Origin of the sequence: Hoeflea marina (genome assembly GCF_003182275.1) — a bacterium.
GTDB classification, from domain to species: domain Bacteria; phylum Pseudomonadota; class Alphaproteobacteria; order Rhizobiales; family Rhizobiaceae; genus Hoeflea; species Hoeflea marina.
Genome location: NZ_QGTR01000002.1, coordinates 285,387 through 341,724 on the forward strand (window position 1 = coordinate 285,387; position 56,338 = coordinate 341,724).

Here is a 56,338-nt window from a genome sequence, read left to right on the forward strand (position 1 = left end):
GCTGATGGCGCAGATGCGCGAGGACGAGGCCGAGGCGCGGGCGCTGCTGTCAGGCGTCAAGCCACTGAGCCCGTTCGACGCGAAGGTGGCGTTCTGACTGATGCATGTCGCCCGAAAGTGTGCAGCGGTTTCGGGACCACGACATGCAAATCAAAGAGCTAAGGCACATCGCGCGCATCTGAATTCACGCGATGTGCTTTAGCGGAGAATCAGCGAGTCCCATGGATATTGAAAGGTCTCGGCGACGGTGATCCGTGCGGAGCCGGAATGCATCGGATTGATCAGGATGTTCCAGGCCGCTGGCATCACAGCGGACGGCACCCGGATCAATGGGTGGCGGCGGTCTCGAAGCAAGGCCGTGCCGATGGATCGCGAAACATCGAGGTCGGCGGCCTGCTTGGGAATGTTCGACGGCGTCAGCATCTGCAAATCGTCCGGGCAGTCGATCCGCAGCAGTTGGTACCTGGGCGGGATGCGCGACCGGTCCATGTGCACCAGCACTTCCAGAAGCGCTGTGGAGGGGTGGTCGCAGCAGTAGACCACCGGTACGCCGCGTTGGTGCCATCGGCCATCGACCAGCAAGCCCCCGCGTCCGGACAGGTCGACATGGGGCGAGATCCGCCACAGATCCATGGCTCAGAAAAAGATGCCGTGTTCGATGCGCAGCAGTTCGTCTTCGACCAGCCGCGCGCCGCTCTCCGATTCCAGTAATCCGACGGGAGCGACCCCGTTGAGCGCGGGGCAGGGGTCGCGCAGCCAGCCTTCGGCCCGGTCCCAGCCATCGAACACGTCACGCGCCAGTTCGCAGATGCGCAGCACGCGCAACACGCTGTCGCTTTCCACGACTGTCAGCATCTCGTTGTTCGCGGCGCGCCGGGCCAGCGTCCGTCGTGGCGCGACCAGTCGATAGATCTCGTCCATCGAAAAACCGAAGGCCTTGAGCGCATCGATGGATTTCGACTCAAGCCGTGCCTGACGTTGCGGCGCCGCGCGTCTTAGCAGGTCGCCCACCGCGTCCGAATCGGTAGCTTTCGGAAATGCATTGGTCATGACGGGGTCCTCGAACAGATCTGGCCACTTGCCCCTTAATATATGCGCATTTGGCCAAATCTTCAAGCGATGTCAAATCCCGCTTTATTCCTGCACGCCTTGTTGCTAAAAGCCGCGCCATGAAAACCTTTCGCCTGATCGGTCCGCGAATTATTGGCCCGGCCTTCGCCGCCGCTTGAAGCAAAGCGCGCGAAGGTCCGGGACCCCTGCAGCGTCTGCGACATCGGCGCGCTTTCCTGAAATATTCCTTTACATGCCGCCTGCTTGCGCGGCCAAAACACTGGTAAGACAATGACCGAGACCACCCAGACGCTCGACTATTCCGCCACGCTCTATCTGCCGCAGACCGAGTTCCCGATGCGCGGCGGCCTGCCGCAGAAGGAGCCGGAAACCGTTGCCCGATGGCAGGCGAACGGCCTCTACAAGCAGCTGCGCGCCTCGGCTGCCGGACGGCCGAAATTCGTCCTCCACGACGGCCCGCCCTATGCCAACGGCAACATCCACATCGGCCACGCGCTCAACAAGATCCTCAAGGACGTCATCACCCGCTCTTTCCAGATGCGCGGCTATGATTCCAACTATGTCCCGGGCTGGGACTGCCACGGTCTTCCGATCGAGTGGAAGATCGAGGAGAAATACCGCGAGAAGGGCCTCGACAAGGACAAGGTGCCGGTCAACGAATTCCGCCAGGAGTGCCGCGACTTTGCCGCCGGCTGGATCGCCGTGCAGACCGAGGAGTTCAAGCGGCTGGGCATCGAGGGCGACTTCGAGCATCCATACACGACGATGGCCTTCCACTCCGAGGCCCGCATCGCCGGCGAACTCCTGAAGATCGCCAGAACCGGCCAGCTCTATCGCGGCTCCAAGCCGATCATGTGGTCGGTGGTCGAGCGCACAGCACTTGCCGAGGCCGAGGTCGAGTACCAGGATTACGAGAGCGACACGATCTGGGTGAAGTTTCCGGTCAGCGGCGGCGCAGCTGCTCTGGCCGACGCATCCGTGGTCATCTGGACCACCACGCCCTGGACCATCCCCGGCAACCGCGCGATCTCGTTTTCGCCGCGCATCGCCTATGGCCTCTACGAGGTGACTGCAGCGGCCAACGATTTCGGTCCGCAGCCGGGTGAAAAACTCATCTTTGCCGATGCGCTCGCCGCCGACTGCGCCACCAAGGCCAAGATTGAATTGAAGCGCATCAATGACGTCAAGGCGTCGGATCTCGAAGGCATGACGTCAGACCACCCGTTCAAGGGTCTGGGTGGGGGCTACGATTTTGCGGTCCCCTTGATCTCCGGCGACCATGTCACCGACGACGCCGGCACCGGCTTTGTCCACACCGCGCCCGGTCACGGCCGCGAGGACTTCGAGGCCTGGATGGATGCGGCCCCGGCGCTGCGTGCCCGCGGCATCTCGACCGACATCCCCTTCACCGTCGACGACGCCGGCTACTACACCAAGGACGTGCCCGGCCTTGGCCCGGATCGCGAAGGCGGGCCTGCGCGCGTCATCGACGACAAGGGCAAGAAGGGCGACGCCAATGATTCCGTCATCAAGGCGCTGATCGGCTTCGGCCTGCTCTTTGCCCGCGGCCGCCTCAAGCACACCTATCCGCATTCCTGGCGCTCCAAGAAGCCGGTCATCTTCCGCAACACGCCGCAATGGTTCGTCTACATGGACGAGGATTTCGGCGACGGTTCGACGCTGCGCAGCCGCGCGCTGAAGGCCATCGACGACACCCGCTTCGTGCCCGCCGCCGGCCAGAACCGCCTGCGCGCCATGATCGAGACACGGCCCGACTGGGTGCTGTCGCGCCAGCGCGCCTGGGGCGTGCCGATCTCGGTCTTCGCCGATGCCGACGGCAAGGTGCTGGTGGACGACGAGGTCAACGCCCGCATCCTAGAGGCTTTCGAGGCTGAAGGCGCCGACGCCTGGTTCGCCGAGGGCGCCCGCGAGCGCTTCCTCGGCTCGCGCGCCAACGAGCCGTGGGTGCAGGTGCGCGACATTCTCGATGTCTGGTTCGACTCGGGCTCCACCCATGTCTTCACGCTGGAAGACCGTCCGGACCTGAAATGGCCCGCCGACGTCTATCTCGAGGGCTCCGACCAGCATCGCGGCTGGTTCCATTCCTCGCTGCTCGAAAGCTGCGCCACCCGCGGCCGCGCGCCCTACAACGCCGTCATCACCCATGGCTTCACCATGGACGAGAAGGGCGAGAAGATGTCGAAGTCGCGCGGCAACGTCGTCGCGCCCCAGGACGTGATGGCCAAGTCCGGCGCCGATATCCTGCGGCTCTGGGTGATGACCACCGACTACTGGGACGACCAGCGGCTCGGCAATTCTGTCATCCAGACCAACATCGATTCCTACCGCAAGCTCCGCAACACCATCCGCTGGATGCTCGGCACGCTCGCCCATGACGACGGCTCCGACGTGCCGGTCGCCGAAATGCCGGAACTCGAGCGGCTGATGCTGAGCCGCGTCGCCGAACTCGACGCCCTGGTGCGCAAGGGCTACGACGATTTCGACTTCAAGCGCATCACCCGGGCGCTGATCGATTTCGCCAATATCGAGCTTTCGGCCTTCTATTTCGACGTCCGCAAGGATGCGCTCTATTGCGACGCGCCGTCGAGCAAGCGCCGCAAGGCCTCGCTGCAGGTCATCCGCACCGTCTTCGACTGTCTGGTCACCTGGATGGCGCCGATGCTGCCGTTCACCACCGAGGAAGCCTGGCTGTCGCGCAATCCGGAGGCGGATTCGGTGCATCTCCAGCAGTTCCCGGAGATCCCCGCCGAATGGATCGACGAGAAGCTGGCGGCCAAATGGAAGAAGATCCGCACCGTGCGCCGCGTCGTCACCGGTGCGCTGGAAGTCGAGCGCCGCGAAAAGCGCATCGGCTCCTCGCTGGAGGCGGCCCCGGTCGTCCACATCACCGATCCGGAGCTGATTGCCGCGGTCAAGGACACCGATTTCGCCGAGATCTGCATCACCTCGGGTATCACCATCGTTGCAAGCGACGGCCCGGCCGATGCCTTCCGCCTGGAAGATGTCGCCACCGTCTCTGTGGTTCCCGTCGAGGCCACGGGCACCAAATGCGCCCGCTCCTGGCGCATCACCGACGACGTCGGCTCCGACCCGGACTTCCCCGACGTCTCCGCCCGCGATGCCGCCGCACTGCATGAACTGAAAGCGCTCGGTCGGATCTAGGGCAGGTACGCGATCAAACGGGGCCGCTCGCCTGCTCGATGTCGGGTTGAGCCTGGCATTGACGGGGAGGGGCCGGCGCGGCCCTCCCGCTTGATCCGGCCATTCCTGCTCAGGGCAGGCGGGATGTTGCCGGCCTCTCTCCGCAGCCAATTTCGCGCCTGTCATTGCAGTTGCCGGCACGATCCGTTAAAACCCTGCCTGAAAATGGCCCGAATGTGCATGCACACGGACGGCAGACGAGCTCGCGAAACGGGACTGACCGAATGACAATGAAGACTTGGTATCGCGTTGGCGTCGAGACGGGCGCGCTCATGGTGTGCGCCATGATGCTGGCCGGCTGCATGGGGCCGACCTATGGCACCGACAAGACCTCGACCGGTCAGTTGATCGACGACATTGGCAACATCGCGTCGATCAAGCCGCAGACCGGCCCGGAGATCGCCTACCGTCCGCGCCCTGCGATCGTGCAGCCGCCCAGAGGCGCCGACCTGCCTGCCCCGCAGGCCAGCGTCTCGGAAAACAATCCGGCCTGGGTCGAAGGCCCCGAATCGACGCGCCAGCGGCTGATCGCCGAAGCCGAGGCCAATTCCAACAATCCCAATTACCGCTCGCCGCTGGCAGCACGCACCAGCACCGGGACCGACAGCGGCGGCCGTCCGCTGACCGTCGGCCGTGCCGCCGACGGACCGCCGCTTCCCGGCGCCGTCCTTTCCGAATCCAAGGCGAACGCCCAGTTCAAGGAAAACCGCAAGATCCAGCAGGGCGCCTATTCGGATCGCCGTCGCTACCTCTCCGATCCGCCGCTCACCTACCGGGCGCCGGCAGAGACCGCGCCCGTGGGCGTGCTGGGAGAGTCCGAGCGGGACAAGGAAAAGCAGCGCCTGGCAGCCGCCACCAAGAAGGGCACCGGCAAGAAGTGGTTCTGGCCCTTCTAGACTGGTCCCGTTGCCGCCGCCGCGCCGCTCACGTGCAGCCTATCTGCGCTCGGCGAAAAAGTCCCTGAGCAACTGCGTTGCATCGTCTGCCGCCAGACCCGGATAGACTTCCGGCGCGTGATGGCAGGTGGGCTGGCTGAAGAAGCGCACTCCGTTGACCACGCCGCCGCCCTTTTCGTCCTCGGCGCCGAAATAGACCCGCCTCAGCCGCGCAAACGATATCGCGGCGGCGCACATCGTGCACGGCTCGAGCGTCACGTAGAGATCGGCACCGACCAGACGCTCGTCGCCGATGCGCGCGCATGCCGCGCGGATGGCCAGTATTTCGGCATGCGCAGTGACATCGTTGAGCTCGCGGGTGCGGTTCGATTCCACGGCCAGCACGGCGCCGTCAAGAACGATGACGGCCCCTACCGGCACCTCTCCGCGCAGCCCCGCCCGCCGCGCTTCCTCCAGCGCCTTATCCATATGCCCGGCTTTCTTCATCGTCACCACGAAATCCCTTAACCCCTGCGCTCCAACCTGATACAGAGCGGCAAAGGCAGGCAAACAACAAATGACAGACCAAGACAAGCCCAAGCGCGGCGCCAAGCCGTATTCCCCCAGCGACAGGCCGCGAAAGCCGCGATCCCCGGATGTCGAGGCGGCGCCGAAAACCGCATCCGCAGCGGTGGCTTCCGGCGAGGGCGAGGCCGGCCGGATTGCCAAGATCATGGCCCGCGCGGGCGTCGCTTCGCGCCGGGATGCCGAACGGATGGTCGAGGAAGGCCGTGTCAGGCTCAACGGCAAGCTGCTGGTATCGCCGGCAGTGGTCGTCTCGCTCTCCGACAAGATCGAGGTCGATGGCGTCGAAATCGGCGGCATCGAGCGCACCCGGCTGTGGGTCTACCACAAGCCGGCGGGCCTGGTGACCACCAACAAGGACCCCGAGGGCCGCACCACCGTGTTCGACCGGTTGCCCCGTGATCTGCCACGGGTGCTCACCGTCGGCCGTCTCGACATCAACACCGAAGGCCTGCTGCTGCTGACCAATGACGGCGGTCTCGCCCGCACCCTCGAATTGCCGACCACCGGCTGGCTCAGGCGCTACCGTGTTCGCGCCTATGGCGACATCGACCAGGCGGCGCTCGACAAGCTCAAGGACGGCATCGCCGTCGAGGGCGTGCTCTATGGCGCCATCGAGGCGACGCTGGACCGCCAGCAGGGCCACAATGTGTGGATCACCATGGGCCTGCGCGAAGGCAAGAACCGCGAGATCAAGAACGTGCTCGGCGCGCTTGGGCTCGAGGTCAACCGGCTCATCCGCATCTCCTTCGGCCCGTTCCAGTTGGGCGACATCCGCGAAGGCGAAGTGGTCGAGATCCGATCACGCATGCTGCGCGACCAGCTGGGTCCACGCATGATCGAGGAATCGGGGGCGAATTTTGAGGCGCCGTTGGTCGATCACACCCTGCCGCCGCCGCCCAAGCCCGCCGAAGCGGCAAAGCCGGCTGCCAAGGCCGCCAAGGCCCCGCCGGCCGAGCGCGAATGGATCTCCGCCTCCGAGACGCGTGAGCGCAACCGCGCCAAGTTCGACACCAGGCCCGACTTCAAGGGCAAGCCGGCCGGGCGTCCCGATCGTGCTTCCGCGCCGCGCGGCCGCGACGACTGGAGCGCGCGTCCCGAACGCGACGATCGCGGGCCTCGCCCCGACCGCGGCGAGCGCAAGCCCTTTGGCGACCGCGATGCCGGCCCAGGCGCCAAACGCGCCCGTCCCGATCGCGATGCCAAGGGCTTCGACAGCCCCGGCGGCGCCGACGGCGAGCGTCCGGGCAAGCGCATGTTCATCCAGCGCAGCCGCTCCTCCAATGTCTGGATGGCGCCCGGCGCCCGTCCGGTCAATGAGAACAAGAAGGCCGAAGGCGGCGAGGGCAAGAAGCCCGAGCGGCGAGCCCCGGGGCCGCGCGACGAGGCTCGCGACGCCACCCGCAAGGGCACGTTCCCCAAGTCGCGCGCCAAGCCGCGGCCGCTCGGCGAGGATGGCAAACCGCAGCGCAGCTCCGCACCGCGCGCCGATGGCAAGCCGGGTTTCGGCAAGCCCGCATTCGGCAAGCCCGCATTCGGCAAGCCCTCGGGCAAGCCGACATCGGCCCGGTCGGGTGACAAGCCGGCCTATGGCAAGCCATCGGGCAAACCCGCCTTCGCCAAGTCCGGGGACAAGCCTGGCTTCGGCAAGCCTTCGGGCAAGCCATCTTTCTCCAAGTCCGGGGAAAGGCCTTCGGGTGGACCTGGCGGCAAGCCTGCGCGCGGCGGCTCCGATGGCCCGTCGGGCAGGGGCCCAGCGGGCGGAAGCAAGGGTCGTGATGCGGATCGTCGGCGGTGAATTCCGCGGCCGCAGCCTGGCTTCTCCAAAAAGCCAGGCGATCCGGCCGACCACGGACCGGACACGTGAAAGCCTGTTCAACATCCTGAGCCATTCCTATCCGGAGGCGCTGGACGGCGTCCGCATGCTCGATCTGTTCGCCGGCACCGGCGCGGTCGGCTTCGAGGCCTTGTCCCGCGGCGCCCGTGCGGCGCTGTTCATCGAGCAGGGCATCGAGGGGCGGGCACTGATCCAGACCTCGATCGAGGCCTTCGGCCTGCAGGGCCGCGCCAAGATATACCGCCGCGACGCCACCAGGCTCGGCTCCTCGGGCAATATGGGTCCGTTCGATTTCGTGTTCGCCGACCCGCCCTATGGCAAAGGTCTGGGCGAACTGGCGCTGGACTCGGCTGCGCGCGGCGGCTGGCTGTGCGACGGCGCGCTGGTGCTGCTCGAGGAGCGAGCCGATGCCGAACCCGTCTTCCCCGCGGGCTTCACGCTTCTGGACGTTCGCGTTTTCGGCGATACGCGGATCTGGTTTTTGCGTTATGCTGCGGCACAGCAAACGGGCGCGGTCGCGGGCTGACCCGCCCTGATGGAGGATCGGACATGGCGGTTGGCAGCGGTACTGCAATTGAGGTCGACACTCCGGCGCCAGTGACTCCGCTCCGCCGCGGCGGCTCCGAGCCGAGCGTGGCGGTGGCCTTCGGCGGCGGTGGAGCCCGCGGTCTCGCCCATATCCATGTCATCGAGACGCTCAATGAAATGGGCATTGTGCCCGCGGCCATTTCCGGCTCGTCGATTGGCGCCATGATGGGCGCGGCCATGGCCTCGGGGATGAGCGGCGCTGAAATTCGCGATCATACCCTTGCCTTCATCGGCCGCCCGAGTTCCGCGATCGGCCGCATGTGGAAGGCCCGCCCCCCAACGGTCAAGGCGGCGATGGAAGGCGGCTGGCGGCTTGGCCAGTTCAACATCGAGCGCATCGTCGCCGCCTTCCTGCCCGAAGGGGTAGCCGAGACCTTCGAGGACCTGGAGATCCCGACCCGCATTGTTGTCACCGACTACTACAATCACTGCGAGGTGGTCTGCGACAGCGGAAACCTGCGCAGCGCCGTGGCCGCTTCGGCGGCGATCCCTGCCATCTTCTGCCCGGTCCGCCGCGACGACCGGCTGCTCATCGATGGCGGCATCTTCAATCCTGTGCCGTTCGATCATCTCGGAGGCCTCGCGGACATCATCATCGGCATAGATGTCGTGGGTCTGCCCTCGGGCGAGCCGGGCAGCATGCCTTCGACCATGGACCTGATGTTCGGCGCCAGCCAGTTGATGATGCAGTCGATCATCGACATGAAGCGCAAGGCCCACCCGCCGCACATCTTCCTGCGCCCGGAAGTGCATCAGTACCGGGTGATGGATTTCCTCAAGGTCAAGGAAATCCTCGCCGGCTCCGCCGGCATCCGCGAACAGCTCAAGCGCGATCTCGACGCCGCCTTCGCCTTCCATGACGGTAGCGCCCGCCAGGAGGTCTGACCGGCCGCCGTCCGTTGGCGTCGCAGGACAATGCGGCAAATCAAAAGCTTGGAGCGCGTCTGCGATTCTGAGAAAAGCAGAAGCGCTTTAGCCGGGCGGCATGCGCTCGAATGCCGGCAACGCGGCATCGAGCCGATCCCACGCCGGGCCGGAGGATGTGTAGGTTACAGCCTGCGGGGTGAAGCGGCCAGGATCGTCCAGGCTGGCCGCAGTGACCGAAAACAGCTCCGGCATGGCCGCGAAGGTCAGGTGGACGGGTGTGCCGCAGGTCGGACAGAAGCCGTGTATCTTCTGGTTGCCGCTGTCGCCCGCGACCCGGAAGCTGGTGGCTTCGCCGGTGACGGTCACATCGGCCCGCCGGGGGAATGTCAGGTAGGACCCGTGCCCGGTGCCGCTGCGCCTCTGGCAGTCGCGGCACTGACAATGGTTCTGGAAGATCGGCTCGCTGCTTGTCTCATAGCGGATGGCGCCGCATGCGCAGCCGCCGCTGTAGGTGTTGGGCATGGTCTGGTCCTGCTCCGGGATCTGTTGATGGGTCGAAAGCGGTCAGGCTGATTTTGGCTTGGCGAAGACATCGATGCCGCTGCCGGTTTCCAGGAATGATTTGAGGCTCGACAGCACGGCCGGCCAGCCCTTGCTGACGCCGTTGGCCATTCCGCTGCCGGCTTCGAGTTCGTCATGGCTGACGGTGAGCCGCACCATGCTGTCGTATTCGATGATGTCGAACGTCACCCGGCTGTAGCTGTCCGGATCGGAGGCCTGCGAGGCATTCGCCCAGCTGATGACGAGGCGCGTCGGCGGCAAGATCTCGATGACCTTTCCGACCAGTTCGACGGTCCGCTCGTCATTGTCGCGGACATGTTCCCAACCCGATCCGACTTTCCAGTCGGAGACGTTTTCGTGCCCCCAGTAGCGCCTGGCGAGATCCGGTTTCGTGATCGCCTCGAACACCTTCTGCGGCGTTGCGCGAATATAGGTTACATAGACAAAGCTGGTGGTCTGTCTGGTCATGGTCATTCTCCTTCGAGTTCCTGTTTAAGATCGTGCAGCAGGCTCAGGCGCCGATGCTCGAACTTCTTCACCCAGCGTTCGTAGACATCGTGCAGCGGCACCGGATTGATGAAATGCAGCTTTTCGCGGCCGTGCCTGACCGTGCTCACCAGGTTGGCGGCCTCAAGGATGCCAAGGTGTTGCGTCGCCGATTGCCGGGCCATGTCGAGATGATCGCAGAGCTGGCCGAGCGTCTGCCCGTTCTTCTCGCAGAGCATGTCCAGAAGCCGCCTGCGGGTGGGATCGGCCAATGCTTTGAAAACCTTGTCAGCGTCCATCGTTCTCACTCGGTGCAGGCATATAATATGCAGGTAAATACCTGCATGTCAACTCAGGGCAATGGACCGGCCGACGGCGCCTGACAGGTCGATGTCTGGTTCAGAGAGTCGAGGCCTTGCCACTGGTGAAGGGCGACTGCCCGGCCGGCGGGACCGGGATCGGTGGTTCGGCGTCGGCGGCGTTGCTGCGCGTGACCAGGTCCCTGACCACCCGGATGCAGACCACTCCCGCCGCCAGCCCGAACACCACCGCGCCCAGGCCATAGCCGGCCAGCGCCCCGGTGGCGCCATACCATTTTGACCCGTACCAGACGAAGGGGATGACCCCGAGCGTCGAGCGTCCCCAGTTGAACAGCGTCGAGTAGAGCGCGAAGCCGAGATTGTTGAACGCCGCATTGGCCACGAAAAGCAGCCCGTTGAACAGGAAGGTGGCGCTGACGAACAGACAGAAGAAGCGGATGATCTCCCGCGCCTCGCCGGTGGCGCCGAACAGATCTGAGATCTGCGTGTGCAGCAGCGCCAGGACGGCCCACATGACGATGCAGTAGACAGTGATGAAGAAGAAGCTGTCGCGCATCGTCGAGTTCAGCCGGTCGAACCGGCAGGCGCCGAAATTCTGTCCCAGGATCGGGCCGACCGCGCCCGACAGCGCAAACAGCGCCCCGAACGCCACCGGGATGATGCGCCCGACCACGGCCCAGCCGGCGACCGCCGCGTCGCCGTGCTCGGCCATCGCCGAGGTCACGAAGGCGTTGCCCACCGGGGTGGCGATCTGCGTCAGCAGCGCCGGCCCGCCGATGTAGAGGAAGGGGCGGATCTGCCGCGTCATGGTCTCCCGTGAGGGCATCCCGATCAGCCGGTGCACGGTGATCAGGCCATGCAGCCCGATTGCCACCAGTACGAAGCGCGAGATCACCGTCGAGATGGCGGCACCATGGATGCCGAGGTCGAGCCCGAAGATGAAGATCGGATCGAGCACCGCCGTCATCGCGCCGGCGCCGAGCGTCACATACATCGCCCGCTTGGCGTCGCCGGCCGCGCGCAGCAGCGCCGACAGGCCCATGCCCACCCCGAGCACTGGCAGCGAGGGCAGAACGATCTGCATGAACTCGGTGGCAAGCTGCGCCGTGCGGCCCTCCGCACCGAGCAGCCCCACCAGGTCGCCGAGGAACGGAAACACCACCGCGACGGTGGCCAGCATCAGGATCACCATATAGGCGAGCGATGCGCCGGCGATTTCGCGCGCCTCCTCGCGATTGCCCGCCCCCAGCGCCCGGGATGTGAGCGCGGTGGCCGCGATGGCAAGTCCGATCGCGAGAGACGTGGTAAAGAACAGCAGGGTGCCGGCATAGCCGATGGCCGCCGCCAGTTCCTGCTCTCCCAGCAGCGAGATGTAAAACAGGTTGAGGGCATCGACGAGGAAGATCGCCACCAGTCCGATCGAGCCGGTCGCGGTCATGACGATGACATGCCGCATCGTCGATCCGGTGGTGAATTTCGCCGGTTGCACGGGCCTTCCGGCCTCCGGCCTCAAGCGACAGAGACCTGGTTGGGATCGGCCGCTATCCCGGATTCGGGCGCTTGGTCCGTTGGGACTGGGACGCCGCCGCGAGCGCGGCAGTCGATGACCATGTCGTGGAACGCGGAGGCGAAATGAAAGCGCGTCATGACGGAATGCGTCCTCAGGCGGGGTCGGTGATGGTTTCGGGAACTGCGGCCGGGTCGATGCGCTCGGAGACGCGCTTGGGCTTGACCAGCGGTTCCGGCGTGACCGGCCTGGTGTGCAGCTTGTCGACACCGGCGAAGATTCCCTCGACGGCCTGCATCGCCAGCCGCTCCTCGTCGAGGCGGCGGATGTCGAGGCTGATCTCGTAGGCGGCGTCCTCGCTGGTGCCGAGCGCCTCGAGGGTCTTTCGGCCGAACAGCATGCCGGATTCGAAGGTCTCGCGCGCCTCGTAGGCCACGCCGCGCGCTCTCAGCGACAGCGTGTGCACCCGATCATAGGCGCGGGCGAAGATCCTGGCCTCGGGAAACTCCGCCTGTACCAGATCGACGATCCGGTCGGTGATCTCGCGCTTGTGGGTGCAGACCGCGACGATCTTGGCGCGCTTGATGCCGGCGGCGATCAGCACGTCCTTGCGGGTTCCGTCGCCGAAATAGATGCGAAAGCCGAATTTCGCGGCTGACCGTATCCGCTCGACCGACATGTCGATGATCGTGACGTCTGATCCTCCGGCAAGCAGCATCTGCGAGGCGATCTGGCCGAAACGCGAAAACCCGATCATCAGCACGTCTGAGCCTGCCCCGTCGAAGTCCTCGTCCATTTCCTCCGGTGAGACCTCGCACAGATATCGGTTGGTGAGAAAGGAGGCCACCGGCGTCAGCGCCATCGAGATGGTGACGATGGCAATCAGGATCGAGGCGGTCGAGAAGGCGAACAGCCCGGCGGTGGCAGCGGCGCTGAAGACGACGAAACCGAACTCCCCGCCCTGCGGCAGAAGGCCTGCGATGCGCACGGAATCATTGTGCGAACTGCCGAACAGTCGGCACAGTGCGTAGAGCACGAGCGACTTGGCCAGCATCACCACCGGTACGGCAAGCGCGATCAGCAGGATGTTGTCGGCGATGACGTCGAGATCGAGCGACAGCCCCACCGCCATGAAGAACAGGCCGAGCAGAATGCCGCGGAATGGCTCGATATCGGCTTCCAGTTCGTGCCGGTAGGAGGATTCGGCGAGCAGCACTCCGGCGAGGAACGCCCCCATGGCCATCGACAGGCCGGCCAGTTGCATCAGCATCGCCGCGCCGAGCACCACAAACAGCGCCGCGGCGATCATCGCCTCCTTGGCGCCCGTGCTGGCGATCGCCTGGAAGAGCGGATTGAGCAGATAGCGGCCCGCCACCAGAAGCGCGGCGATGGCGCCGATGACGATTGCGGCATTGAGCAGCACCGAGCCACCGGCCTCTGCCTTGAACGGCGCAAGGATCGGCACAAGCGCCAGCAGCGGCACGATCGCCAGATCCTGAAACAGCAGCACGGAGAAGGACTTCTGTCCGTAATGGGTGCTGAGCTCGCCCTTCTCCTCCAGAATCTGCAGCGCGAACGCCGTCGACGACAGCGCCAGTCCGAACCCGATGATGATCGCCGCGTCCAGGGTCTGCCCCGCGAGCGTTGCCGCCAGTGCCATGATGATGACGCCGGTGACGAGGATCTGCGCCAGGCCGAGACCGAAGATGTCGCGCCGCATTTTCCAAAGCCGGGACGGTTTGAGCTCCAGCCCGATGACGAACAACAGCAGCACCACGCCGAGCTCGGCGAAATGCAGGATCTCCTTGCCGTCGGTGATCAGCCTGAACAGCGGCCCTATGACGATGCCGGCGGCGAGGTAGCCCAGCACTGTGCCGAGCCCGATGCGTTTGAACAGCGGTGCCGCGATGACCGCGCCGCTGAGCAGAATCAGCGCCTCGGTGAAAAGCGTGGCTTCCGGTGCCGCCATTTCGCACATTCCTTTGAGAATTCGGCCGCCCATTGGCCGGGCGGGCTTGATGCTTCATGCCCCGGACAATACATGATGGTCCAGCGAAAGGCCAAAAAAATGCATGAATCAAAACAATCCGCCGGGCTGCTTGACCGAGCCGGCAAGCTCATCGAACACGCCCGCAAGGCCGGAGCCGACAAGGCGGATGCGGTCGTCGTGCGCCGCCGCTCGGGGTCCGTCTCGGTGCGCAACGGCAAGGTCGAGAACACCGAGGCCTCCGAGTCGGACGACTTCAGCCTGAGGGTCTTTGTCGGCCAGCGGGTCGCCACCGTGTCCGCCGGGCAGGGCGTCGACGAGGCATCGCTGGCCGAGCGCGCAGTGGCCATGGCGCGCGTCTCGCCCGAGGACGAGCATGCCCGATTGGCCGACGCGGATCTTCTCGCCGAAAACTGGCCGGAGCTCGATCTCTTCGATCCGTCGGAACCGGGTTCGGTCGAACTGGCCGACGCCGCCCGCGCCATGGAAGCTGCCGCCCTTGCGGTCAAGGGCGTGCAGAGCTCCATCGGAGCCGGTGCGTCCGCCGGCCTCTACGGCCTGGTACTGGCCACCTCGCACGGTTTTGCCGGCAGCTTCGAGCGTTCGGGATTCTCCCGTTCGGTCAGCGTCATTGCCGGCGAGGGCACCCGCATGGAGCGGGACTATGATTTCGACAGCCGCGTCTTCTTCGGCGATCTCGACGATGCGCAGAGCATCGGCCGTTCGGCGGGCGAGCGCGCCGCCCGGCGCGTCAATCCGCGCAAGGTGCCCACCGGCGCCAACATCACCGTCGTCTTCGACCCGCGCGCGGCGCGCGGCTTCATCGGCCACATGGTCGGCGCCATCAACGGCGCCTCGGTGGCGCGAAAGTCGAGCTTCCTCAAAGACCGGATGGGCGAGCAGATCTCCGTTGCCGGCCTGACACTGCTTGATGATCCCTTCATCGCCCGAGGGTCGGCCTCGCGTCCCTTCGATGGCGAGGGCGTGTCCACCGGGCCGCTGACCATGGTCGAGAACGGTGTGCTCAGGCAGTGGTACCTTGCCTCCCCCGTCGCCCATGAACTGGGTCTGGTCACCAATGGCCGCGCCAGCCGCGGCGGCGGCGGCGTGTCGCCGTCTTCGACGAATGTGGTCGTTTCCCCGGGCGAGGTCAGCCCCCAGGACCTGATCCGCTCCGTGGGTACCGGCTTCTACGTCACCGAGCTCATCGGCCAGGGCGTCAACCAGCTCACCGGCGAATACAGCCGAGGCGCCTCCGGGTTCTGGATAGAGAACGGCGAGATCGCCTTCCCGGTTTCCGAGGTCACCATCGCATCCAACATGCGGGACATGTTCATGCGCATGACGCTGGCCGACGACATCGACCGAAAGTATTCGATCGCCGCCCCGACGATTGCGGTGGAAGGCATGACCCTTGCCGGCGATTGACCAGACCATGAAGGGTGCCGCCGCCGGCGATCTCGCGATTCTCCAGCGGGCCGCGGTCGAGGCGTCGGGCATTGCCATGGCTTATTTCCGCGCCGATCCCGCCGTCTGGTACAAGAACGAGGGCAATTCGCCGGTCAGCGCGGCGGACATGGCTATCGATCTCTACCTGCGCGAGACGTTGACGGCCGCCCGACCCTCCTATGGCTGGCTATCGGAGGAGACCGTCGATGACGCAGACCGTCTCGACCGCGAGCATGTCTTCGTCGTCGACCCCATCGATGGCACCCGTGCCTATCTTGCCGGCCTCGTCGATTGGTGCGTCAGCATTGCCATTTCCCGCAATGGCGTGGCGGTGGCCGGTGTGCTGGCGGCACCCGCCCGCGGCGAGACCTGGTTCGGCTCGCTCGGACAGGGGGCGTTTCTGAACGGAGAGCCCGTTGCAGTCCACGCGAGCGCGCCAGGGGCGCCGCTTCGCGTCTCCATGCCCGACTCGATCTCGGGCGGGGTGATGGCCAGCAGCCGGGGCCTGATCGAGCGCAGCAAGGGCGGACCATCGCTGGCGCTCCGGCTGGCGCGCGTGGCCGGCGGCGAGATCGACGGGGTCTATGTGCGGCCCCGGGCCAGCGAGTGGGACATTGCCGCCGCCGACGTGCTGCTGCGGGAAACCGGCCACCGGCTGGTGGATGAAACGGGCAACGAGGTCACCTACAATCATCCAGATCCGTCGCGCGGCCTGCTGGTCGCCGGAGCGCGCGAGGAAGTGGCGCTGCTCAGAAGCCATCTCGCCACAGGTTCCGGGCATTGACCTTTTGAACGAATTGCCTCAAACCGCGCGGACACAGCGCACATTTCCAACTCCCGGGAGCAAAGTCATGCCCGAAGGCGATCAAAAGCAGTTGCTTCACTTGGTGTTTGGCGGCGAACTCAAGAGTCTTGACGCCTTGGAGTTTCGCGATCTCGACAAGCTAGACATCGTCGGCATCTTTCCTGACTACGCGTCCGCGCATGTCGCCTGGAAGTCCAAGGCTCAGATGAGCGTTGACAATGCCCACATGCGGTACTTCATCGTGCACATGCACCGCATGCTGGATCCCGGCAGCGAAAAGAAGGCCGGAAGCTGATTCCGGCGGCGTCTACATGAAGGTTCCGGAAGCAGAATCAGCCAGGAAGCGGGCGAGGTCGGCATGGTCTTTCGACATGCGCCGTTTCGGCAAGTCGCTTCTGGGGTCGGATCGCTTCCAGACGATCGCGGCGGCGGGACTGGGCGGCTTCTTCGCGCTGACCTACCGGCTCAACCGCGACACCGGCAACTCCAGCGACGCCCATTCGCTGCTTGAGGGCCAGTGGCCGGTGATCTTCGCCCTCTGGCACGGCCAGCAATTGCTCATCCCCTACGCAGCGCCGAGGGACCAGCGCTTCGCCTCGCTGGTCTCGCGCAGCACGGATGCGGAAATCAACGCCCGCGTCATCGAGCGCGCCGGCCATCAGGTGATCCGCGGCTCCGGCGGCAGGGTGCGGCGGTTCGCCAACCGCAAGGGCGGCGTCAAGGCGATGCTGTCGATGCGCGATGCGCTGCGCGCCGGAACCAATATCGTCATGATCGCCGACATCTCCAAGGGCGCGCCGCGTCAGGCCGGCGACGGCATCGTGCGGCTGGCCAAGCTGACCGGCCGTCCGATCGTGCCGATGGCGCTCGCCACCAGCCGCAATCACGTCGTGCGCCGCTCCTGGGATCAGACCACCATCAATCTGCCCTTCGGTCGCCGCTGCCTGCGGCTGGGCGAGCCGATTCATGTCGCCGCCGATGCCGACGACGCAGAACTCGAGGCGGCGCGGCTGCGGGTGACGGCGGACCTTGATCGCGTCACCGGCGAGGCCCGCGCCTCCGTGGGACAACGCCCGTGAGTCGCGGCTGGGCTCGCGCCGCGCTGTTCGGGTACCGCTGGTTCGGCGCCGCGATCTATCCTTTGCTCGGCCCCTACCTCGCCATCAGGGCAGCCAAGGGCAAGGAGGAGCGCTCCCGCCGCAAGGAGCGCTACGGCCGCTCGAAGATCGACCGTCCCGACGGCCCGCTGGTCTGGTTCCACGCCGCCAGCGTCGGCGAGACCAATGCCGTGGTGCCGCTCATCCACGAGGTGGTCCGCCGCGGCATCTGCGTGGTGCTGACGACGGGCACGGTGACCTCGGCCTCGGTGGCCAGGGAACGGCTCGACCCCGCCGTGATTCATCAGTATGTACCGCTTGATCTCAAGCCTGCCGTCTCGCGCTTTCTCGATCACTGGAAGCCGGATCTCGCCATCATCGCGGAGTCCGAAATCTGGCCGATGACCATTCTTGAACTCGGCGCCCGGCGCACGCCGCAGGTGCTGGTCAACGGCCGGCTCTCCGACCGGTCCTTTGCCGCCTGGAGCAAGCGGCCGAGCCTTGCCGACGCCATGTTCGAAAATCTCTCCCATGTCGTGGCACAGTCGGATCTCGATGCCGAACGCTTCCGCGATCTGGGTGCGCGCCAGGTCTCGGTTTCGGGAAACCTGAAGGCCGACACGGTGGCTCCGCCTTGGAACGAGGAGGAACTCGAGACGCTCCGGCAGCAGCTCGGCGACCGACCCACCTGGGCCGCGATTTCGACATTCGAGGGTGAGGACGAGATCGCCGCCGACGTCCATCGCGCCGTGCGCGGCCGCCACAACGCGCTGACCATCCTGGTGCCGCGCCACCCGGACCGGGGCGACGCCATCGAGGCCATGCTGGTGGCCCGCAAGCTCAAGGTCGCTCGCCGCAGCCGCGGCGAACCGATCACGCCGGAGACCGACATTTATCTCGGCGACACCATCGGCGAGATGGGCCTGTTTCTCAACCTCACCGAGATCGTCTTCGTCGGCAAGTCGCTCAAGGGCGGCGGCGGCCAGAATCCGCTGGAGCCGGCGATGCTCGGCTGCGCGGTGCTGTCGGGCAGCGATGTCGGCAATTTTCGCGACGCCTATGCCAGCCTGCTGAAGAATGGCGGCGCCCGCTTCGTCCGCGACGGCGAGATGCTCGCCAAGGGCGTGAGCTATCTGATCGCCAACCCGCAGGCGCGGCAGACGATGGCCGCAGGCGGCGCCGCCACGCTCCAGGCCATGGGCGGCGCTCTCAAGGCCACCGTCCGGGCGCTGGAGCCCTACATCAACCCTCTCACAGTCAAGGCGCGGCTCAGGCCGCGCGAGCGGCCGGAGAACGACATTCGCGGCTCCGGTCAATGGTGAGCGAGGCGCCGCCCTTCTGGTGGGAGCGGCCCGGTCTGCGTTCCGGCCTGCTCGCGCCTTTCGGCTGGGTCTATGGCCGGGTGGCCAGACGCATCATGGAGCGCCGGGTGCGCAGGTCGATGCCGGTCCCGGTGATCTGCGTCGGCAATTTCACCGTGGGCGGCTCCGGCAAGACGCCGACAGCGCTGGCTCTGGCCGATGCTGCCATCGCCCGGGGCCTGGTGCCGGGCTTCCTCTCGCGCGGCTATGGCGGCGCCGTGCGCCACGCCACACGGGTCGATCCTGCCCATGACAGCGCCAAGCTGGTGGGTGACGAGCCGATGCTGCTCGCCGCCAGGGCGATGACGGTGGTCGGCCCCGACCGCGTCGCCGGCGCCGAGCTGCTGATCAGGGAAGGCGCCGAGATCATCATCATGGATGACGGTTTCCAGAGCGCCCGGCTGGTGTTTGATCATGCGATGATGGTGGTCGATGCCCGCCGCGGCATCGGCAACGGCCGCGTCTTTCCTGCAGGTCCGGTTCGGGCGCCGGTGATCGACCAGGTGCGGCTGTCGGATTCCCTTCTCGTGATCGGCCGCGGCAATGGCGGCGACCGGCTGATCCGGATGGCGGCGCGTGCCGCCAAGCCGGTGCACATCGCCCGGCTTGAGCCGGATTTCGCCGCGCGTCTTCGCGGCTTCAACTGTCTGGCCTTCGCGGCCATCGGCGATCCGGAGAAGTTCTTCATCACGCTCGAGGAAGCCGGCATCCGTGTCGCCAGACGCTACGGCTTCCCCGACCACCATCACTTCACCGATGAGGAAGTGGCGAGCCTGATGGACGAGGCGGCGCTGTACGGTCTGACGCTCGTCACCACGTCCAAGGACGCGGTGCGGCTTGAAGGTGGCCATGGCCGCTCGCGGGACTTGGCCGCGGCCGTAGAGGTTCTGGAAGTCAAGCTGGAGTTCGATCAGCCCGGCGTGCCCGGCGCCATCATCACCAGCGCCATCGAGGCATTCCGCCGCCGCGCGGCATCCCCGCGGGATTGAGCACTGCGGAGATATGGTTGGCCGGGGCCTGCCAGAGCGTTTCCCGACGAAGTGATTTTCTCGCCGTCATGGGACATGCAAAGAGTAAGGAACGTGGAGCGCTCTTGCTGGTCAGTGAATGGCAGAAGCATTCCAATGCTGACGCGACAGCTGTCGCAAGCTTCCCCGCCCGGGTCCTGTCAAAGCCAGAGGCCAGCGCCCATGTTCGACGGACCGGCAGGGTACCGGTCGGCCTTTGGCGTCTGCTCATCGCTCTCACCCACGGAACCCGTTACCCTGCAGTCGACGTCCTTGGTGGAAGCGGATCTGTCCGCCGGCTTGCGGCAGGCTGCAATGTCCGCGGTGTGGTTGGATGCGGCCAACGCCGGCGCGGTTGCGAGCGACAGGAGAGTGGCGGCAAAGAGGGTGTTCATGCGGGTCATTTGAGTGTCCTTTCTGGATCACGGTTGAAATGGTCAGTTGAATGGCGAGACCGCAAAACGGCCTCCAGGGACGTTTCGAGACGCCTGACCGTATGTGGCCATGCGCAGGCACGGTCCTTTCGGCTACTGCGACAGCGTTGATCGCAGGGTAGCCGGAACCGGTGGCGGCGCGGGGCGTCGCGAACCTGCCGGCGCGACAGGCCGAGATCATCGAGCACCCAGTCTTGCGCTGCCTGAAGTTGCCGGTGGTCGCGCTGGACTCGCGACCCGCGCATGCCGGCTTGGGTCACGCGCTCCACCGATGCCAGGCTGACGATGAGGTGCGTGCGTCCATCGCCGACGCTGCCGACAAGGGCCGTAGAGATCGCCGGCACTGCGGCTGTCGATGGCGCCCGAGAGCTCGGCGATCAGAAGCCGGTCATGCGTGACGAAGGAGATCTGCATGGTCTCTGCGCGGGTCTGTCTGGCCAGGGCCATCAGGGGCGTCATCGGATTATCACCTGCATCGGCGTGATCTGGCGGAGGCCGCCAAATCCCTGCAATTGCGGCGCCGTCTGCAGCTCCATCGCAGGCGCACCGGCGACAAGGGCAGCCAGTCCCTCCTGCATTTCGATCCGAGCCAGCATTTCACCGATGCAACGGTGCGCGCCGGCGCCGAAAACCGGATGCAGGCGCGGATGGTCGTTGCGACGGATGTCGAAGCGGTCCGGCTCGGCATAGAGTTCGGGATCGCGCATCGCCGACATGTTGCTGATCCGCAGCATCACGCCCGCCGGTAACTCAACGCCACTGATCTCCACAGGGGCGTTGGTAAAGCGCACTATCGACCCCACCGAAGGGTCATAGCGCAGCCCCTCCGATACCGCGCCCGGTATCAGCGAGGGATCATCTCGCAGCGCCGTCCACTGCTCCGGGTGCTGCAGCAGCAGGGAAACCAGCACGGCAAAGGCTGCGCGGGTGGTATCGGTGCCGCCGACAATGATGCCGAGAACCTGATGGACCAGAGTGGAGAACGTGATGACGGGGTCGTCCTTCCAGTCCGCCACGAGCCTTGACAGCAGATCATCGCGCGGCTGCTCCGAGCGGATGCGCATATGGTCGACCACGTAACGGAACAATTCGGAGACCGCGGTCTCGATCTCGGCGTGATCGTCAATCGGATATACGGGCGAAACGGCCCGCGACATGGCATAGACGCGCGGCGCGAAATAGGAGGTCTCGGACTGCGGCAGGCCCAGAATGGCCGCAATCATCTCCGCCGGAACACGTGCGGCCATGCGATCTATGAAATCGAAACTCTCGCCGCGCGGCAGCTCGGCAACGATGCGTCGGGCGACCGCCTGAATCTGGGGCTGTGCCGCGCGAACTGCGCCATGGGCGAAGCTGCGCGCGAACATGCCGCGCTTGGCGCGGTGCTCCGCGCCGCTGCCGAACAGGAAGAAATCCCTCAGGAACCGGGCGGCGGCTCCCTCGGGAACGCCCTGGATCCTGACATAATCGCGCCCCTCCAACGGCTTCGTGCGTGGATCGCTCAGTATGACCATGACATCGCTGGCGCGCAGCGCCATGAATTGCCGCTCACCCAGTTGAAGCACGGGATGGTCGCCCCTGAGGGTGGCGAACTGTCCGTGGGGATCGTCCATCAGCGTCTGCGGTGAAACGACAAGTGCGCCCCGCGCAGCAATAAAGGTATGGTCATTCATGCTCTTGCTCCAGTGTGCTGGCATAAACGCATCGGCGCCAAACCCCGGCTCTCTCTGGGCGAGAGGGACGGGGCAGGCGGTGCGCTGATGTCGCGATGGACGCTGACTCGCGCCTAAGCGTTGTTGTCAGCGTTGTACAACCGGTGTTAATTGGGCGGGGAGAGCGTTGTTTTTCAATTTCAGGAGGCGTGCTTGCACCCCGAACTCGAAATCTCGCTGCTTGGTGAACTGCGTATTCTGGTAAATGGCCAGGAGATGGTGTTGCCCGCATCCCGGAAAGCGCGCGCGCTTCTCGCCTTTCTTGTCTCCACCGGCCGGCCGCACCGGCGTGAGCGGCTCTGCGAGCTGCTGTGGGACATGCCCGATGACCCGAAAGCGGCGTTGCGTTGGTCGTTGACCAAAATCCGCAAGGTGGTCGACACCGACGGCCGGAGCCGGATCATTGCCGACCGGGAACGGGTTGGATTTGATGCCGAGGGCGCGGCCGTCGATCTTCGCGACATCCATACGCGCCTGCGGCGGGCTCAAACGAGTTTTCCCGCTCCGGAGCTGGAAGAAATGGCGCTGCTGCTGGACCGGGTGCCGTTCGACGGACTCGATGGGGCCGGCGACGAGAGCTTCGACGCCTGGTTGACTGCCGAGCGCGAAGATGCGCGGGCGGCGCGTGTAGAGGTTCTGCGCTTGCTTGCCACCCATCCCGACATTTCGGCTGTTCCGGCGCAGAAATGGCAGCGGCTTTGGCATGAAGCCGACCCGGAGCGCGCCGAGTTGCATTTGCGGGCCTCAAGGGCCGCCACGGCCGATGGGACCGTGCGCAAGGTAGAGGGGCGCGGAAGACCCGCCGCGGACCTGTCGGCAAGCCTCGCGGCCACCCGGCAGGCGTCGTCGGGCCGGCAAATCGCCAGGCCGCGGATTTCAGCCAGGTCACGTGGGCTCAGGGCGCAGCGCATCGGCTTCTGCAAGGCCCGGGACGGCACCAATATCGCCTATGCCAGTGTCGGCTCCGGGCCGCCGTTGCTCAAGGCGGCCAACTGGCTCAATCATCTCGAGTTCGACTGGGCAAGCCCCATCTGGGGACAGAGTTTCGCGGCAATTGCCCGCTATCGCAGCTTCATCCGTTACGATGAGCGCGGCTGCGGCCTCTCCGACTGGGAAGTTGAGGATCTGAGCTTCGAGGCCTTTGTCGAGGATCTTGAGGCGGTGGCCGACAAGCTTGAGCTGGAGCGGTTTCCCTTGCTTGGCATATCGCAGGGATGTGCAGTGTCGATCGAATATGCGGTGCGCCATCCCGAGCGGGTCAGTGGACTTGTGCTGCTGGGCGGTTACGCGGCAGGCTGGCGGCATTCGGCCAGTCCCGAAGAGCAGGCAAGGCGCGTGGCTGTGCGGACGCTGACCGAACTTGGCTGGGGAACCGACAACCCCGCCTACAGGCATATTTTCTCCCAGACCTTCATGCCGGAAGCGACTGCGGCGGATCTTGAATGGTTCGATGATTTCCAGCGGCAAACCACATCGCCGAAAAACGCCGCGCGGTTTCAGGACGCCTTCGGACTGATCGATATCCGGCATCGGCTCGCCGAGGTCAAGGCGCCGACACTGGTGCTTCATTCGAAATATGATCAGCGCATTCCGCTGGAGCTCGGCCGCGCGGTGGCATCGGGCATTCCGGACGCCCGTTTCGTGCCGCTCGAAAGCCGCAACCACATTCTGGTCGACCGCGAACCGGCGTGGAGAGTCTGCCTCGGAACGGTGGCGCAATTCCTCGCCGAAAAGGGCATCTGAAAGACGCCCGGGATTTTCAGCGTCCGTCGGACCCTAATGGCCGGTCGGCAGAACGCCTTCGCGCTTGTCGGCAAGGAAGGATGCTTTCACATCCACATAGGGCTCCTGCCGAGCGACGCTCCAGTATTTGAGCTCGTCGATGGGGATGATCTCGCCGGTGACGGCGCAGATCACGTGGGTTCCGGGCATCAGCACCTGGAAATCACCATCGAGATATCGGATTTTTGCCGGGCGGGCGCCCGGGCCTTCAAAACGGTTCATGGCCATTTTCGTTCTGTTGTCTGCTCCCGGCATTCTATGCCGCGTCGCAGGGGGGATTGCAAGTTGCACGCCGCCGCTCGCCCGTCCCGATCTGCGCCGCAACCGGCGGGAGCCCGGTTTCATCGCCGCGAGAACAATCGCTCGATGTCGGCGAGCTTGAGGCTGATATAGGTCGGCCTGCCGTGATTGCACTGCCCCGAGCCGGGAGTCTGTTCCATTTCTCTGAGCAAGGCGTTCATTTCCTCTGGCTTGAGCCTGCGTCCGGAGCGCACCGAACCATGGCAGGCCATGGTCGACGCCACCGCCTCGAGCCGTTCCTGCAGGCCACCGGCGTGATCCCATTCGGCGATCTCATCGGCAAGATCCCGGACCAGCCCGGCGGCGTCGACTTCGCCGAGCATGGCCGGGGTCTCCCGGACAGCGATGGCGCCGGGGCCGAAGCGCTCCAGCACCAGGCCCAGTTGTGCAAGCGCCTCCGCCTGGCCTGCCAACCGGTCGCAGTCGTCCTCCGGCAGGTCGATGATGTCGGGCAGCAGCAGCATCTGAGAAGCGATCGGACCGCTCTTCAGCGCCGCCTTCATGCGCTGGAACACCAGCCGTTCATGGGCCGCATGCTGATCGACGATCACCAGTCCGTCCTCGGTCTGGCTGATGATGTAGTTTTCGTGGATCTGCGCCCTGGCGGCACCCAACGGATGATCAGGCGCCGGCGCTGCGTCGTCGCTCATTGCCGCGCGCGCAGAAGGCGCGATCGTCTCGGCGAAGCCCGCCTGCCGGCTTTCCGAAAAACCTCCCGGCCCCTGCGCCGGTGCGCCGGGCGCCGGTCCCGGTGATCCGAAGGGGCGGTAGGGGGATGACGCCGCGTGCCACGCCGGCGTGTGCGGCCGGTGACTGAACGGGTGGCCGGTCGTGGGTCCGCCGTGGAAGGCGCGCAGCATGTCGCCGCCGCCGGTGGTCGAGGCACGGTCGCCGCCCTCGGTGAGCGCCTGGCGGATGGCGCCGATGATCAGGCCGCGGATGAGTCCCGGATCGCGGAAGCGCACATCCGCCTTGGCCGGATGCACATTGACATCGACCAGCGCGGGATCGAGCGTCAGCGACAGCACTGCCACCGGATAGCGGCCGCGCGGAATGGTGTCGGAATAGGCGGCGCGGATGGCAGACAGCACCTGCTTGTCCTGCACCGGGCGGCCGTTGACGAACGCATACTGCCCCAGCGAATTGGCCTTGTTGTAGGTCGGCAGGCCGATATGACCGGTGAGTTGGACATCCTCGCGCCGCGCGTCGAGCGGAATGGTGTTCTCGCCGAATTCGCGTCCGAGCACCTGGCAGATGCGGGAAAGCGAATCCGTGCCGGTGGCGGGGAATTCCAGCGTCGTCCGGTCGCTGCCCGAGACCACCAGGCGGACGGAGGGAAAGGCGATGGCGATCCGCCGCACCACTTCGGTGATGGCGCCGGTCTCGGCGCGCTCGCCCTTGAGGAACTTGAGCCGCGCCGGCGTGGCGAAGAACAGGTCGCGGACCTCGACGATGGTGCCGCGATTGGCGGCCGCCGGCTTCAGCGGCCCGTTGACGCCGCCCGAGACGGTGATCTCGTGGCCGTTGCCGGCATCCGCGGTGCGGCTCCGGATCGACAGCCGCGACACCGATCCGATCGACGGCAGTGCCTCGCCGCGAAAGCCCAATGTGCGGATGTCGTCGAGCCCGGTATCGATCTTCGAGGTGCAGTGCCGCTGCACCGCCAGCATCATGTCGTCGCGATCCATGCCATGGCCGTCATCGGTGACGCGGATGAGCGCCTTGCCGCCGCCGGCGGTGGCGATCTCAACCCGTGTGGCGCCGGCGTCGATGGCGTTCTCGACCAGTTCCTTGACGACGCTCGCCGGTCGCTCGATCACTTCGCCGGCGGCAATCTGATTGATCAGAGTCTCTGGGAGTTGATGAACACGCATGCCCCATGTTCGCGGATTCGCCGGCGCATGCAACGGTCGTGCCGACAAAAGCTGCCGATATCCCGGCTTGTCGGCGCAAACTTGCAGCCGGCCATTGCCAAACCGCCTTGCGACCGGTTTTCTGCGGCGGACTTTACGACCGGGGAATGACGATGATCAAGACGGAAACCGCACGCCGGACATTGCTGGAACTGTTCAGGGCAGGAATAGAATCCGCCGATCCGGCCCATTGCGTGCCGCCGCTCCTGCCCGCGCCGCCGAAGGGCCGCACCGTGATCATTGCGGCCGGCAAGGCGGCAGCCTCCATGGCGCGTGCCGTCGAGGACCACTGGCAGGGTGCGCTCGAAGGGATCGCCGTCACCCGCTACGGCCATGGCATGCCGTGCAGCCATGTCGAGGTCATCGAGGCCTCGCATCCGGTCCCCGACGATCGCGGCGAGGCCGCCGCTCGCCGCCTGATCGAGACGGTCTCGGAACTGGGCGAGGATGACCTGGTGTTGTGCCTGATATCAGGTGGCGGGTCGGCGCTGCTCGGACTTCCCGCCGATGGAATCACGCTCGATGAAAAGAAAGCCGTCAACCGTGCGCTTCTGGCTTCCGGCGCGCCGATCCAGGAGATGAATGCGGTGCGCAAGCATCTTTCCGCCATCAAGGGCGGCCGGCTGGCCGAGGCGGCCTTTCCGGCGCCGGTCTACACGATCGGTATCTCCGACGTTCCCGGGGACGATCCCTCGGTGATTGCATCGGGTCCGACCGTGCCGGATCCGACGACGCTCGCCGATGCCAGGGCGGTGCTGGCGAAATATCGCATCGACGTGCCTGCTTCTATCCGCGCGCGCCTCAGCGATGTGCGCGCCGAAACGCCCAAGCCCGGCGATCCGGTGTTCGACCGGTGCGTCTTCCACCTTGCGGCCCGGCCAGCGGGAATGGTCGAGGCGGTGGCGGAGGCCGGCCGCAAGGCCGGCTTCGAGGTGCTCTCGCTCGGCGCCGATATCGAGGGCGAGGCGAGCGAAGTGGGCGCCGAGCATGCCGCCCTGGCACTGGCGCGCGCAGCCGCGCTGAGGCCGGGATCGCCGCCCCTGCTGGTTGTCTCGGGCGGCGAGACGACGGTCACCGTCAGGGGCGCCGGGGGACGGGGAGGGCGCAATTGCGAATACCTGCTGGCGCTCGCCATCGGCCTCGATGGGCATCCGGCGGTCCATGCTCTGGCCTGCGACACCGACGGCATCGACGGCAGCGAGGACAATGCCGGCGCCATGATCGATCCGGCGTCGCTGGACCGCGCCCGCGCTGCCGGGCTGTCGCCGCGGCAGAGCCTTGCCGCCAACGATTCCTGGTCGGTCTTCCAGGCCAGCGGCGACCTTGTCGCAACAGGGCCGACCCGCACCAATGTCAACGACTTGCGCTTGATTCTCATCGCGGCGGGAGATGCCGATTGCGGTTAAACCGAAGTTAACACCTTGCTGCGACATTTAAACATCCAGGATGGAGTGCCCGCGGCAACAACGGTGAAATCGGCGGGCGGATTGGACGCTGCTCAGGACGGAGCAGGGAGCATGAAGCTCGGCTGAACTTACCGGGAGCGGCGATCGCGCCGATCCGGGCTGCAGGGGGCAAGCGGTGGGCACGGAACGCGAAGTCAAGCCGGAGGTGGATACGTCCCTGGTCGAGGTGCTCGCCGGTGTGTTCGGCATGGGCCTGACCATCTATGACAAGAACGATATTCTGCTTGTCGCCACCGGAGAGATGGCGAGTTTTTTCCCGGCCGCGGCCCGTCAGATGGTGCCGGGCGCAAGGCTCCGCGACATCCTGGGCGCCGTCTACGACACCCACGCCTTCAAACCGGCCGGCGGCCACTCCCTGGCCGAGCCGGTCTCGCGTGAGGACTGGATCGCCGAGCGGCTGGCGCTGCACTGGCGCGAGCGCCACGAGAGCCTGGAGCGGTTGGCGGACGGTCGCTTCGTGCGCATGATGAAGCGACGGATGCCGACCGGCATGCTCATCAGCACAGTCACCGATGTCTCGGATATCAGCAGGCGCGACCTCGAGGTCGCCGAATTGCGCAAGCAGAATGAACTCTTCCAGCAGACGCTCGCCCACATGACCAATCCGGTGTTGGTCAAGGATCAATCCCTGCGCTACATCTTCGTCAACGACGCCTTTTGCCGTATGCTCGGGCTCGACCCGAGGAGGCTTGCCGGCCGCACGGCCTCCGACATCGCCGATGCGGCCATCGCCCGCCACTATGAGCAGAAAGAGCGAGAGGTCCTGAAGACCGGTGTGCCGGCGGGCTGGGTCGAGGATGTTCTGCGCGCCGACGGCAGCATCGTCCGCTCGATCATCCGCAAGAGCCGCTTCGGCTCGCCCGGCAACTACCGGCTGCTGGTGATGATCGACGCCATCTCCACAGTCGGTCATGTCGACCGAAGCGCCGAAGCCTTTGCTCCGGCCTTCTGCGATCCCGCCCGGCCGGCGAGGGCCACGCGCCGCGCCAGCAGCGTGCTGGTGATCGACGAGGACAGGGGCCGATCCGCGGCCAGCGTAGCGGCCTTGCGCGCGCGCGGTTCCGACGCCTTTGCGGTTCACGGGGCGGCTGAGGCGCTTGCCTTTCTCGATGTGGCCGCGTCGATGGGCGTGGCTGTCGATGCGGTGCAGTGTTCCCCCGACATATCCGATGCGCTCGCCGGCCTGGAGGAAGCATTGGCGCATCCCGTGCTCGTGCGCTATCTGTCTGCCGCGCGCATGCCCGAGCCTTCCGGCGCCGGATTGGCGGATGCGATCGCGCTTCAGGCGGAGGTCGGAACGGAGGGGGGTGGCTCTGCCGCTCCTGTCGCCGCGGCGCCGGATGCGATCGAACCGGTGACTGGCGACGCCCGGATCCGCGGCCCTGTTCTATGTTCCTCGTCCCCGCCGCCCATGGAAACGGCGCCTGGCCCGCGACCGGTCACCGCTGGACGGCCGGCCGACCCGGCCGGGACTGCTACTGGTCCGGCACGCTCCAGGTCCCGGCGTGTCCGGGTGCTGGTGGCCGAGGACAACGAGGTCAACCAGATCGTCTTCGAACAGATTCTGGACGGTATCGGTGTTGAACACCGCATCGTCAACAACGGCCAGCTGGCTTTCGATGCCTGGCAGGTCTCTTGCCCCGACCTCATCCTGATGGATGTCTCGATGCCGGTGATGAACGGCTTCCAGGCGACGCAGGCCATCCGGGCAGCGGAGATCGAGGCGGGAGCCGAGGGCAGCCACGTGCCCATCATAGCGGTCACCGCCCACGCGATGTCGGGCGACCGCGACCGGTGCTTTGCCGCCGGCATGGATGACTACCTGTCAAAGCCGGTCAGTCCCGAAAAGCTGGAGGCGGCAATACGGACCTGGGTCGATGATCCTGATCTGATGCTCGCCAGCGCAGATAATGCCGGATAACAGCTTGAAAATACTAAATTTCAGGATTTATGGGGGTGCAACCGATAGGACAATCTTAAGGATTCACACTCAAAATTGAGTTGTATAAGACCAACTCGCGGACACAGTGGGATCTCAATGTATCCAGACGATTATCCGGCGCAGACTGGTGCGGATGACCCCAAGGTCAATACGTTTACGGATCCCTTGACCGGGCTCGGCAATCGGCGACGCTTGATGGATCGTGTCCGCAAGCTGGCAACGGAGCGCGCCGACGATCCCGCGCCCTTCAGCATCGGCATTGTCAACATTGATGGCTTCAAGCCGATCAATGATCTGTTCGGCCATGCGGCTGGCGACGAGATACTGTGCCAGGTTGCCCACCGCCTGCGCGCCTGCCTCCCCGATGGCGGTTTCGTGGCGCGGATCGATTCCGATGAATTCGCCTTCGTGCTGCCGCTGGTGTTCGAAAAGAGGGGCGCGGAGAAGATAGGGCGCATGTTCAAGGACGTCCTCTCCGCGCCGTACGATCTTGGCGACCGCAATGTCCGTCTTTCGGCCTCCTTCGGTTTCGCCGTCTATCCCTTTGCCGGCGAGCAGTTTGCCGAACTGATGAAGAGTGCCGACACCGCGCTCTACCGCTCCAAGCGACGCGGCCGCGGGCAGATCACCGTGTATTCCGAGGAAATCGCCGAGGAGATGCGACGCGGCACCGAGGTCGAGCAGGCGCTTCGCCGCGCCATCATCGCCGACGAGGTGGCGGTGCATTTCCAGCCCATCGTCAATCTGCTCGACGGATCGATCCAGGGTTTCGAGGCGCTGGCGCGCTGGACCGACCGCGAACTGGGCTCGGTCTCGCCGGGCCTCTTCATTCCGCTGGCCGAGGAGCGCGGCTTCATCGATTCGCTCACGGAAACGCTGCTGAAAAAGGCGGCGGAGACTGCCAAGCACTGGCCGTCGCACATGTTTCTGTCCTTCAACCTGTCGTCTGCACAGCTGATCGATCCGGCCATCGCATTCAATGTCATCAACATTCTCAACAGCGTCGGCTTCGACCCGCGCCGGCTCGAGCTGGAGATCACCGAAACCGCGATGATGACCGACCCCGAAACGGCCCAGAAGGTCGTCGAGGAACTCCGCTCCATCGGTATCGGCATTTCGCTTGACGATTTCGGCACCGGCCAGTCCAGTCTCGGCCGGCTTCGGGACTTCGCCTTCGACAAGGTCAAGATCGACCGCTCTTTCATTTCCGAGATCACCCGGGACAAGCCGTCCGAGCATATCGTCCGGGCCATCCTTGCCATGTGCGAGGGTCTCGAACTCAAGGTGATCGCAGAAGGCATCGAGACGCCCGCCCAGGCGGCGAAGCTCATCGAGCTCGGCTGCCGCATCGGCCAGGGCTACCTGTTTGGGAAGGCCGTCGACCCGGAGGCGGCAATGGCGCTGATTCACGCCGAAGAGGAATCCCGCATTCGCAACTCGACGGTCTATGCCTTGCGGGGCTGATCCGTTCCATTGGAGCGTGCGCCCGGGGATGCTGACCGGCCTTCCGCCATCAGCCAGTCCCGGACATCCCTGGCCGGTTTGCTCAGCACGCGCGATTTCGGCCAGATCACGTAGAATGCCGCACCGGTGTCCAGCCGGTGTTCGGTTACCGGCCTGAGCAGTCCGCTTGCCACGAGTCGCTCTGTCAGGTGCTGCCAGCCGAGCGCGACGCCTTGGCCTTCCAGGACAGCCTGGATGACCAGCACGTAGTCATTGATGGCCAGCACCCGGTTTGCGGTCGCGCCGTTGACGCCGGCGCTCAGGAACCATTGCCGCCAGTCGCAGGCAGTCCGGTAGGGCTCCTCCAGATGGATCAGCCGGTGGCGGGTGAGATGGGCCACGCTTTCCGGCGCGCCGAAGCGGTCGAGATAGAGCGGGCTTGCCACCGCCTCGATGATTTCCGGGGCGAGGAGCGCGCTTTCGTAGCCGGGCCAGTGTTCCGGCCTGCCGCCGCGGATGCCGAGCTGGATCGGCTCGTTGTCGAGTTCAAGATCCCGGTCCGATGTCTGGATCCGCAGATCGATGTCCGGCAGTTCGTCGCGCAGCCGCTGCAGCCGCGGCAGCATCCACATCGAGGCGAACGCGGTGGACGCTGCCAGGGTGACGCTCACGTCGCGGCCCCGGGCCCGGATTTCCTCGGCGGACTTGCGGATATGGCCGAGCCCAAGGGTGACGTCGGCATGGAATCGCCGTCCGGCTTCCGTGAGTTCAACGGCGCGGTGGGCGCGGCGAAACAGTGGCGTGCCGAGCTGCGTTTCCAGCGACCTGACGGCGTAGGAGACGGCGGCCTGGGTCATTGCCAGCTCGGCGGCTGCGCGGGTGAAGCTGCCGTGCCTGCCGGCGGCTTCGAAGACGATCAGGTTGCTGGCCGAGGGCAACAGGCGCCGGAGACTTTCCATAAGCTCACCTTATCCAAGCGCACCGAATTTTCCAGCGTCACATTCATTTTTTCCGCGCATAGGATGGGAGAACAATGGAGGATGGATCATGGATTCGATCGAGGTGCTGGAAGATGCTGCCGCAGCTCCGCGGCGGCGCGAGCGCGGCGGACGCGAGGCCCGCCGCAACGGGCCGGTGACCGCTCCGCATCTGTCGGTGCCCTACATCGTACGCAACATCCCGACCTATGACATCCTGGGGGAGGAGAACCTGCTCAAGATCGAGGCCGCGGCTGACCGCATTCTCGCCGAGGTGGGCATCGAGTTCCGCGACGATCCGGTGGCCCTGGATCTGTGGAATGCGGCCGGCGCCACCGTCGAGGGCCTGCTTGTGCGCTTCGAGCCTGGCATGTTGCGCGAGATCCTCAAATCCGCGCCGGCGAGCTTTACCCAGCATGCCCGCAATCCGGCCCACAATGTCGAGATCGGCGGCAAGAGCGTGATCTTCGCGCCCGCCTATGGCTCGCCCTTCGTCATGGATCTCGATCGCGGCCGCCGCTACGGCACGATCGAGGACTTCCGAAACTTCATCAAGCTCGGCCAGTCGAGCCCATGGTTGCACCATTCCGGCGGCACCATCTGCGAGCCGGTCGACGTGCCGGTGAACAAGCGGCATCTGGAGATGGTCTACAGCCACCTCAAATATTCCGATCGTGGCTTCATGGGCTCGGTGACCTCGGAGAGCCGGGCGGAGGAATCCATAGACATGGCCCGCATCGTCTTCGGCCGCGACTTTGTCGACCGCAATTGCGTCATCCTCGGCAATGTCAACGTCAACTCGCCGCTGGTGTGGGACGGCACCATGACCAATGCGCTCAGGGCGTATGCGCGCGCCAACCAGGCAGCCGTCATCGTGCCTTTCATCCTCGGCGGCGCCATGGGGCCTGTGACCAATGCCGGTGCCATCGCCCAGGCTTTGGGCGAGACCATGGCCGGCTGCGCGCTCACCCAGCTCGAGCGCAAGGGCGCTCCGGTGATCTTCGGCAATTTCCTCTCGTCGATGTCGCTGAGGTCGGGATCGCCCACCTTCGGCACGCCGGAACCCGCCATCGGGTCGATGGTCATCGGCCAACTGGCGCGCCGGCTCAACCTGCCCCTGCGCTGCGCCGGCAACTTCACCAATTCCAAGCTGCCCGACGCCCAGGCCATGAACGAAGGCACGATGTCGATGTTGTCCGCGGTGCATTGCGGGGCCAATTTCATCCTGCATTCCGCGGGTTTCCTCGATGGCCTGCTGTCGATGTCCTACGAGAAGTTCGTCATGGATGCGGATTTCTGCGGCGCGCTGCATTCCTATCTTGCCGGCGTGGTGGTCGACGACAATTCGCTGGCCATCGACGCCTTTCTCGAGGTTGGTGCCGGCAAGCATTTCCTCGGCTGCGATCATACGATGAAGAATTACCAGACCGCCTTCTGGGACACGACGATCAACGACAACGAGCCTTTCGAGAAGTGGGAGGCGGCCGGACGAACCGATGCGGCGACCCGTGCCAATGCGCGCTGGAAGCAGATGCTGGCCGACTATGTGGCGCCGCCGCTTGATGTGGCGACGGATGACGCGCTTGTGGATTTCATGGAGCAAAAGAAGGCGGCGATGGCGGACGCATGGTATTGACCGGCAGTCGTACCAACCGGAGTCGTGACGTGCTGAAATTCCTTGCCTCGATATCGCTCCTTGCCCTGACCTGCGCTCCGGCGATGGCCGGCGATGCGTCGGAGGTCGTCAAGGCCTTCTATGCCGATCCGGGATCTGAGTATCAGCTGGAGAACCGCGATCGCTTCGTCGACCCGGTGCTGAAGTTCCTCGTTGATTCGGATGCCGCCTGGAATCGGGACGAGACCGTCTGCATCGATTTCGTCTTCTCGATCGACGGCCAGGATTTTGATCTCGAGGAGATCACCAGGACCTTGAAGCTTGACGAGACGGTCAACGGCGACACCGCCAGGGTGATGGCGCATTTCACCAACTTCGACAATCCGACCGAGGTGGAATGGACACTCGTGCATTCGTCCGCCGGCTGGCAGGTCTCCGATATCGCCTCGCTGACCAACGAATGGCGCGTCTCGGACATGACCTGCCAATGAACTGACCTATGCCGGGAACGGGCGTCGCCCGTGCCGGTCCAACCAATTCCAGGAGCCGCCTCAAAATGGTGCAAGTCAACGATCCGCTGCTGCAGCCCTACCAGCTCAAGCATCTGACGCTCAAGAACCGGATCATGACCACCAGCCACGAGCCGGCCTATCCGGTCGACGGCATGCCCAAGGATCGCTACCGGGCCTACCATGTCGAGCGAGCGCGGGCCGGCGTGGCCATGACCATGACGGCGGGGTCGGCCGCGGTGTCGAAGGACAGCCCGCCGGTGTTCAACAACGTGCTCGCCTACAAGGACGAGGTCGTCGGCTGGATGAGGAAGCTCACCGACGAGTGCCACGAGCATGGCTGCGCGGTGATGATCCAGCTCACCCATCTCGGTCGCCGCACGCACTGGAACAAGGGCGACTGGCTGCCGGCGCTGACCACCAGCCACCAGCGCGAACCGGCGCACCGGGCGTTCCCGAAGAAGATGGAAGACTGGGACATCGCCCGCATCATCAATGACTATGCCGATGCCGCAGAGCGCATGGCCCAGGCAGGTCTCGATGGCATCGAGCTTGAATGCTACGGCCACCTGATGGACCAGTTCATGTCGCCGCTGACCAATCAGCTTGATGCGCCCTATGGCGGCGATCTCGGCAACCGCGCCCGCTTTGCGCTCGATGTGCTGGCCGCAATTCGTGCCCGCGTCGGCGAAAAGCTGCTGGTGGGCGTGCGCTACACCGCCGACGAGACCGCGCCGGGCGGCATCTCGGAGGAAGAGGGCATTGCCATCGGCCACATGTTCAAGAAGTCCGGCAATGTCGACTTCCTCAACATCATCCGCGGCCAGATCCACACCGATCCGGCAATGACGGATGTCATTCCGGTGCAGGGCATGAAATCGGCGCCGCATCTCGATTTTGCCGGCCGCATCCGCGCCGAGGTCGGAATGCCCACCTTTCACGCCGCCCGCATCCCCGATGTCGCCACGGCGCGCCACGCCATTGCTTCCGGCAAGCTAGACATGGTCGGCATGACCCGCGCCCACATGGCCGACCCGCATCTGGTGAAGAAGATCGTCGAAGGTCGCGAGGACGACATCCGGCCTTGCGTCGGCGCCACCTATTGCCTCGACCGTATCTACCAGGCCGGCGAGGCCCTGTGCATCCACAATCCCGCCACCGGCCGCGAACTGTCGATGCCTCACACGATTCCCGTGGCCGGCGTGAAGAGGAAGGTCGTCATCGTCGGCGCCGGCCCGGCCGGGCTGGAGGCTGCACGCGTTGCGGCCGAGCGTGGCCACGAGGTCATCGTCTTTGAAGCTGCGCCCGATCCCGGCGGCCAGATCCGCCTTACGGTGCAGAACAAGCGCCGCCGCGAGATGATCGGCATCATCGACTGGCGCATGGCCCAGTGTGCGGCGCGCGGCGTCGAGTTCCGCTTCAATACCTATGCCGAGGCAGGCGACGTGCTGGCGGAAAATCCGGATGTGGTTCTCATCGCCACCGGTGGCCTGCCGCACACCGAGGTTCTGACCGAAGGCAACGAACTGGTGGTCTCGAGCTGGGACCTGATTTCCGGCGACGTGAAGCCGGGGCGCAATGTGCTGGTCTATGACGATGCCGGAGACCATGCAGGCCTGCAGGCGGCCGAGGTGGCGGCCAATGCCGGCGCCACCGTCGAGGTGATGACCCCCGACCGCAGCTTCGCCCCCGACGTGATGGCGATGAACCTTGTGCCCTATATGCGCTCGCTGCAGGACAAGGACGTCACCTTCACCGTCACCTTCCGGCTCACCTCGGTGGCGCGCGACGGCAACCAGCTCAAGGCCACCATCGGCAGCGACTACATGGCGCTTGCCAAGACGCGGCACTACGACCAGGTGGTGATCAACCACGGCACGCTGCCGCTGGAAGACCTCTATTTCGAACTCAAGCCGCAATCCTCCAACCAGGGCGAGGTCGATTATGACGCGCTGATCGAGGGGAAGCCGCAGACCCTCAACGGCTGCCCCTCAGGCTTCCAGCTCTTCCGCATCGGCGACGCGGTGGCGGCCAGAAACACCCACGCCGCGATCTACGACGCGCTGCGGCTGGTCAAGGATATCTGAGGGCGTCACCATCGCCCTCTCCATCGTCATTCCGGCCCTGAGCCGGAATCCAGCCACGCCGCGTCCGCGGCGTGGAAGACTCCTTTGCGCTCAGGACTGTGCGCGCTGGATGCCGGAGCGGGTCCGGCATGACGGCAGAGGCATCGTGGCCCGGGCCTCAAACCAAATCGGGCAGTCGATCCGCATCACAGTGTCGATGAAGAGTTTGTGGTGGCAGCAGTCGAACTTCCTTCTCCAACTCCCATCCGGATTGGACTGCCTCAGACGAGATAGAAATCGGGTTCGAAGCGGCCTTGCACTGCGTGGTCGAGCAGGAAGGTGAGGCCGGCCTCCGGATCGGCCTTGCGCGCATCCGCGTCGAGTCCCTGCAACGCCGAAGTGACGAGCAGCCGGTCTGCGTTGCGACCGACAAAGGCGGGGCAGCTTGATTGCCTGGCCGGCACGTCGAGGCTGAGAATGCGCCTTCCATCGGGAGAATAGGCATCCACCGCGCCGCCGCCCCAGCGGGCGTTCCACAGCACTCCGTTGGCATCGACAACTGCGCCGTCCGGCCAGCCGTCGCCATGGGCGAGGTGATGAAACAGCTTCGGTTCGCCGAGCGGCAGCGCCGTCTTCGGATCGATCTGAACCCGCATCAGTTTGAGCGTTTCCGTGTCGGTGAAATAGGCGATCGCGCCGTCCGGGGAAAACGAGATCGCGTTGGGAATCGAGATCTTGTCGTAGATCCGGGTCAGCTTGCCCTTGAAGACATGGTAGATGGCGCCGGCTTCGTGTTCGCCGTTCTTGCCCATGGTGCCGACCCACAGGGCCCCGCAGGCATGCACCCGGCCGTCATTGGAGCGGGTCAGCTTGTCGTCGTACTCGATCGGCATCAGCATCGACAGCGCCCCATTGTGGGTCATGCGCAGCATCAGACCCGACTCGGTGGCCAGCACCTGGCGTTCGCCATCGACGCGCGCCAGTACGCTCGCCATCACCGGCAGATGATGGGTGGAGAGCTGGCCGGCTTCCATCCTGTATTCGAAAAGCTTCCTGCCGGTGATGTCGAACCACCAGGCGGTATCCGTGTGGCGGTCATAGGTCGGGCCTTCACCAAGCGTGCAGGCGGGTGCCGGCAGGGCCTTGCCCGAAGGCTCGGGGGCGAGTTCGCTGGTCATGATGTGCTCTCTCCCAGGGCGTCGAATGCGGCGACAGCCGCGCGACCCCTGCGGATCACCTCGTCTGCGCTCATGCCGGCTTTGTAAAGGCTTGATCCGAGCCCGAAAGTGCGGATCCCGACCTTGGCATAGGCGGGAAAGTCCGCATCCGATACGCCGCCCACGGCGCCGACGGGCACATCCTTCGGCAGCACGGCGCGAATGGCGTTGATGCCGGCGGGTCCAAGCACGCTGGCCGGGAAGAATTTCAGGGCGGAGGCGCCTGCCGCGCATGCTGCCAGCGCTTCGGTCGGGGTGAACACGCCCGGCATCGTCACCATTCCGAGGCCTGCTGAGCAGGCAATCACCGATGCATCCACATTGGGGCTGATGACCAGCCGCCCGCCGACGTCGTGGAGCTTGTCGACATCGGCCACGGTGAGCACGGTGCCGGCGCCGACGAGAACGCCCTCCGGCGCGCGCCGGACCGCCTGGCCGATCGACTTGAACGGCTCGGGCGAATTGAGCGGGATCTCGATGGCGGTGATGCCGGCCCCGATCAGTCCGTCGACGATGGCGTCGGTTTCGTCTGGACGAATGCCGCGAAGGATGGCGACAAGGCCGCGTTTCATCTCGGGAAAGGGAATGCGGGTCATGCGCTCAAGCGGCCTCCGGTTTCGGTGGCGAGGATCCGCCAGGCTTGCCGAAGGCCGCGTTGGACGGCGGTGTCGGCGTCAATGGTCTGCACCCGGGCGCCGCAGGCGACGAGAGCTGCGTGATAGAGCTGCTCCATGCGGCCGCTGGCGACCAGCGCCACCGATTCGTCGTCTCCGACGCCGGCGCCCGCGAATTCGACCCCCACCAGCAGCCCGGAGAGGCGGGCGCGGTTGTCGGTCGGGAGACGGTCGTGCAGCAACTGTCCGGCGCGGATCGAGAACAGCTCGTGGGTGAAGCGGGCCGGCGTCAGCCAGCCGTCGCGCACGCCGGTGAGAAATTCCGGCTCGTTGGCGTCCACCGATCCACCATCGGGAATCGAGTGCTTGAGGATACTGGCCGAACAGATGACCGAGAACAGTTCGCCGGTCATGTAGGTCTGGAAGCCGGTCACCTTGCCGTCGCGCATCTGCACCCATTTCGAGTGGGTGCCGGGCATGCAGAACCGCTCGGCGCCGGAGGATTCGAGCATCGCCCCGAGCAACTGGGTCTCCTCGCCGCGCATCACGTCCGGCTCGCGGGCGGACTTCACGCACATGCCGGGCAGGATGGTGACGTTGCGCTCGGTGCCGGGGACCCTGACGCCGCCGGAGGCAATGCTGGTGAGCTCGGCAGGGACCTCGACATAGCCGGCCTCGATCCAGCCCTGGCGCGAGCCGGCCATGCCGCAGATTACCACCGGAAGGCCGTCGGAGCCGGGCAGGGGGGCGAGATGGCTTTCAAGCACGCTGGCAAAGCCTGCGGCCGATGCGGCCGCGAGGCCCTCGTTGCTGCGGCGCTCGGCGATGACGGCGCCGTCGGCGCTCATCAGCCAGAGCCGGAACGCGGATGTACCCCAGTCGACGGCGACGAAGGCGGGTGCGGCGCTCACATCATGCCTCCATCGGCGATCAGCACCTGCGCGGTGATCATGCGCGCGGCGCTCGAGGCGAGAAAGAGGCACGGCCCGACCATGTCGTGCGGCTGGATCGGTTCCTTCAGGCACTGCCGGCCGAGCATGTCGGCGAGCCCGTCCTCGGTCACCCAGAGCCGTTTCTGGCGTTCGGTCATCACCCAGCCCGGCGCGATCGCGTTGACCCGAATGCCGTGCGGGCCGAGCCGCCCGGCTAGCCCCTTGGTCAGTCCGACAATGCCGGCCTTGGCCGCGGTGTAGGACGGCATGGTGCCAATGTTGAGCATGTAGGAGGTGGAGGTGAAGTTGATGATGGCGCCCTGTCCCGCCTCGATCATGCCCGGCGCCACCGCCTGGGCGGCAAAGGCCGCGGGCCTGAGATTGATCGCCTGGTTGGCGTCCCAGTAATCCTCGCTCATCTCCAGAAGTTCATGTCGGTCGTCAAGCGCAGCATTGGAGACGAGAACGGTGACCGCGCCATGGGCTTCGTCGGCCTTCGCGCAGGCATTGCGCAACTGGCCGAGATCGCTGAGATCGGCCTCGATGAAGAGCGGTGTGTGATCGACGTCGCCGGCAAGCCGGTCCACCAGCTCCCGGCTGGCTTCCACAGCGATGTCGATGAAGGCGACGCGGGATCCCTGGCGGGCAAACCCTTCGGTCAGCGCCGCGCCGATCCCGGAGCCGCCCCCCGTGATCAGCACGGAGGCATTCCTGAGGTCGGAAAAGATTGCAGTCTGCTCAATCATTCGGGTCTCTCCTCGAACCGCGTGTCCCCCGCATTCATGGCGGCGGCAGCGGCATTTGGCAACCGCGCGCGGCGCTCCATGCGTCGGTTGCCGTGCCACTGCGGCAACCGGGTCACGCCGGCGGGTAATACCGGTCGATGCGCTCGGCGACCATGGCCTGCAGCCGCCACAGATTGCGATCGCGAATGCCGCGCTCGTCGAGATGGCTGACGGTATTGTGAAGGTATTCTGCGCCCGACCCCCAGTGCCCGCAGGCCAGTGCCAGCGTATCCGCCACCGAGTCCAGCGGCAGCTTGCCGACATAGGCCGTCGACTGTCTGTTCATGACGAAGGTCAGGGCCCTGATGGTCCTCTCGCCGGTCACGACGCTGACCCAGCGCGGCATCGAATTGGGAGGCTTGGAGGTGAACTCCCGCCGGAACAACCTGCCGAGAAGGGCCGCGGGATCGGCATCGGGCAGCCTGTAGAGCACGCCGCGGCACTGGCCGCCGCGGTCGAGCGCCATCATCAGTCCGGGACAGTCCGACGACCCGCGGAACCGCGTCACGCGAAAGCAGAACGATCGGTGCCAGCCACGCGCCACGCCCTCCGCCTCGGCTATGTGCTCGAATTCCGGCTTCCAGATGAGCGATCCATAGGCAAACAGCCAGATTTCCCCGTCGGCGGGCCGCTCGCCGAGCATGCGCGCGACTGCCGCGTCGTAATCGGCGTCCGAATGGTAGACGATATGGGCCTCGGGGCCGGGGTCGGGGACGGCCCGGCTGGCGCGATCCACATGCGCCTGGGTGAGAGCCATCGGGTGTCTGGTCATGACATGTCGGCCTGGTGCGCTGGCGTTGGGTTGCTGCGTGGGTACCCTCGCCGACATGGCGGGGCCGGTCTCTGCGCGCTCAGCCGTCAGGCAGGACGTAGTCCTTGAGCTGTTCGCGCAAGCTCATCTTCTGGATCTTGCCGGTCGCCGTGTGCGGAATCTCGGCGACGAAGACAACGTCATCCGGCATCCACCATTTGGCGATCTTGCCGTCCAGAAAGCCGAGAATGTCGGATTTCAGCGGCGTTCGCCCCTCCTTGACGACAACCACCAGCAACGGTCGTTCCGACCATTTGGGATGCGCGACACCGATGACGGCGGCTTCCGCGACATCGGCATGGCCCACGGCGAGGTTCTCGATCTCGATTGAGGAAATCCACTCGCCGCCCGACTTGATGACGTCCTTGGAGCGGTCGGTGATCTGCATGTAGCCATGCGCGTCCATGTGCGCCACGTCGCCGGTGTCGAACCATCCCTCCGCGTCGAACTGGTCGGCGCCGCGGCCCTTGTAGTACGAGGCCGACACGGCCGGACCGCGCACCTTGAGCTTGCCGAAGGTCTTGCCGTCCCATGGCAGTTCCCGGTTTTCGTCGTCCGTCACCTTCATCTCGACGGTGAACGGCGGATGACCCTGCTTCGACAGCAGGTCGAGCTTTGCGTCGCCTTCGAGATCGTCATATTCCGGCTTGATCGAGCACACGGTGCCCAGCGGGCTCATCTCCGTCATGCCCCAGGCATGCATCACCTTGACGCCGTAGACATCCTGGAAGGCGCGGGTGATGGCGCGCGGACATGCCGCGCCGCCGATGACGACGCGTTCGAGATCGGGCAGGTCGCCCCCTTCCTTTTCCATGCGCTGCAGCAGCATCAGCCAGACCGTCGGAACGGCGGCGGTGATCGTCACCCGCTCCCGCGTGAGCATCTGGTAGATGGATTCCCCGTCCATGCCGGCGCCCGGCATGATCATCGACGCACCCGCCATCGGACAGGAAAATGCCGTGGACCAGCCATTGGCATGAAACAGCGGCACCACCGGCATCAGCCGGTCGTGCGACGACAGGTTGAGCATGTCGGGCTGCACTGCGGTCATGGCGTGAAGCACGTTGGAGCGGTGGGAGTAGACCACGCCCTTCGGGTCGCCCGTGGTGCCGGAGGTGTAGCACATGCCGGCCGCGGTGCGCTCGTCGAATTCGGCCCAGGCAAAGTCGTCGTCGGCCTCGGCCAGGTAAGTCTCATATGAGACCGCGCCCGGAAGGCTTGTTTCCGGCATGTGCGCATCGTCCGTCAGGATGATTACCCGCCGGAGGCTTGGAACCTTGGGCGCAATTGCCTCGATCAGCTTGACGAATGTCAGGTCAACGAACAGCAGGCTGTCCTCTGCGTCGTTCATGATCCAGGCGATCTGCTCGGGAAAAAGCCGCGGATTGAGCGTGTGGTACACTGCGCCGAGCCCGAGAATGCCGTACCAGCTCTCCAGATGCCGCCAGGTGTTCCAGGCCATCGTTGCCACGCGGTCACCCAGCTTGACACCGTCCATTTCCAGCCGCTTGGCCAATTTCAGGGCCCTGACGCGGACTTCGGCATAGTTGGTACGGTGGAGCGGGCCCTCGATCGACCGGGACACAACCTCGCGCCCGCCGTGGTAGGTGGCGGCGTGGTCGAGGATCTTGTGGCAAACCAGCGGCCAATCCTGCATCAATCCGAGCATGTCACTTTCCGTTCCTGTTGTTGCGGCGCTTCCGGCGCGAACAGTAGAGTCACACTTGCCCGCTGCACAACCCAAAAATTGCCTCACATGACTCACCTCCGGCGCGGCTGCGGCAGAGCGCCGCAGAGTACCGCGAAGCGCCCTGCAAGCGGCGCTTTGCCAACGTTTCCGGACTGTGAGGGCGGGTCATACAAGAAAGTTGTATTATATTTGAGGCTATAAAATAAACACTGTTTTATGCGAATGTATGAGAAGGACGGTTTTATAGGTTGAGGAAATTGGACGGGGGGCTGAAATGCCGACAAGTGCTTACAAGATATCGAACGTTCTTCCGTCGGGCATGCCGTGCAACCGTGACATCGTCTCCATACGCGCGCACATTGCGAGCGCCACGAGCCAGTTCGACCTGTTTCGCTATCTGCGCGAGGTGACCACCTGGTACGGCTTCAAGTATTTCGCCGTGAATTCAATTCCCTCGGTGCCAACCACCAGCATCGCCGAGACGATGATCATCACGTCGGCCCCGTCCGATCTGATCCGGCGCTATGACGCCTACAGCATGGTTGCCTCCGACCCTGCATCCGTGCAGATGCGCAAGGCCTGCGCGCCGTTCGAGCGCCGCATCGGTGACATCGCCGATGCCCAGGACGATGCCAATCGCGCGGTGCTGCTCGCCCTGGTCGATGAATACAAGCTTGACTGCTGGTTCTTCATACCTGTGTTCACGCCCGATGGCGGGGCCGCCACGGTTTCCTTCATGGGCAAGCGCAACTCCTTGAGTTTTCAGGAGATAGCTGAACTCGACCTGCTGTCGAGCCTGGTTTACGAAGGTCTGTGCCAATTGTCTGGTGATACCGTTGCCGCGACGAACGCGCTCTCGGCCCGCGAGCACGAGTGCCTGTCGTGGAGCGCCATCGGCAAGACCAGCTTCGAGATCGGCAAGATCATCGGCCTTTCCGAGCACACCATCAATCACTACCTCAACAGCGCCACCAAGAAGACCGGCTCCGTCAACAGGACCCAGGCGGTTGCTGTCGCCATCCGCAACGGCTGGATCGACTGAAACGCGCCTGAGCGAGCCGCTCCTCTTCACGGACCGGCGGGATACCAGTAGCGGGCGTTGTCCTCGCCGCGCACGATCCGCACATGCTGGTTGGCGAACACCCGGTAGGGGTGGCTCCACTCTCCGTCCGGCCATTGCACCCGGATCGTCGCGCGTTCGGCCACGCCGAGCCCCAGATGGGTGAAGCCGGTCTGGCCGGAAGCATGGCCGCCACCGACCTGGATCCTGCGAGTCAACGTCTGCGTTCCCACACGCACGGACACCAGTGCCCCCACCGCCGCGTGATTGACCTTGCCGTTGTCGAGCTCGACCTTCAGCCAGTTTCCCAGCGGACGGTATCCCCAGTCGGTCTTCGCGCCCATGTTGCGGAACAGGCTGGCGGGGGCCTCGCGGTTGACCACGATCAGGTCGGGCATGCCGTCCATGTTGAAGTCGTCGACGGCGGCGCCGCGCCCCTTCGTGTCAAGCGCGATGCCGGCCTCCATTCCCTTTTCCTGGAACCGGCCTGCCATGTCGCCGAGCAGGAGATTGTCGGGATCGTTCTGGGCGAAATCGGGCATCGCCTGGACATTGCCCTTGGCAATGAACAGGTCGAGCTTGGTGTCGTTGTTGATGTCGGCAAACTGGCTGTGCCACCCGGTGGACGGCTTGATATCGCCCCCGGTATAGGGACGTTGTGCCGTGGCGCCGAGTTCATAGGCGGTGTCGCGGTAAGTCGGCCGGTCTTCGCCTGCCTCGTCGTCGAGCTTCTGGATCTTGGTGTCGCCCATCGAGGTCAGCGCATATTCCGGCAGCCCGTCGGCATTCAGGTCGGCTTCGGCGATGCCCATGCCCCATATGGTCAGGCGCTGCCAGCCTTCCGAAGCGGTGTACTGCCGCGGCAGCTGGCCCTCGGGCAGGTCCCAGAGCTGTTCCTCGCCGCCGCGATAATATTGCCGGTCATTGGTGATCCTGAGCGAAGGCTTCCCGGAGCGGTCCCAGTCAGTGAACAGCATCGACAAGGTGCAATAACTGGGCTCGAGCGGCAGCACCTCGGAATAGTCCGGAGCTTCCCCGGTAACCGGCCGCAGCAGCTGGTTGACGTCGCAGGTACCGAAGGGCGAACCGGGCGCGCTGCGGTCGACATAGTTGCCGATGGCCAGGGTGGGAAAAGCGTTTGATCCTTCCCATGTAGCTGCAAAGGCTGTTGACCAGGCGCGACCGCCGTCGAAGGAGAATGCCCGGTTGGCCTTCTCGAACCGGCAGTCGGGGCCGCCCTTGAGCACCACATTGCGCCCCAGCTTCAGCAGCACCAGATCGGTGTGTCGGTCGTTGTCGATGTCCAGAGGATAGGCCCCGAGCACCTTGGTCAGGTCGTCGTCGCTCAGCCCGGTGTCCTTCGGCCGGAAGGAAAGGGCGCCGCCTGTCCTGCTGGCATTGACGAAAAGCGCCGCCTTGGAACTGCCGCCGGCCAGGAAAAGGTCGGGGGCCCGGTCGCCGTTGCAGTCGAAGCTGGCAACGCCGCCGCCGACGAAATACTCCCACGGCCCGGTGTAGCTGTGGTCGATGCCGGCGGATTTCGCCTCTTCGTGATAGGAAGGAATGTCGGCTGTGAACGGCACGTCCGTCTCTGCGCCCTGGGCAGGAAATGAGAGAAGCGCACCGGCGCACGAGGCTGCCAGCGCGGCAAGGGTCAGGTTGCGGAAGATCTTCATGGCACGATCACCAATGTCTTGAGGAAGGCCACCAGCGCCGACTTGTCCTGGTCCGCTGCCGCGTCATAGGCGTCGCGGGTTTTTCGCGACTCCCCGCCATGGGCGAGGATGACTTCGTGGAGTGTGGTGAAGTCGTTGCGGTGTCCATAGGGCGGCGTCGAGCCGATCCCCCACAGTTCCGCCGTCATGAAGCTGTTGCGGTCGACGAAGCGCTGCGACAGCAGCTCGTTGCCGAAGCCTGTGATGTCGCGATCGGTCATCTCGTGCCGCTTCAGGTCGCCGAACAGCGGCACCAGCAGCCGCCCCTGCTCGTCGCGATCGAGATGCTGTGCCCAATCGTTGAGTGTCAGGTCATAGATCGCCGGCTCGGCCACCTGGGTATCATTCAGCGTCCCGGCCGCGTCGTAAGGACCCGGGTCGGAGAAATCGGCCTTCTCCAATGGCAGCGAGGTGCGATGGCAGTCCGTGCAGCCGAGGTCGCCGAAGACCTGCTCGCCGCGTCTGGCCGCCTCGGCCCAGCCCGACTTGTCGGGCACCACCCGCGCCGGTGAAGGGCGCGTCGCCTGCCAGGCGACCAGTGCCGAGACATCGGCGTCGCTGACCTCGCGGGAGACGCCGTCGCTGTCGAAATCGTCCGTTCCCGTCCAGCGCGCGCCGTAGCGCTCGGAGGGCTGCATGCCGGAATGCTGGTTGAGCGCGTTGACAGTGAACTGCCTGAGCGACGTCATCACCCCCTTCTGGCTGAACGGTCGGATCACCAGGTCGGTGTCGATGCCGGCAAGTTCGTCGAGATTGACCGACCCGTCGGCATCGGCGGTGATGAAGCCGAAATCGACGCCCTTTGCGCTCAGCGGCAGGCGCACCGTCTGGCCGCTGGAACGGGCGTCTTCGAGCGCCTTGCCGCGGATCGCCTGCAACTCGCCGCTCATCTCGCGGGCGAGCAGCTCGATCAGGCCGGCGCCGAAGAGATGGTTGGTGCCGCGCTCGTTGGAGAATTGCGGATCGAGCGAATCGAAATCGGCGCTTTCGAAGCCTTCCGAGACGAAGACATTGGTGACGAAGTCGCCCGCGCCGCCGACCACCGGCTCGTTGTGGCAGGACGAGCACGCCCCGGCGTCCAGGCCGGCGGTGCGGAAGAAGGTCTGCTCCCTGGGATGCTTGCGGCGTGTCGGGATGATCGCCTGGGTGGCGCCGGGCCGGCCGACGCCGTCGAGGCTGGTGAACTTGGCGGAGAAAAGGGCTTCGCCTTGCGCGGTCAGCGCATCGAGGTCGGACCGGCTGAGGCGGCCCGTCGGCATCGTCGTGCGGTCGCCCAATGCAGGGGTGCGCTCGTCCCAGGGATCCGCAGCCATCGCCGGCAGTGTCAGCACCAGCGCCATTCCCGAGAGTGTCATCCGGTATCGTCGGGTCAATGTCATCTTTGTCCTCCCTGTGACAATGTCTTGGCAGCAATCACATCGCGATCGATCGACGCGAGCGTCTGCTGCAATTGGCCTTCGAAAATCAGCCGCTCCTCGTCCAGCGACAGCGAGATCTCCGGCGGGCCTTCGATGCGCACGCCGAGCGAGGCGGCGAGCCCGTCATCGATTCCGGGTCGCATCAGGTCGAAGAAGCGAATGCCGGGGCCGGTAAAGACGATCTGCATCTGCCCCAGCAGGCTCGTCAGCCGCGCCACGCCGTTGCCGAGCGCGGTGCCTGCCTGCCGAAAGGCGAATTCCGCCATCCGGTCGCCGCGCCGGGCCAGCACGGCGATCTTCTCGACCTCCGTGAACGGCACGAACGGCGCCGGGATTGTGTTGGGCGGAACTTCGAAGGCAGCGCGCAGGATCGCATAGAAGCCGGAATAGGCCTCGATGCAGCCCAGCGAGCCGCAGCGGCAGAGAGCGCCGCCGTGGGTATGGATCATATGGCCGAAATTCGGAGCGATGGTGCGTACCGCAGCTCCCGGTTCCGCGTCGACAACACCGAGCCCGATCGAATGGCCAAGCGACAGGGCGGCCAGTCGCCGGATCGGTCCGTTGCCCGAGCGCGACAGCTTGGCGTGCAGGGCGCTTGCCACCAGATGGCTTTCATTGTTGAGCGTCACGCGCGCCTGCCAGTCGGCGGCGAAGGCCGTGCGAAAATCCACCTGCTGGCTGCCCAGCACCGGCGACCACAACAGTGTCGTGCCGTCGTCGGCGACCAGGCCCTTGCTCGAAACCGAGATCGCCAGCAACGTCTCGGAAGACACGTTCGAGCGTCCGGCCAGACGGGTCAGCGTGGCGCGTATCGAGGCAACGAAGCCGGCGATGTCCTGTCCTGCATTCGAACGCCTCTCGTCCAGGCGGTCGATCAGGGTGCCGGAATAATCGACAAGGGAATATTGCAGCGTGTCCGATGAAATGCGGATGAAGGCGGCATGGGCGGCATTGCGGCGCTGTCGGAACTGGATGCGCGGGCGTCCGCGGCCACCGACCGCCTGGCTCTCGGAGCGCTCGAGAATGCGTTCGCCCTCAAGTTCCTGCGTGATGACCGTGACCGTAGCTGAACTCAGTCCCGTCCCGGCGGCAATCTCGGTATGGGATTGCGGGCCGCCGCGGCGCAACGCCTCGAGCACCAGAGCACGATTCTGCTGCCGGACCAGTTCGCCGCTCGACTTGGTCAACATGCAGCTCCGCCTCGCGGATGGCCGGTGATGAATGACATGTGTCCCGTTCCGCCGTCGGAACCGCCCGTGCTTGCCGGAATTCCGCTGCGTCCTCTCCCTGGCGGAGCTGTCTTGCGCAACCCCGTTCCTCATGCTCCCTGCGCCGTTCATCCTGTTTTTCCCGCCCGCTGCTCTTCCGGCCGAGTCAAGTTGACAGCGTCGAAAAACCCTGCCAGTTATTTTCTCGACTGTCGAGAAAAAAGCTTGCCTTTTTACGACGGTTCATGCAGTTGATCAGGCGACCGGCTGGGGAGGCCCGTCCGGCACATATTCCTTGGGAGGACACTATGAAATTCTTCATCAACCTGATGGCTGGCACGGCCATCGCTATCACCATGACCGGCGCGACTTTCGCGAAGGACAAGATCATTGGCGTTTCCTGGTCCAACTTCCAGGAAGAGCGCTGGAAGACCGATGAGGCCGCGATGAAGGCCGCCATCGAAGCCAACGGCGACACCTATATCTCGGCCGACGCGCAGGGCTCCGCCGCCAAGCAGCTGACCGACGTGGAAAGCCTGCTGACGCAGGGCGCCAACGCGCTCGTCATTCTGGCAATGGACAAGGATGCCATCGGCCCGGCCGTGGACAAGGCCGCAGCAGAAGGCGTACCGGTGGTCGGCTACGACCGTCTCATCGAAGACAATCGCGCCTTCTACCTGACCTTCGACAACAAGGGCGTTGGCAAGATCATTGCCGAAACCGTCAAGGCCGCTCAGCCGGAAGGCAATTACGCCATCATCAAGGGCGACAAGGGCGATCCGAACGCTGCCTTCCTTCTCGAAGGCATGATGGAAGTCATCGGCGCGGACGTCGATGCCGGCAAGATCAAGATCGTCGGCGAGGCGTTCTCGGACGGCTGGAAGCCGGACAATGCCCAGAAGAACATGGAGCAGATCCTTACCGCCAACAACAACAAGGTCGATGCCGTTCTCGCCGAGAACGACGGCATGGCCGGCGGCGTCATCGCCGCTCTCTCCGCCCAGGGCCTGACCGTTCCGGTCGGCGGCCAGGACGGCGACAAGGCTGCGCTCAACCGCGTTGCCCGCGGCACCCAGACCGTGTCGGTCTGGAAGGACTCGCGCGCCCTCGGCAAGGCTGCCGGCGAAATCGCCGCCAAGCTGGCCGACGGTTCCGACATGGCTGCCGTCCCCGGCGCAGTTAAGTGGTCCGGCGGCGCCAAGGGCGTTGAAATGAACGCGATCTTCCTGGCGCCAACCCCGATCACCAAGGACAACATCAGCGTTGTCATCGACGCCGGCGTCATCTCCAAGGATGAAGTCTGCGAAGGTGCGATGGCTGGCGTCAACGGTTGCTGATCCCGAAACCTGAGATCTGAACCAATCAATGGCCGCGCTGATTTTCCCGTCAGCGCGGCTATTGCGCGGCGGCAACGGTCGAAGTGATATAATCAGACTGAAAAGTTGCGGCCAGTTTGATGGCGGACGTGCAAAGCAGTCAGTGGGGAGGAAACATGACAACCAGTTCCAATGGCGTCATCACGCCGGCCAAAGAGCAGCGCCGGCCAAACGAAAGCTTCGTCGCGCGGTTTTTGCGCCAGACCGAAATTGACTCCCGCCTTCTCGGAATGATCGGCGCACTTTTGCTGATCTGGATCGGCTTCCACGTCTACGGCGCGCTGGCCAACGGCTTCGGTGCCTTCCTGACGGCGCGCAACCTGTGGAACCTGACAGTCCAGACCGCGTCGATCGGCGTGATGGCGACCGGCATGGTCATGGTCATCGTCATGCGCCACATTGATCTGTCGGTGGGCTCGATCCTCGGGTTCTGCGCCATGATCATGGGCATCACCCAGGTCCGCATCCTGCCCGAATATCTGGGCCTTGGGAGCCCCGCCATCTGGGTGATCACGGTCTTCATCGGCCTGCTCGCCGGTGCGGCCATCGGCGCCTTGCAGGGCTATCTGATCGCCTATCTGCAGATCCCCGCCTTCATCGTCACGCTGGGCGGCCTGCTGGTCTGGCGCGGTTCCGCCTACATGGTGGCGCGGGGCGAAACCATTTCGCCCGTCGACAGCACATTCGCGCTGATTGGCGGTGGGCCCTACGGCGCCATCGGCGCCACGGGCAGTTGGATCGTCGGCATCATTGCCTGCATCGGTATCGTTATCATGCTGATCTCCAGCCGCCGCCAGCGCCAGCGCTTCGCTTTTCCACAGCGCCCGATTTGGGCTGAATTTCTTCTCGCCGTTGTCGGCTGCGCATTGGTTATCGGCTTCGTGCTGATGGTCAATTCCTATCCTTGGCCGGTCGGCATCGTTCGCCAATATGCCGCCGCCAACAACATGACCATACCCGACGGAGGTCTCTACATCGCGCATGGCTTCGCCATCCCGGTGCTGATTCTGATCGGCGTCGGCATTGCGATGACCTTCCTGGCCACCCGCACCCGCTTTGGCCGCTACGTCTTTGCCATCGGGGGCAACCCGGAGGCAGCGGAGCTTGCGGGCATCAACACGCGTTGGGTGACGCTGAAGGTGTTTTCGCTCATGGGCCTGCTCTGCGGCCTGTCGGCGGCGATTTCCAGCGCCCGGCTCAACTCTGCCACCAATTCGCTGGGCACGCTCGACGAGCTCTACGTCATTGCTTCGGCGGTGATCGGCGGCACCTCGCTGGGCGGCGGCATCGGCACCATCTATGGGGCAATCCTGGGCGCCCTCGTGATGCAGTCGCTGCAGACCGGCATGGTCCTCGTCGGCTTTGACTCCGCCATCCAGCAGATGGTCGTCGGCGCAGTGCTTGTTGTCGCCGTCTGGCTCGACACCGTCTATCGCCAGCGCACGAAATAGGGAGGAAGCAGAATGTCGGATATCCAGAAAGACACGCCCCTTATCGAAATGCGCGACATCTCGATCGCCTTCGGCGGCGTCAAGGCGGTCGACCGGGCGTCGGTCGATCTCTTTCCCGGCGAAGTGGTTGGCCTGCTAGGCCACAATGGCGCCGGCAAGTCGACGCTGATCAAGATCCTGTCGGGCGCCTACAAGCGTGATGGTGGCCAGATCCTGGTCAACGGCGAAGAGGTTACGATCAACAATCCGCGCGACGCAAAGGCGCTGGGCATCGAGACGATCTACCAGACGCTCGCCGTCGCCGACAATGTCGACGCGGCCGCCAATCTTTATCTCGGCCGCGAATTGCAGACGGCCTGGGGTACGCTTGACGATGTCGCCATGGAGGCGGAGGCCCGCAAGGTGATGGGGCGTCTCAATCCGAACTTCAAGCGCTTCAAGGAGCCGGTGAAGTCGCTCTCCGGTGGCCAGCGCCAGTCGGTGGCCATTGCGCGCGCCATCCTGTTCAACGCCCGCATCCTGATCATGGACGAGCCGACGGCGGCGCTTGGGCCCCAGGAGACCACGCAGGTGGCCGATCTGATCAAGCAGCTCAAGAAGGACGGCATCGGCATATTCCTCATCAGCCACGACATCCACGATGTCTTTGATCTTGCGGACCGCGTCGTCGTCATGAAAAACGGACAAGTCGTGGGCTATGCCCGCACAGACGAGGTGACCAAGGACGAGGTCCTGGGCATGATCATCATGGGCAAGGTGCCGCCGGCGGCGATCCCCGGTCCGGGCGCGCTGCAGACGGTCTGACGGCGTTCATCGACAGCATTCGACCGGGCCCGAAAGGGCCCGGTTTGGGTTTGCGGCCTATCCGGCCAGCAGGCGAGTGGCCTTGCCCAGTTCGCGCACAGCGGCGATCTTGGCCTCGAACAGCGACCAGTCGTCCTCGGCGGCGATCGGCGCCCAGATGGCTTCGACCTCGTCGATCAGCATCGTCACAGGGGTTCCCGTGGTGAATGGCGGCATGGCCAATGCCGCGGCTGCGGCCGCGGTGGCTGCGCGATCGCGGAGAGCTCCGATCACCGCGGTCCACGCATCCGAGGTGTAGGCAACCGGGCTTGCAGCGAGCCGCTCCGCCGCCGCGCCGCCGGCCATGTCGAAGAACGCACGCTCGAACGGGGACCCCGCCTCGCGCAGTGCGGCGTAGAACAGGTTGGCCAGGCGATAGTCCCGGCCGGGTTCGTCCCGAGCAATGCCGAGGCGCTTGAGGGTGGCATCCGCGAGTGCCGCCTCGAAACGCTCGGGGAACCTGTCGAGCACGGCCTTGAGATCCTCCATGTCCGCCAGTGGAATCAGGCATTCGCCGAGCCGCGCCAGGTTCCAGAACAGCGCATCCGGCTGGCGGCCGAAGGAATAGAGTCCCTGGTGATCGAAATAGGCGGCGGTGAACTGGGGGTCGAACACCGGCAGGAACCGCCACGGGCCGTAGTCGAAGCTCTCGCCGGTGATGGTGATGTTGTCGGTGTTGAGAACGCCATGGACGAAGCCGGCCGCAAACCACTGGGCGCCCATCTTCGCCACTGCATCGACCACCAACTCCAGGAAGCGTGCGGCGGGCGAAGGGGCGTCGGCCGCCTCCGGCCAGTACTCTGCGATGGAGTAGTCGAGCAATTGCTTCAGGCCGGCATGATCCTCGAGATAGAGCAGCCGCTGAAACGAGCCGATACGGACATGGCTGTGGTTGAGCCGCACCAGCACCGCCGAGCGCGTCGGGGACGGCTCGTCGCCACGCGTCAGCGCTTCGCCGGTCTCGATCAGGCTGAAGCTCTTCGACGTGTTGACGCCGAGCGCCTCGAGCAGTTCGGTGGCCAGCACCTCACGCACGCCGCCCTTCAGCGTCAGCCGCCCGTCACCGGCGCGCGACCAAGGCGTCTGGCCGGAGCCCTTGGTGCCAAGATCCATGAGCCGTCCCGCGGCGTCGCGCATCTGCGCGAACAGGAAACCGCGCCCGTCGCCGAGATCCGGATTGTAGACCCGGAACTGGTGGCCGTGATAGCGCAGCGCCAGCGGCGCCGCCATGTTTCCCGGCAACGGCTGGAAACGGCCGAAATGGCGTATCCAGTCTTCGTCGCCGAGGTGGTCAAGACCGACGCTGGCGGCGGCGCGGTCATTGCGGAAGCGCAGGACGGTCTTCGGGAAGTCCGCGGCCTTCACCTCGTCATAGAACTCCGCTCCCAGCCGGGTGTGGCGAACATCCGGCCTATAGCGGTCTGATGCAGGTGAATCGGTGTCGGTCGGGATCGGTGCTGTCATGGAATGGCGGGGTCCGTTTCTGTCTCACCCGACCATATAGGCGCGGACTGGCGGAGGGAAATGGCGGGAATTTTCGAGCCGAAGTGGCAAATGTTGTTTTTTTATCACATGATCAAAATTAGCTGCACATTCTCCCTTCGGCGTCTATTGCAATGCAGCATAAGCCTCTCCATATTCAGGTCAACGCCATGGCTGGCAACCTCCTCCTCCCAGCCGGCCATGGCAATCGCCGCTAGCAACCAGCCGGGATCCTCCTCCCAAGCACCGGTTGGAATTGGCCAGCGACGGACAAAAAGCGCCTGTCAGGATCTCCTGGCAGGCGTTTTGTTTGCGCACTGAGCCCATCCAGGTTGCGTGTTCGCCGGTGTGCCCCGGGAAAGGCGAAAGCCCTGGCGGTTAAGACCATCTTCATACTCTTGCTCCTACCCTTGGTCCTCCACCGGATGACAGGATCGCGAGCCCGAAATGATGAGACCCTTGCCGGGATGGAAATTCCGTGACTTTTTTCGCAGCGAAAAAGGCAATTTCGCCATGTTCGCCGCGCTGCTGACGCCGGTTCTCTTCATTGCGGGAAGCCTGGCCGTCGACACCGCCAATCTGATGTCGATGCGCACGCGCCTGCAGAACGCGGCCGACGGCGCCGCGCTGGCGACGGCGAGCGGGCTTGCCGCCGAAAAGGTCGAACCCACAGAGGCAAAGCTTTTCGCGGCGACTTTCTTCAAGGGCCTGGTCTCCGAGGATGCGACCGCGTTCACGGATTTCAGCGCGAAACCCACTGTCACGATCTCGTCGTCCGGCAGCGGCAAGAAGACAGTCTGGCAGGTCGAGGTCGATGTTGAGGGATCGCTGACCCTCACCAGCATGGCCCGCCTGATGGGTCGGGAAAAAACCAAGGTGGCGGTTTCCGGCACGTCGCAATCGGCCAGGGACGCGTCCAACCCGCTGTCGATGATGCTCGTGCTGGATCGCTCCGGCTCGATGGCATGGGCGTCCGGCCAGACGACGACCGAGACCGTGCCGAGATACTGCTACTACTACGGCTACCGGTACCAGTGCGGAACCACCACCCAGCAGGTCGATGTGCCGAAGATTGATGTCCTGAAGGTGGCCGTCGCCAATCTGGTGGATCACATCAAGGAGTCCGACAGTACGGACGAATACGCCCGCATGGGGGCTGTCAGCTACAATTTTCAAACCACCTCGAGTGACAAGCTGGGGTTCGGCTGGGACAAATCGAAGGTCACCACCTTCGCCGACGCGCTGGTGGCCAAGGATGGCACCTATGCGGTCGATGCCATGAAGTGGGCCTACGAACAGGTGACGGGTTCGGGCGAAGTCAACGCGCACTTCTCCAAGAACGGGTCGAAGAATCCCACCAAGTTCATTCTCTTCATGACCGACGGCGAGCACGACACCGGCTCGAATTCCCAGAACGACTACGCCGACAAGAAGACCAAGGAATACTGCACGTCCGCCAAGGACAAGGGGACCATCATATTCGCCGTCGCGTTCCAGGCGCCGCAGCGCGGCAAGGACCTGCTCAGCGCCTGTGCCTCGGGAAACCGATACTACTATGACGCCAACAGCGCGTCCGATCTCACCAAGGCCTTCACCGACATCGGCGAGGAAGCGGTCAAACTGGTCACGCGACTGACGATGTAGGCTGGCGCCGGCCCGGGGCGGTTTCACCCGGCGCGGCCATGTCTGAAATTTCGGCCAGTCTGGTAGGCTCTTGGCCGCGCCGACCAGCTTCGGGAGACACCGGCGCGCCGGCTCGGGCCGCGCCCGAACCAACCCGATGTTTCCCCGCCTCACCATGTGTAGGCGAGCTTGCCCTTGCCGCCGTAGCTCCGGGTGTCGCCGCCGAATTCGCCGTCGAAGCGCGCCGATGCGCTCCAGCCGCCGGTGAGGGTGGCCCGGGCACCGACGGTGACGAGTGCGAGATCGGATGCCTGCGCCGTGCCGGTGAACGTGCTGGTTGATCCGGGCAAGGAGAGATAGGCGGCATCGAGCGCGATCTCGTCGCCGAAATTGTGCGCCCAGGCCAGCCGCCCGTAGATCGAGACGGAAGAGCCGGAATCCGCCTGCAACGGCGTCCTGATAGGCGGCGGCGAGCGCGCCTGCGACATAGAACGGGCCGAACAGGTGACGGCCGTAGAGTCCGCCCTGCAAGGTGTTGCCGTCCCCGTCTCCGAGATCATCGGCCGTGTGCCAGGACATATGTCCGAGGCCTATCGCCGCCCCGACATTCGTATCCGGCGTGAGCCAGCCATCGATGCCGACCGCCATGCCTGCGCGGGCGACCCGGAATGACGTCGCGCGTCCCGTTTGCCGGCGGGGCCAGATCCTGAGTCCATGGCCTGCGTGGCGTTGGATTCGGCGAGGTCGGGAGCGGGCGGCTTGCGTCCGCCGCAATGAAGGGCAGGGGATCCTGCCATTGGTGCCAGTGCTTTAGACTGCTCAGCCTTCCAGCCGGTGAAAGCCGGACCGATCCTCATGCACTGCTTCGGTGATGAAGTCGGCCACGGTCCGTACCCGGGCGAGATCGCGCGCGGACTCGTGATAGACGATGTAGTAGGACCGCTTGATGCTCAACTGCGGCAGCAGCCGGATCAACTCCGGATAGTGCCCGGCGATGTAGTCATGCAGCACGGCGATTCCGGCTCCTGAGCGCACCGCTTCGGTCTGGCCGATGGCGCTGGAAATCTCGAACTGGGATGTCCAGTTGCGAAGGATTTCGCGCGTGAACTGCAGCGACGGCGAGAAGATCAGGTCATCGACATAGCTGATCAGCCGGTGATGCCGGAGCGCCTCGGCATCAGCGGGAAGGCCGTGGGAGGCCAGATAGGTTTTCGACGCATAGAGCGACAAGGTGTAATCGACGAGCTTGCGCGAAACCAGCCGGCCGACGGCGGGCCGCTCGACGGTGATGGCGATGTCGGCCTCGCGCTGCGGCAGCGAGAAGCTGCGCGGCACCGGTACCAGCTGCAGCCGCAGGTCCGGATGCCTTGCCGTCAGCGCGCCCAGACGCGGCGCGAGATAGGAGACGCCGAAGCCGTCGGGCGCGCCGATGCGGACAGTGCCGGAAATGGCGCTGTCTGTTCTCCCGAGACTGGACTGGGCCGAGAGCATCTCGGCCTCCATCCGTTCGGCATGGACGAGGAACGCCTCGCCTTCGCCGGTCAGCCCGCAGCCATTGGTGCGGCGGACGAACAGCTGGGTCTGGAGCGATTGCTCCAGCGCCGTGATCCGCCGCGCCGTGGTGGCGTGGTTGAGCCCCAGCCGCCGCGATGCGGCGAGGATCTGGCCCGATCGCGCCACCGCGAGAAAGACGCGGATATCATCCCAGTTGACGCCCGCCGCCATCCCGGTCAGCTGAAGACGACGGTCTTGTGGCCGTTGAGCATGACCCGGCTTTCCAGATGCATCTTCACAGCCCGCGCCAGCACGCGCGCTTCGATGTCGCGGCCTGCGGCGACGAAATCCTCGGCGGTCATGGCGTGCGTCACCCGTTCGGTTTCCTGGTCGACGATCGGGCCTTCATCGAGATCGGCGGTGACATAGTGGGCGGTGGCGCCGATCAGCTTGACGCCGCGCTCATGCGCCTGGTGATAGGGCTTGGCGCCCTTGAAGCTCGGCAGGAACGAGTGGTGGATGTTGATCACCTTGCCGAACAGGCGCCGCGACAGGTTGTTGGACAGCACCTGCATGTAGCGCGCCAGGATCACCAGATCGGCGCCGCTGTCGGATGCGAGCTTGAGCAGCTGTTCTTCCTGCGCTTCCTTGTTGTCCTTGTTGACCGGCCAGTAGTGATAGGGAATTCCCTCGATCTCGGCAGTCCTGCGGCTGTCCTCGTGGTTGGAGACGATGCCCACCACTTCGGCGTCGAGCCAGCCGACACGGATCTGGTAGATCAGATGCAGCATCGCATGGTCGAACTTCGACACCATGATGATGATCTTCGGCTTGA

At 65.0% G+C, this 56,338-nt stretch carries 52 protein-coding genes and 1 pseudogene (2 of these 53 only partly in view); 24 read left to right on the top strand and 29 right to left on the bottom strand.

The features are described 5' to 3' along the window. Positions 1-97: the 3' portion of a bifunctional riboflavin kinase/FAD synthetase gene (locus tag DFR52_RS07795; RefSeq protein ID WP_110031392.1), read on the top strand. Its footprint begins 881 nt before the window's first position; the window shows 97 of its 978 coding nt (coding positions 882-978); its start codon lies off the left edge, out of view; the stop codon is at positions 95-97. Between the two features lie 101 nt (positions 98-198). On the opposite strand, the gene DFR52_RS07800 is transcribed toward DFR52_RS07795, so the two are convergent. The 3 genes from DFR52_RS07800 to DFR52_RS24455 form a co-directional block, all read right to left on the bottom strand. Next, positions 199-633: an RES family NAD+ phosphorylase gene (locus tag DFR52_RS07800; RefSeq protein WP_110031393.1), complete on the bottom strand. Its 435-nt coding sequence runs from the start codon at positions 631-633 to the stop codon at positions 199-201. Between the two features lie 3 nt (positions 634-636). Next, positions 637-1,050 carry a type II RES/Xre toxin-antitoxin system antitoxin gene (gene parS / locus DFR52_RS07805; protein ID WP_110031394.1) on the bottom strand — a complete coding sequence of 138 codons (414 nt, stop codon included), beginning with the start codon at positions 1,048-1,050 and terminating at the stop codon, positions 637-639. A gap of 62 nt (positions 1,051-1,112) precedes the next feature. Further along, positions 1,113-1,274 (bottom strand): hypothetical protein, encoded by a 162-nt coding sequence (locus DFR52_RS24455; protein WP_158284895.1) that lies wholly within the window; start codon positions 1,272-1,274, stop codon positions 1,113-1,115. Between the two features lie 67 nt (positions 1,275-1,341). Between DFR52_RS24455 and ileS the strand changes: the two genes are divergently transcribed. Beyond that, positions 1,342-4,254, top strand: coding sequence for an isoleucine--tRNA ligase (gene ileS / locus DFR52_RS07810; protein WP_110031395.1), 2,913 nt, complete (start codon positions 1,342-1,344; stop codon positions 4,252-4,254). Positions 4,255-4,517: 263 nt separating this feature from the next. Next, positions 4,518-5,189: a hypothetical protein gene (locus DFR52_RS07815; protein WP_245415251.1), complete on the top strand. Its 672-nt coding sequence runs from the start codon at positions 4,518-4,520 to the stop codon at positions 5,187-5,189. Positions 5,190-5,228: 39 nt separating this feature from the next. On the opposite strand, the gene DFR52_RS07820 is transcribed toward DFR52_RS07815, so the two are convergent. Continuing rightward, a complete protein-coding gene (locus DFR52_RS07820) occupies positions 5,229-5,675 on the bottom strand; it encodes a nucleoside deaminase (RefSeq protein ID WP_245415293.1) in 447 nt (148 codons plus the stop codon). A 70-nt stretch (positions 5,676-5,745) separates the two neighbouring features. Between DFR52_RS07820 and DFR52_RS07825 the strand changes: the two genes are divergently transcribed. From DFR52_RS07825 to DFR52_RS07835, 3 genes are read left to right on the top strand one after another with little or no spacing between them, the layout of a single operon-like run. Beyond that, positions 5,746-7,551, top strand: a complete 1,806-nt coding sequence (locus DFR52_RS07825) for a pseudouridine synthase (protein ID WP_110031397.1) — start codon at positions 5,746-5,748, stop codon at positions 7,549-7,551. Further along, positions 7,532-8,116: a 16S rRNA (guanine(966)-N(2))-methyltransferase RsmD gene (gene rsmD, locus DFR52_RS07830; protein ID WP_110031398.1), complete on the top strand. Its 585-nt coding sequence runs from the start codon at positions 7,532-7,534 to the stop codon at positions 8,114-8,116. Before DFR52_RS07825 ends, rsmD begins: the two co-directional genes overlap by 20 nt. Positions 8,117-8,139: 23 nt before the next feature. After that, positions 8,140-9,063, top strand: a complete 924-nt coding sequence (locus tag DFR52_RS07835) for a patatin-like phospholipase family protein (protein WP_110031399.1) — start codon at positions 8,140-8,142, stop codon at positions 9,061-9,063. A gap of 87 nt (positions 9,064-9,150) precedes the next feature. On the opposite strand, the gene DFR52_RS07840 is transcribed toward DFR52_RS07835, so the two are convergent. From DFR52_RS07840 to DFR52_RS07860, 5 genes are all read right to left on the bottom strand, one after another. Continuing rightward, positions 9,151-9,567: a GFA family protein gene (locus DFR52_RS07840; RefSeq protein ID WP_110031400.1), complete on the bottom strand. Its 417-nt coding sequence runs from the start codon at positions 9,565-9,567 to the stop codon at positions 9,151-9,153. Positions 9,568-9,609: 42 nt separating this feature from the next. Next, positions 9,610-10,074, bottom strand: a complete 465-nt coding sequence (locus DFR52_RS07845) for an SRPBCC family protein (RefSeq protein WP_110031401.1) — start codon at positions 10,072-10,074, stop codon at positions 9,610-9,612. A gap of 2 nt (positions 10,075-10,076) precedes the next feature. Further along, positions 10,077-10,391, bottom strand: a complete 315-nt coding sequence (locus DFR52_RS07850; RefSeq protein ID WP_110031402.1) for an ArsR/SmtB family transcription factor — start codon at positions 10,389-10,391, stop codon at positions 10,077-10,079. Positions 10,392-10,491: 100 nt separating this feature from the next. Then, positions 10,492-11,901, bottom strand: coding sequence for an MATE family efflux transporter (locus DFR52_RS07855; protein ID WP_245415252.1), 1,410 nt, complete (start codon positions 11,899-11,901; stop codon positions 10,492-10,494). A 172-nt stretch (positions 11,902-12,073) separates the two neighbouring features. Then, positions 12,074-13,888, bottom strand: a complete 1,815-nt coding sequence (locus DFR52_RS07860) for a monovalent cation:proton antiporter-2 (CPA2) family protein (RefSeq protein ID WP_110031403.1) — start codon at positions 13,886-13,888, stop codon at positions 12,074-12,076. Positions 13,889-13,987: 99 nt separating this feature from the next. Here DFR52_RS07860 and DFR52_RS07865 point away from each other — a divergent pair, with 99 nt between their 5' ends. The 6 genes from DFR52_RS07865 (at position 13,988) to lpxK (ending at position 19,607) form a co-directional block, all read left to right on the top strand. Continuing rightward, positions 13,988-15,334: a TldD/PmbA family protein gene (locus tag DFR52_RS07865; protein WP_110032014.1), complete on the top strand. Its 1,347-nt coding sequence runs from the start codon at positions 13,988-13,990 to the stop codon at positions 15,332-15,334. Continuing rightward, positions 15,321-16,139, top strand: coding sequence for a 3'(2'),5'-bisphosphate nucleotidase CysQ (locus DFR52_RS07870; RefSeq protein WP_245415253.1), 819 nt, complete (start codon positions 15,321-15,323; stop codon positions 16,137-16,139). Before DFR52_RS07865 ends, DFR52_RS07870 begins: the two co-directional genes overlap by 14 nt. A 67-nt stretch (positions 16,140-16,206) precedes the next feature. Further along, positions 16,207-16,455 (top strand): DUF4170 domain-containing protein, encoded by a 249-nt coding sequence (locus DFR52_RS07875; protein WP_110031404.1) that lies wholly within the window; start codon positions 16,207-16,209, stop codon positions 16,453-16,455. Between the two features lie 76 nt (positions 16,456-16,531). Next, on the top strand, positions 16,532-17,239 hold the full coding sequence (locus DFR52_RS07880; protein ID WP_245415254.1) for a lysophospholipid acyltransferase family protein: 708 nt from the start codon (positions 16,532-16,534) through the stop codon (positions 17,237-17,239). Then, the gene (waaA, locus tag DFR52_RS07885) at positions 17,236-18,579 is read left to right on the top strand and encodes a lipid IV(A) 3-deoxy-D-manno-octulosonic acid transferase (protein WP_110031406.1); all 1,344 of its coding nucleotides are present in this window, start codon (positions 17,236-17,238) and stop codon (positions 18,577-18,579) included. Before DFR52_RS07880 ends, waaA begins: the two co-directional genes overlap by 4 nt. Then, positions 18,573-19,607 carry a tetraacyldisaccharide 4'-kinase gene (gene lpxK, locus DFR52_RS07890; RefSeq protein WP_110031407.1) on the top strand — a complete coding sequence of 345 codons (1,035 nt, stop codon included), beginning with the start codon at positions 18,573-18,575 and terminating at the stop codon, positions 19,605-19,607. Before waaA ends, lpxK begins: the two co-directional genes overlap by 7 nt. Before the next feature lie 179 nt (positions 19,608-19,786). Here lpxK and DFR52_RS07895 read toward each other — a convergent pair whose 3' ends face one another. The 3 genes from DFR52_RS07895 to DFR52_RS24820 form a co-directional block, all read right to left on the bottom strand. Then, positions 19,787-20,029, bottom strand: a complete 243-nt coding sequence (locus tag DFR52_RS07895; protein WP_110031408.1) for a hypothetical protein — start codon at positions 20,027-20,029, stop codon at positions 19,787-19,789. 485 nt (positions 20,030-20,514) lie between these two features. Beyond that, complete coding sequence (locus DFR52_RS07900; protein ID WP_158284896.1) at positions 20,515-21,597, bottom strand: cytochrome P450; 1,083 nt, start codon at positions 21,595-21,597, stop codon at positions 20,515-20,517. Positions 21,598-21,858: 261 nt separating this feature from the next. Then, entirely contained in the window at positions 21,859-22,260 is a 402-nt protein-coding gene (locus DFR52_RS24820) for a hypothetical protein (RefSeq protein ID WP_245415255.1), read from the bottom strand. Positions 22,261-22,290: 30 nt separating this feature from the next. On the opposite strand from DFR52_RS24820, the gene DFR52_RS07905 reads away from it, so the two are divergent. Then, a complete protein-coding gene (locus DFR52_RS07905; protein ID WP_245415256.1) occupies positions 22,291-23,514 on the top strand; it encodes an alpha/beta fold hydrolase in 1,224 nt (407 codons plus the stop codon). Positions 23,515-23,547: 33 nt separating this feature from the next. Here DFR52_RS07905 and DFR52_RS07910 read toward each other — a convergent pair whose 3' ends face one another. Together DFR52_RS07910 and mutL are read right to left on the bottom strand one after the other, a co-directional pair. Then, a complete protein-coding gene (locus tag DFR52_RS07910) occupies positions 23,548-23,775 on the bottom strand; it encodes a DUF2093 domain-containing protein (protein ID WP_110031410.1) in 228 nt (75 codons plus the stop codon). Between the two features lie 119 nt (positions 23,776-23,894). Next, positions 23,895-25,727 (bottom strand): DNA mismatch repair endonuclease MutL, encoded by a 1,833-nt coding sequence (mutL, locus tag DFR52_RS07915; protein ID WP_110031411.1) that lies wholly within the window; start codon positions 25,725-25,727, stop codon positions 23,895-23,897. Positions 25,728-25,879: 152 nt separating this feature from the next. Between mutL and DFR52_RS07920 the strand changes: the two genes are divergently transcribed. From DFR52_RS07920 to DFR52_RS07930, 3 genes are all read left to right on the top strand, one after another. Then, a complete protein-coding gene (locus tag DFR52_RS07920) occupies positions 25,880-27,172 on the top strand; it encodes a glycerate kinase type-2 family protein (protein ID WP_210205800.1) in 1,293 nt (430 codons plus the stop codon). Positions 27,173-27,347: 175 nt separating this feature from the next. Next, positions 27,348-29,153, top strand: a complete 1,806-nt coding sequence (locus tag DFR52_RS07925) for a response regulator (protein WP_110031413.1) — start codon at positions 27,348-27,350, stop codon at positions 29,151-29,153. A gap of 117 nt (positions 29,154-29,270) precedes the next feature. Then, on the top strand, positions 29,271-30,638 hold the full coding sequence (locus DFR52_RS07930; protein WP_110031414.1) for a putative bifunctional diguanylate cyclase/phosphodiesterase: 1,368 nt from the start codon (positions 29,271-29,273) through the stop codon (positions 30,636-30,638). On the opposite strand, the gene DFR52_RS07935 is transcribed toward DFR52_RS07930, so the two are convergent. Next, a complete protein-coding gene (locus DFR52_RS07935; protein ID WP_110031415.1) occupies positions 30,620-31,576 on the bottom strand; it encodes a LysR substrate-binding domain-containing protein in 957 nt (318 codons plus the stop codon). The genes DFR52_RS07930 and DFR52_RS07935 overlap by 19 nt on opposite strands. An 88-nt stretch (positions 31,577-31,664) precedes the next feature. On the opposite strand from DFR52_RS07935, the gene DFR52_RS07940 reads away from it, so the two are divergent. The 3 genes from DFR52_RS07940 to DFR52_RS07950 all read left to right on the top strand — a co-directional run bounded on the left by DFR52_RS07940 (position 31,665) and on the right by DFR52_RS07950 (position 35,805). Then, complete coding sequence (locus DFR52_RS07940; RefSeq protein ID WP_110031416.1) at positions 31,665-33,230, top strand: trimethylamine methyltransferase family protein; 1,566 nt, start codon at positions 31,665-31,667, stop codon at positions 33,228-33,230. A gap of 29 nt (positions 33,231-33,259) precedes the next feature. Then, on the top strand, positions 33,260-33,700 hold the full coding sequence (locus DFR52_RS07945) for a hypothetical protein (protein ID WP_110031417.1): 441 nt from the start codon (positions 33,260-33,262) through the stop codon (positions 33,698-33,700). Between the two features lie 65 nt (positions 33,701-33,765). Continuing rightward, positions 33,766-35,805, top strand: a complete 2,040-nt coding sequence (locus DFR52_RS07950) for an oxidoreductase (RefSeq protein WP_110032017.1) — start codon at positions 33,766-33,768, stop codon at positions 35,803-35,805. Between the two features lie 260 nt (positions 35,806-36,065). On the opposite strand, the gene DFR52_RS07955 is transcribed toward DFR52_RS07950, so the two are convergent. From DFR52_RS07955 to DFR52_RS07980, 6 genes are all read right to left on the bottom strand, one after another. After that, on the bottom strand, positions 36,066-36,962 hold the full coding sequence (locus tag DFR52_RS07955) for an SMP-30/gluconolactonase/LRE family protein (RefSeq protein ID WP_110031418.1): 897 nt from the start codon (positions 36,960-36,962) through the stop codon (positions 36,066-36,068). Further along, positions 36,959-37,597, bottom strand: coding sequence for a 2-dehydro-3-deoxy-6-phosphogalactonate aldolase (locus tag DFR52_RS07960; protein WP_110031419.1), 639 nt, complete (start codon positions 37,595-37,597; stop codon positions 36,959-36,961). The genes DFR52_RS07955 and DFR52_RS07960 overlap by 4 nt, the downstream gene beginning before the upstream one ends. Further along, complete coding sequence (locus tag DFR52_RS07965) at positions 37,594-38,526, bottom strand: 2-dehydro-3-deoxygalactonokinase (protein ID WP_245415257.1); 933 nt, start codon at positions 38,524-38,526, stop codon at positions 37,594-37,596. The genes DFR52_RS07960 and DFR52_RS07965 overlap by 4 nt, the downstream gene beginning before the upstream one ends. Beyond that, positions 38,523-39,290 carry an SDR family NAD(P)-dependent oxidoreductase gene (locus DFR52_RS07970; RefSeq protein ID WP_110032019.1) on the bottom strand — a complete coding sequence of 256 codons (768 nt, stop codon included), beginning with the start codon at positions 39,288-39,290 and terminating at the stop codon, positions 38,523-38,525. Before DFR52_RS07970 ends, DFR52_RS07965 begins: the two co-directional genes overlap by 4 nt. A gap of 115 nt (positions 39,291-39,405) precedes the next feature. Further along, positions 39,406-40,104 (bottom strand): gamma-glutamylcyclotransferase, encoded by a 699-nt coding sequence (locus DFR52_RS07975; protein ID WP_110031420.1) that lies wholly within the window; start codon positions 40,102-40,104, stop codon positions 39,406-39,408. Positions 40,105-40,183: 79 nt separating this feature from the next. Beyond that, positions 40,184-41,812 (bottom strand): long-chain-fatty-acid--CoA ligase, encoded by a 1,629-nt coding sequence (locus DFR52_RS07980; protein ID WP_110031421.1) that lies wholly within the window; start codon positions 41,810-41,812, stop codon positions 40,184-40,186. A 295-nt stretch (positions 41,813-42,107) separates the two neighbouring features. On the opposite strand from DFR52_RS07980, the gene DFR52_RS07985 reads away from it, so the two are divergent. Then, a complete protein-coding gene (locus tag DFR52_RS07985; protein WP_110031422.1) occupies positions 42,108-42,875 on the top strand; it encodes a helix-turn-helix transcriptional regulator in 768 nt (255 codons plus the stop codon). Between the two features lie 26 nt (positions 42,876-42,901). Here the strand turns inward: DFR52_RS07985 and DFR52_RS07990 are convergent, their stop codons facing one another. From DFR52_RS07990 to DFR52_RS08000, 3 genes are read right to left on the bottom strand one after another with little or no spacing between them, the layout of a single operon-like run. After that, a complete protein-coding gene (locus DFR52_RS07990; protein ID WP_110031423.1) occupies positions 42,902-44,569 on the bottom strand; it encodes a CRTAC1 family protein in 1,668 nt (555 codons plus the stop codon). After that, positions 44,566-45,987 carry a di-heme oxidoredictase family protein gene (locus DFR52_RS07995; protein WP_110031424.1) on the bottom strand — a complete coding sequence of 474 codons (1,422 nt, stop codon included), beginning with the start codon at positions 45,985-45,987 and terminating at the stop codon, positions 44,566-44,568. Before DFR52_RS07995 ends, DFR52_RS07990 begins: the two co-directional genes overlap by 4 nt. Then, entirely contained in the window at positions 45,984-47,216 is a 1,233-nt protein-coding gene (locus DFR52_RS08000; RefSeq protein WP_110031425.1) for an ROK family transcriptional regulator, read from the bottom strand. Before DFR52_RS08000 ends, DFR52_RS07995 begins: the two co-directional genes overlap by 4 nt. A gap of 326 nt (positions 47,217-47,542) precedes the next feature. Here DFR52_RS08000 and DFR52_RS08005 point away from each other — a divergent pair, with 326 nt between their 5' ends. From DFR52_RS08005 to DFR52_RS08015, 3 genes are all read left to right on the top strand, one after another. Next, positions 47,543-48,571, top strand: a complete 1,029-nt coding sequence (locus tag DFR52_RS08005) for a substrate-binding domain-containing protein (RefSeq protein ID WP_110031426.1) — start codon at positions 47,543-47,545, stop codon at positions 48,569-48,571. 155 nt (positions 48,572-48,726) lie between these two features. Then, a complete protein-coding gene (locus tag DFR52_RS08010) occupies positions 48,727-50,061 on the top strand; it encodes a sugar ABC transporter permease (RefSeq protein WP_110031427.1) in 1,335 nt (444 codons plus the stop codon). 12 nt (positions 50,062-50,073) lie between these two features. After that, positions 50,074-50,865: an ATP-binding cassette domain-containing protein gene (locus DFR52_RS08015; RefSeq protein ID WP_110031428.1), complete on the top strand. Its 792-nt coding sequence runs from the start codon at positions 50,074-50,076 to the stop codon at positions 50,863-50,865. Between the two features lie 57 nt (positions 50,866-50,922). On the opposite strand, the gene DFR52_RS08020 is transcribed toward DFR52_RS08015, so the two are convergent. Next, positions 50,923-52,368: a protein adenylyltransferase SelO gene (locus tag DFR52_RS08020; protein ID WP_110031429.1), complete on the bottom strand. Its 1,446-nt coding sequence runs from the start codon at positions 52,366-52,368 to the stop codon at positions 50,923-50,925. A 531-nt stretch (positions 52,369-52,899) separates the two neighbouring features. On the opposite strand from DFR52_RS08020, the gene DFR52_RS08025 reads away from it, so the two are divergent. After that, positions 52,900-54,030, top strand: coding sequence for a vWA domain-containing protein (locus tag DFR52_RS08025; protein WP_158284897.1), 1,131 nt, complete (start codon positions 52,900-52,902; stop codon positions 54,028-54,030). Positions 54,031-54,179: 149 nt separating this feature from the next. Here DFR52_RS08025 and DFR52_RS08030 read toward each other — a convergent pair whose 3' ends face one another. From DFR52_RS08030 to purU, 4 genes and pseudogenes are all read right to left on the bottom strand, one after another. Next, positions 54,180-54,458: an autotransporter domain-containing protein gene (locus tag DFR52_RS08030; protein ID WP_210205801.1), complete on the bottom strand. Its 279-nt coding sequence runs from the start codon at positions 54,456-54,458 to the stop codon at positions 54,180-54,182. Positions 54,459-54,471: 13 nt separating this feature from the next. Further along, positions 54,472-54,783: pseudogene (locus DFR52_RS25085) on the bottom strand (autotransporter outer membrane beta-barrel domain-containing protein); the annotation flags it as partial. A gap of 45 nt (positions 54,784-54,828) precedes the next feature. Beyond that, complete coding sequence (locus DFR52_RS08040; protein ID WP_110031432.1) at positions 54,829-55,734, bottom strand: LysR family transcriptional regulator; 906 nt, start codon at positions 55,732-55,734, stop codon at positions 54,829-54,831. A gap of 5 nt (positions 55,735-55,739) precedes the next feature. After that, on the bottom strand, positions 55,740-56,338 hold the 3' portion of the coding sequence (gene purU, locus DFR52_RS08045; protein ID WP_110031433.1) for a formyltetrahydrofolate deformylase. 256 nt of this gene lie beyond the right edge of the window; only the last 599 of its 855 coding nucleotides appear in the window; its start codon lies beyond the right edge, outside the window — the gene reads right to left on this strand; the stop codon is at positions 55,740-55,742.

Excerpts from the sequence above, each read along its gene's own strand:
- DFR52_RS07950 (WP_110032017.1), top strand. The coding sequence starts at position 33,766 with ATGGTGCAAGTCAACGATCCGCTGCTGCAGCCCTACCAGCTCAAGCAT.
- DFR52_RS07875 (WP_110031404.1), top strand. The coding sequence starts at position 16,207 with ATGCCCGAAGGCGATCAAAAGCAGTTGCTTCACTTGGTGTTTGGCGGC.
- DFR52_RS07935 (WP_110031415.1), bottom strand. The coding sequence starts at position 31,576 with ATGGAAAGTCTCCGGCGCCTGTTGCCCTCGGCCAGCAACCTGATCGTC.
- DFR52_RS08025 (WP_158284897.1), top strand. The coding sequence starts at position 52,900 with ATGTTCGCCGCGCTGCTGACGCCGGTTCTCTTCATTGCGGGAAGCCTG.
- DFR52_RS08040 (WP_110031432.1), bottom strand. The coding sequence starts at position 55,734 with ATGGCGGCGGGCGTCAACTGGGATGATATCCGCGTCTTTCTCGCGGTG.
- DFR52_RS07955 (WP_110031418.1), bottom strand. The coding sequence starts at position 36,962 with ATGACCAGCGAACTCGCCCCCGAGCCTTCGGGCAAGGCCCTGCCGGCA.
- DFR52_RS07960 (WP_110031419.1), bottom strand. The coding sequence starts at position 37,597 with ATGACCCGCATTCCCTTTCCCGAGATGAAACGCGGCCTTGTCGCCATC.
- mutL (WP_110031411.1), bottom strand. The coding sequence starts at position 25,727 with ATGCGTGTTCATCAACTCCCAGAGACTCTGATCAATCAGATTGCCGCC.
- DFR52_RS07995 (WP_110031424.1), bottom strand. The coding sequence starts at position 45,987 with ATGACATTGACCCGACGATACCGGATGACACTCTCGGGAATGGCGCTG.
- ileS (WP_110031395.1), top strand. The coding sequence starts at position 1,342 with ATGACCGAGACCACCCAGACGCTCGACTATTCCGCCACGCTCTATCTG.
- DFR52_RS07850 (WP_110031402.1), bottom strand. The coding sequence starts at position 10,391 with ATGGACGCTGACAAGGTTTTCAAAGCATTGGCCGATCCCACCCGCAGG.
- DFR52_RS07985 (WP_110031422.1), top strand. The coding sequence starts at position 42,108 with ATGCCGACAAGTGCTTACAAGATATCGAACGTTCTTCCGTCGGGCATG.
- DFR52_RS08020 (WP_110031429.1), bottom strand. The coding sequence starts at position 52,368 with ATGACAGCACCGATCCCGACCGACACCGATTCACCTGCATCAGACCGC.
- DFR52_RS07865 (WP_110032014.1), top strand. The coding sequence starts at position 13,988 with ATGCATGAATCAAAACAATCCGCCGGGCTGCTTGACCGAGCCGGCAAG.
- DFR52_RS07860 (WP_110031403.1), bottom strand. The coding sequence starts at position 13,888 with ATGGCGGCACCGGAAGCCACGCTTTTCACCGAGGCGCTGATTCTGCTC.
- DFR52_RS24455 (WP_158284895.1), bottom strand. The coding sequence starts at position 1,274 with ATGTCGCAGACGCTGCAGGGGTCCCGGACCTTCGCGCGCTTTGCTTCA.
- parS (WP_110031394.1), bottom strand. The coding sequence starts at position 1,050 with ATGACCAATGCATTTCCGAAAGCTACCGATTCGGACGCGGTGGGCGAC.
- DFR52_RS07920 (WP_210205800.1), top strand. The coding sequence starts at position 25,880 with ATGATCAAGACGGAAACCGCACGCCGGACATTGCTGGAACTGTTCAGG.
- DFR52_RS08015 (WP_110031428.1), top strand. The coding sequence starts at position 50,074 with ATGTCGGATATCCAGAAAGACACGCCCCTTATCGAAATGCGCGACATC.
- DFR52_RS08000 (WP_110031425.1), bottom strand. The coding sequence starts at position 47,216 with ATGTTGACCAAGTCGAGCGGCGAACTGGTCCGGCAGCAGAATCGTGCT.
- DFR52_RS07800 (WP_110031393.1), bottom strand. The coding sequence starts at position 633 with ATGGATCTGTGGCGGATCTCGCCCCATGTCGACCTGTCCGGACGCGGG.
- lpxK (WP_110031407.1), top strand. The coding sequence starts at position 18,573 with ATGGTGAGCGAGGCGCCGCCCTTCTGGTGGGAGCGGCCCGGTCTGCGT.
- DFR52_RS07910 (WP_110031410.1), bottom strand. The coding sequence starts at position 23,775 with ATGAACCGTTTTGAAGGCCCGGGCGCCCGCCCGGCAAAAATCCGATAT.
- DFR52_RS07825 (WP_110031397.1), top strand. The coding sequence starts at position 5,746 with ATGACAGACCAAGACAAGCCCAAGCGCGGCGCCAAGCCGTATTCCCCC.
- DFR52_RS07840 (WP_110031400.1), bottom strand. The coding sequence starts at position 9,567 with ATGCCCAACACCTACAGCGGCGGCTGCGCATGCGGCGCCATCCGCTAT.
- DFR52_RS07820 (WP_245415293.1), bottom strand. The coding sequence starts at position 5,675 with ATGAAGAAAGCCGGGCATATGGATAAGGCGCTGGAGGAAGCGCGGCGG.
- DFR52_RS07895 (WP_110031408.1), bottom strand. The coding sequence starts at position 20,029 with ATGACCCGCATGAACACCCTCTTTGCCGCCACTCTCCTGTCGCTCGCA.
- DFR52_RS07815 (WP_245415251.1), top strand. The coding sequence starts at position 4,518 with ATGACAATGAAGACTTGGTATCGCGTTGGCGTCGAGACGGGCGCGCTC.
- DFR52_RS08005 (WP_110031426.1), top strand. The coding sequence starts at position 47,543 with ATGAAATTCTTCATCAACCTGATGGCTGGCACGGCCATCGCTATCACC.
- DFR52_RS07940 (WP_110031416.1), top strand. The coding sequence starts at position 31,665 with ATGGATTCGATCGAGGTGCTGGAAGATGCTGCCGCAGCTCCGCGGCGG.
- DFR52_RS07980 (WP_110031421.1), bottom strand. The coding sequence starts at position 41,812 with ATGCTCGGATTGATGCAGGATTGGCCGCTGGTTTGCCACAAGATCCTC.
- DFR52_RS07905 (WP_245415256.1), top strand. The coding sequence starts at position 22,291 with ATGGCGCTGCTGCTGGACCGGGTGCCGTTCGACGGACTCGATGGGGCC.
- rsmD (WP_110031398.1), top strand. The coding sequence starts at position 7,532 with ATGCGGATCGTCGGCGGTGAATTCCGCGGCCGCAGCCTGGCTTCTCCA.
- DFR52_RS07835 (WP_110031399.1), top strand. The coding sequence starts at position 8,140 with ATGGCGGTTGGCAGCGGTACTGCAATTGAGGTCGACACTCCGGCGCCA.
- DFR52_RS08010 (WP_110031427.1), top strand. The coding sequence starts at position 48,727 with ATGACAACCAGTTCCAATGGCGTCATCACGCCGGCCAAAGAGCAGCGC.
- DFR52_RS07845 (WP_110031401.1), bottom strand. The coding sequence starts at position 10,074 with ATGACCAGACAGACCACCAGCTTTGTCTATGTAACCTATATTCGCGCA.
- DFR52_RS07975 (WP_110031420.1), bottom strand. The coding sequence starts at position 40,104 with ATGACCAGACACCCGATGGCTCTCACCCAGGCGCATGTGGATCGCGCC.
- DFR52_RS07880 (WP_245415254.1), top strand. The coding sequence starts at position 16,532 with ATGCGCCGTTTCGGCAAGTCGCTTCTGGGGTCGGATCGCTTCCAGACG.
- DFR52_RS07990 (WP_110031423.1), bottom strand. The coding sequence starts at position 44,569 with ATGAAGATCTTCCGCAACCTGACCCTTGCCGCGCTGGCAGCCTCGTGC.
- DFR52_RS07930 (WP_110031414.1), top strand. The coding sequence starts at position 29,271 with ATGTATCCAGACGATTATCCGGCGCAGACTGGTGCGGATGACCCCAAG.
- DFR52_RS07900 (WP_158284896.1), bottom strand. The coding sequence starts at position 21,597 with ATGGCGCTGCGCGCCAGCGATGTCATGGTCATACTGAGCGATCCACGC.